Source organism: Protofrankia sp. CiP1_Cm_nod4, from assembly GCF_982290645.1.
Genome location: NZ_CEVIVC010000001.1, coordinates 176,171 through 219,132 on the forward strand (window position 1 = coordinate 176,171; position 42,962 = coordinate 219,132).

The following is a 42,962-nucleotide window of genomic DNA, read 5'->3' on the forward strand; positions in this document are numbered from 1 at the left end:
CAGCGCCGGCGGGCACAGCGCTGGTGGATGTGGATGAGCTCGTCATGGTGACACGTACTCCCGAGGTGCTGAAGCTTCCCGTCCTGAAGATCTTCCTGTCCGGAGCTTCCTGGCCGCCGGAGCGGCCGCGGTCAGCCCATGCTGCTGCCACCGTTGACGCTGAGGACCTGGCCGGTGACGAACCCCGCGTCCTCCCGGGCCAGGTAGGCCACGGCCGCGGCGACGTCCTCCACGCTGCCGGGCCGGTGCAGCGGGATCAGCTCGACGGCGCGGTCGATGACGTGCAGCAGCCGGTCCGGCAGCGTGCCCGCGCGCAGGCCCGCGTCAAGCTCCGGGGTGCGCACGTAGGACGGGGCGACGACGTTGACGGTGATCCCGGCGGTGGCGAACTCACGCGCCAGGCCGGTGGTCAGGGCGTGCACCCCGCCCTTGGCGGCGTTGTACACGGCATGGTCCACCAGCCCGTTGCGCACCGACTCGGCGCCGATGCTGACGATCCGGCCGTACCCTCGGGCGGCCATGTGCGGCAGCACCGCCAGCGTGCAGCGCAGCACCGTCCACAGGTTGTTCTCGATCGTCGCCCGCAGGGTCTGCTCGGTGTGCTCCAGCGTCGGCCTGATCACCCCGCCGCCGGCGTTGTTGACCAGGATGTCGACGCCACCGAAGGCGTCGACCGCCGCCCGCAGCAGGTCCTCGCCCGCGCCCGGCCGGGACAGGTCCGCGACGTGCCCGGCCAGGTCCACACCGGTGCGGTGGTCACCCAGCTCGCCGTAGGCGCGCTTGAGCTCCTCGGGGTGCAGGGCGGCGACCAGCACGCGGGCCCCGTCGGCGAGCAGCCGGCGGGTGATCCCCAGCCCGATCCCGGTCGCCCCGCCGGTGACCACCGCCGTGCGGCCCCGCAGCGGGGTGGTCACAGGATGATCGCAAGATCGCCGGCCGGGCGCAGGGTGGTCATGTCCAGGACCACGCGCTTGGACCGGATCCGCAGCCGCCCGTCGATCGCGACGAACCGGTAGTGGTACTTCCCCACGTAGTACGACGCCTTGCCGTTGCGGAACCGCCACACCGTGAAGGACGCCACGACCGGCAGCTCGTCGCCCTCCCGCACACCCACCACGACGTTGCTGAACTGGTGGTTCGTGCGCGAGTGCGGGTACTCGCGGTGCGCCCGGCGGCTGTTGAGACGCTCCACCCGCAGCCGCAGGCGCAGCGCGTTGTCGTCGACGAGGACGAGGTCCCGGGCGGGGTCGCCGTCCGGGCTGTCGTTGCACGGGACGACGTAGGACGCCTCGGGCGCGAACAGCGTGAGCCAGGTGTCGAGATCCCAGGCGTCGAGCAGCTCGGCCTCCAGGCAGAGGAAGTCCTCGACCTGCGACCGGCCGAGCGCGTCCAGGCCGAGGACCACGTCGGGCTGGGACAGCCGGATGATCGGGGCCGGCTGGACGGCCGGGGCGGCCGGGGCACCTGTGGTCGTGGTCATCGGGACGCTCCCGCTCCGCCGCCGTAGCCGGCCGTGCCCATCTGCTGGCTCCAGCGCCGCCAGAAGGCGCGCATCTGCGCCTCGTCGTTGGCCGCGGGGGTGCGGGCCATCCCGCGGGAGATGTCGTTCCACTCCACGCCGCCGCTGCTGAACCCCTGCTGGCAGGACTCCAGCGCCTCCAGGTCGTCCGGGGTGGCGAAGCCGGCCGGGCCGAGGAAGGTCAGGAAGCTGTCGAGCCGGCGCTGGCGCAGCTGGGCGAGCTCGTCGCGGGGCGCGAGTTCCCAGGCGGTGACGTCCATCCGGTTGGGCGCCAGCGGCATGAAGGTACGCACCGTGACCGCCATGATGTCGTTGACGACCAGGTTCGGATAGATCAGCAGGTTGCGGTTGGTGTCGGCCATCCGGCTGCCGCGTGCCTCGCCGTGCCGGGAGACCAGGTCGGCGCGCATGCGGGCGATCTCCTCCCGGGAGTCCTCGCCGAACAGCGGCTCCCACTTGGCGATCGGCCGCCCCCAGGGTGCCCGGTACTCCAGGACGGCGTGCCCGTTGCCCAGGTCGTAGGAGGTGCCGTCCACCCCGCCGGCGAGGTCGGTGCCCAGCGCCAGCAGGTACTTGAAGTAGGTGTCATGGGTGGAGACGGCGTGGTAGCCGTCGATGCTGTTCTCGGCGAGCAGCTTCCAGTTCGCCTCGATGCAGTACTCGTTGGTCCCCTTGATGATCTCCATTTCCCCGTCGGCGGAGTCGATCACCAGGTCCAGGTACTCGACCGCGCCGGCAAGGTAGCTGACCAGGTCCTGGATCTCCGGGTCGAAGCTGGCGAACACGAACCCCCGGTAGCTTTCCACCCGGGCCACCGGCCTGAGGGACAGCGCGGCCAGATCGAGCTCCCCGCCGTACGCGTCCCGGTCGGGGATCCCCATCAGGTGTCCCTCGGAGTCGAAGGTCCAGGCGTGGTAGAAGCACGAGAACGCCTTGGCGTTGCCGGCCGGCTGCCGGCAGACCACCGCGCCCCGGTGGGTGCAGGTGTTGTGGAAGACGTTTATCCGGCCGCTCTTCGCCCCGCGGACCATGAACACCGGCCGGCCGCCGACCGGCCGGCGGACGTAGTCGCCCGGCCTGGACACCTCGGACTCGTGGCCGACGTAGAGCCACGAGTGGCTGAACACCCGGTCCAGCTCCGCGCGGAACACCTCCGGCGAGGTCATCGTCGAGCGGTGGACGCGGAACCGGTGCCGGCCGGTGTCCTCGTCGACCAGCGGGAACCGGCTGTCGGTAGCGGGCGCCGCGTCGAGCAGCGCCGTCGACACTCTCGGTAATTCTGATGTTCTCGACAGGGAAGTCACGGGATCATCTCCGCGAAAAGATCATGAACGGGTGGCGGACGGGCGCGCCAGGAAATGGCGCACGATCTCGGAGAAGTCGTCGGGACGCTCGATCTGCGTCCAGTGCCCACAGCGGGCGAAGACCGCCAGGTCGGCGTCGGGCAGCAGGCGGGCCATGTTCCAGGCGACCTCGACCGGGACGACCTTGTCCTCCCGCCCGTGCACCAGCAGCGTCGGGGTGGTGATGGTGACGACCTCGTCCGCCTCGATGGCGAGCTGGCTGCCGGCGTGGCGGGGGCTGAAGAACATGTCGCGGTAGGCCTCGAAGGCGCCCGGTGCGACGCTGGCCTCGTGCCGGATGCGCACCAGGTCGTCGGTGATGATGGCCGGGTCGACCGCAAAGCAGTCGAGCAGCAGCCGGCGCATGTTCTCCAGCGACGGCTCGTACTCCCGCAGCGCGCGCAGGCCCTCGGTGGGCGTCATCCCCACGCCGGGGACACCCATCAGCACCATCCGGTCCAGCCGTTCGGGGTGCTGCGAGGCCATCCCCAGCGCGATCCGCCCGCCCAGCGAGTTGCCGACCACCGACACCCGCTCGAGCTCGAGCGCGTCCAGCAGCGCCCAGGTGTGGTCGATCCAGGTGGCCAGCGAGTAGTGGATGTCGGCGGGCCGTCCGGTGTGGCCGAACCCGACGATGTCGGGGGCGATCACCCGGAACCGCTGGGCCAGCACGGGGATCGTCAGGCGCCAGTTCGCCCACGCCGAGACCCCGGGCCCGGATCCGTGCAGCAGCAGCACCGGGTCCCCGGAGCCGAGGTCGTGGTAGTGCGTCGGGATGCCGCCGGCGTCGACCGTCCGCCCGGCGGCCTCGTCGGTGACCTCATCGGTGACCGTCGTTGTGCTCACAGACCGGCCTTTCCCTCGAAGATCGCGAAACACTTGTTGGAGTTGAAGACGTCGGTGACCACGAAGGTGGACCAGCTCAGCGGCATGCCGAGCTCGTCCATGGCGCCGGCCAGGCAGAACCAGTTGAGCATCTCGTGCTGCCCGGCCCGCACGATCTGCGCGCCGGTGACGCTGCTCCACGCCGCGTAGTCGCCCCGCACGAACGCCTCGTACAGCCGCAGGTCGGCCGCGGTGTCGGGGCGCAGGTGCCAGGAGGCGTCGGTGAGGAACGCGTGCGACCAGCTGGACGAGGCCACCAGGGCGACCCGCTTGTCGCCGGCGCGCAGCGCGCGGGCCACCGCCCGGCCGAGCTCGAAGCAGCGCGCCGGGGACGGGCCGGCCGGGTCCAGCCGTTCGTCCCGGATCTCGGCGAACCGGGCCAGCGCGCCCCGGCGGGCGATCGCGTGCTGGCCGTAGCAGTTCACCGTGATCGGCAGCAGCCGGTAGGGGAACTCGGTGCCGGCGTGGTCGTAGTCCAGGAACAGCTGGGTGTTGACGATCGCGTGGGGGAAGTGCGCGCCGGCCCGCTTCCGGTAGGAGTACGCGACGTCGAAACCGTCCTGGAGCAGGTCGTCGGTGAGCGCCCGGGCCGCGGCGGCGTCGGAGCGCAGGGTGAACGTCATGTCGTCCGGCCGGCCCCAGGCGTTCGGGCTGCCCCGCTCGTTCATCAGCGCGAACGGGTGCACCTCGGTGTCGTCGTAGGCCAGCACGCAGAAGGGCGGTATCACCTCCTCCCGGAAGTTCTCGTACTGGTCGTCGCCCCACACCACGAGCAGGTCCGGCTGGAAGGCGTCGAGCGCGGCCCGGCAGCGGGCCAGGCCCGCGCGCAGCTCGCGGCGGTGCCCGGCGGCGGCCGCGACTCCCTGGTCGTCAGCCCACTCCCGGCGCATCGGCTCCGGCCAGGACGCCGGATCCTTCTCCGCCGCGGGGATGTCGGGATCCTGCAGCGTCCAGCGCAGCAGCCCGGCCATGTGCTCGTCGGTGCCGGCGAGTAACGGGTAATGGGTCAGCCCGAGCCCGAGAAACTCCGCCATGTCTCACTCCTCTGGTTCGCCCGGACGGCCCGTTGGCACGAGCCGTCTGTCCAGGCCGATGAGCCCGAGCGCGTTGCGCCGGCCGATGGCGGCCCGCAGGCCGGCGGTCAGCCGCTCGTGCGGCCCGGCGAGCACCGCGCCCGCCGGGCTCTCCCGTGCCGCGAAGGGATAGTCGGTGCCGAGCAGGACGTGCTCGGCACCGAAACGCGCCACCGCCAGCAGCAGGCTGTCCACGTCATAGGTCAGCGAGTCGCTGTAGAGCGAACGGGCCAGCGCGCTCGGTAACTGGTCCGCTGGTAGCGCCGGGTCGCTGATGAGCCGGCCCCGGTCGAGCCGGGGCAGCAGCCACGGCAGGCAGCCGCCGCCGTGCGCCAGGCACAGCCGCAGCCCCGGCCGGCGGGCCAGCGCGCCGCCGGCCAGCAGGCCGGCGATCGCGATCCCGGTCTCGGACGGCATGCCGGCGCCGAAGCCCACCCCGAGCCTGGCCAGCCGCGGATCCAGCACCGAGTCGGCGGGGTGCACCAGCACCAGGGCGCCGAGCTCCCCGGCGGCGGCGAAGAACGGGTCGAACCGGGGGTCGCCCAGCTCGTCCTGGCCGACCCGGGTGCCGATCTCGACGCCGAGGAAGCCCAGCTCCCGCACGCACCGGCGCAGCTCGGCGACGGCCACGTCGGGGTCCTGCAACGGCACCGCGCCCAGGGCGCGGAACCGCTCGGGACGCTCGGCGACCAGCGAGGCGAGGAAGTCGTTCTGCGACCGCGCGAGGACCGCGGCACCGGCGGCCGGGGCGTCATGACAGAAAGTGATCGGAATCGGGGAGAGCACCTGCACCGCGACGCCCTCGGCGTCCATGTCGGCCAGGCGGCGCCGCGCCGACCAGCAGCGGTCGTCGACGTCACGGTACGGCCGCCCGCCGACGAGGATGCGCGCCCGGGTGTCACCGAGCCGCTGGACGCAGGGCCAGCCTCGCCAGCCGTCGCGCCCGGCGAGATCGGGCAGCCACGGCGCGATGGCGTGCGTGTGCACGTCGACCAGCCCCGCGCCGGGCAGCCCCGCGCCGGCCGGCGCGCCGCCGGTCACCGCTTCTCCTGCTGTTCTCCCGCTGCCGCTGCCTCGCCCGCCACGGCGCTACCCGCCGCAGGCGTCGTCGACGGGCGAGGACGGCACGTTCACGAACGTCCGCTCGGGGGCCGGCCGATAGATGATCAATTGGCACCAGTCCTTCTCCGGGACCGCCAAGGTCTGCCATCCGACTGGTCGCAACCATAACTATTCTGCATACATGTTTCAAGCATATATATGAAGATCATATAGGCAAACTCTGACCGTCCCCTCATAGGCGGCTACCATCGGTGGAGTCCGCTGACAGGAGGCACCATAATCTTGTTACAGGATTCGATGATGATCGGTTATTCGCCCGGCCTCTGGGCGGGCCACGGCCGGCCGGCGCGGCGCCGGCGGCCGGCGTACGGGCGCGGGCCAGTAGGGCGCGGGCCAGTAGGATGTGGACCGGTAAGGAGCGCGGACGATGCCAGCTGACGCGACGCCTCGAAGTTCTCGCGCGCAGCAGGTCGCGGCGGAGATCGAGGCCAGGATTCTCGCCGAGCGGCTGCCCGCCGGCAGCCGGCTCGGGCTGCGCACCGAACTGATCAGCAGTTTCGAGGTCAGCCCCTCGGTGATGAACGAGGCCCTGGGCATCCTGCGCGAACGTGATCTGATCACGGTCAGGCCCGGGCCCAACGGCGGGGTGTTCGTGGCCAACCCACCGCCCCAGGTCCGCCTCGGCGGAGTCGACCTGTGGCACCAGGGGCTGACCGTGGACCCCGAGCATCTCTTCGAGGCACGCGCCTACCTGGACTCGCTCTTCCCGCCGGTGGCGCTGCAACGCGCCTCCCCCGAGGACGTGCGGGCGATGGAATGGGCCCTGCATGACATGCAGGCGGCAATGGACGACCCGCACGCCTATCTGGCCGCGAACATGCGCCTGCACCTGGCCATCGCCCGGGCGTCCCGGATCGAGGTCCTGGTCGGCCTCTACCAGACGATCGTGTCGATCCTCAGCGCCACGCTCACGAAGGCGACGTACGTGGAGGGCAGCGAGGAGCTGCGGCACCACAACCTGGAGGTGCACAGCAACCTCGTCGCCGCGATCCGGGAGCAGGACACGGTCGCGCTGGAGAAGATCCTCGCGCTGCACAGCCACGACATGGTCCGCATCGCCTGACCAGGCGGGCGGGCGGCCGCGGCCGGCCGGCGGCCGCGCCGCGGGCGCCCACGGCATCGCTGACGCCCACGGCGCGGCCGGCCACCGGGGAGCCGGGTGGCTCGTGGCCGCCGACGTGGCGATCGCCGTGGCCCGGCCCGTTCCCCGTCTCCCCTGTACCGGACCTGTCCCGGCTTTCGTGTTCTAGGCGAGCCCGAGCTGGCGGGCCAGCGTCGTGACGTCCCAGTAGGCGTGGATGGCGGCCGCGCGGCCTTCGGGGCCGACGGTGAAGACATCGGCGCCCGCCAGGTCGAACGCCCGCCCGGTGGCCGGCACCCCGGGCGGGAAGCCCTCACCGGTGTGGGTTCCGGTCATGCGCCACTCCTGCGCGACACGACCGGTGATCTCGTCGACGAGGGGGTCGCCCACCGGCTCGAGACGCAGGTCGGGAAAGCCCTGCCAGGCCGCCTGGAAGAACCCGCGCGCACCCTCGAGATCGGTGATGTCGGCCGGCAGCGACGGGTCGGCCCACCGGAAACGGCTTGCCAGCAGGCCCGCGACGACGTCCAGGTCCCGCCCGTTCCAGGCGGCGAAGTAACGCTCCGGATATGTGCTCAGGGACTCGCGTATCGAAACTCCCATGATCTCTCCTCGTTGATGGTCATGGCATCACCGCCGTCCACCCGTACCAGCGGTACTCCCGTCGCGCGGGCCGGCGGTGACCGGCCCGCGCGACGGGGAACCTGCGCGCCGTGGCTGCCGGACGGGCCCGGTGGGCGGCCGGTGCCCCGGCCGGCCGGGACGCCCGTCCGCGCGTACCCGTCACATGGCGCTCGGGATCAGCCGCTGGACGCGTCGAGATAGATCGTCTTGAGGACCTGGAAGGCGTGCAGCCCCTCCGGGCCGAGTTCGCGGCCGATCCCGCTCGCCTTGATCCCGCCGAACGGCGCGGTGGGGTCGTTGACGTAGGCGTTGATCCCGATCGTGCCGCTCTGGACCTTCCGGGCGAGCGCCGTGCCGCGCTCCGGGTCGGCCGTCCACACGGATCCGCCGAGGCCGTAGTCGCTGTCGTTCGCGATGGCGACGGCCTCCTCCTCGGTGGAGTACGGGATCACCGCCAGCACCGGCCCGAAGATCTCCTCCTGGGCGATGGTCTGCTTGTTGTCCACGTCCGCGAAGACCGTGGGCTCGACATACCATCCCTTGTCGAGGTCCTTGGGCCGCCTGCCGCCGGTGGTCAGCCGGGCCCCTTCGCTCTCGCCCTTGGCGATGTAGGACTCCACCCGCTCCCGCTGCCGGGACGACACCAGCGGGCCCAGCTGGGTCGCCGGGTCGAGCGGGTCCCCCACCGCCAGCGAGCTGACGAGCCCGGTGATGGTGTCGACCACCTCCTGGTACCGGCGCCGGGGGGCGAGGACGCGCGTGCCGAGCCAGCAGATCTGGCCGTTGTTGAGCAGGGTCGAGGCGAAGAAGCTCTGGATGTTGGCCGCCAGGTCGGCGTCGTCGAGCACGATCGCGGCCGACTTGCCGCCCAGCTCAAGGGTCACCGGCCGCAGCAGCCGGCCGCAGGTCTCGGCGATCGCGCGCCCGGCGGCGGTGGACCCGGTGAAGGAGACCTTGTCGACCCCGGGGTGGGAGACGAGGTGGGCGCCGACCTCGCGGCCACCGGGGACGATGTTGAGCACGCCGGCGGGCAGCCCGGCCTCCAGCGCGGCCTCACCCACGAGGAAGGCGTCCAGCACGGTCTCCGGCGCGGGCTTGATCACAACGGTGGAGCCGCTGGCCAGCGCTGGCGCGATCTTCAGGAAGGAGATCGCCTGCGGCACGTTCCACGGGACCACGGCGCCGACCACGCCGACGGGCTCGCGGATGACCAGGGAGCGGCCGCCCAGCATGCCGGGGCGTATCTCCTCCAGCCCGGTCTGCGCGACCAGGCCGCTGTAGTAGCGCAGCAGCAACGGCGGGAAGCCCGCCTCGAACTGGTTGGCTAACCAGATCGGCATCCCGTTCTGGACGCTGACCCGGCGCGCGGTCTCCGCGCCGCGTGCCTCCAGCGCGGCCGCGAACCGCTCCAGCACCTCCGCGCGGCGCGCCGGCGACCACCGGGACCACCCGTCCGGGTCGTCGAAGGCGCGGCGCGCCGCCGCCACCGCCAGGTCGATGTCGCGTTCGGTCCCCTCCGGGACGCTGCCCACCCGCTCCTCGGTGCTGGCCGAGTGCACGGGGATGCTGCCGTTCGCGGCCGGCGCCTGCCAGGCGCCGTCGATGTAGAACTGGTCGTAGTCGATCGTCGTCGTCATTGGCATTCTCCTTACGAGGACGGAATCCTGCGCGGGCCGCCACGCTCACTCGTGGACAAGAACAATCTTCACCGCCTCGCCACGGTGCCGCGGTGCCGCGGCTTCGTTGATCTGCGTGGACGGCACCGTGGTGATCAGTTTGCCGGCGGGGAGCTTCCCGGCCCGGTGCGGCGCGAGCGGCTCGGGGCTGAAGCTGTCCGGTCCGCTGCCGCCCGCCACGACCGCGGTGATGGCCAGCCCGGCACCTGGGCATGCCGGCCGGAGCGTGCCCGGAGGCATCCGGATCAGCCGTTGTCGGCCGACACCGTCACCCGGACGCCCTTGCATTCGCTGGTGATGACGAGCTGGCAGGACAGCCGGGAGTCCTCCCGCGTGCCGTCGGCGAACTCCAGCAGCTCGCGCTCCTCGTCGGTCATCTCGTCGAAGAACGCCTGCGACTCCGGGCCGACGTAGACGTGGCACGTCGCGCACGAGCAGCTACCGCCGCACTCGGCGACGATCCCCGGCAGGTTGTTGCGAACCGAACCATCCATCACGGTCTGCCCAGGCGGGACGTCGACCGCGTGTTCGGTGCCGTCGGGCAGAACGTAGGTGATTATGGGCATCGCGCGCTCCGTGCTCATCCGGTTGTTTCATATGGCTTGATGACGACCTGACATAACAACAGCTTTGTTTTTCATGTGGTGACGGTTCATACGGTGACGGTTCATGTGATCACGGCGCCGCGGAGTGGTACGGCGGGGTCGGCCAGCCGTACCGGGTCGACCCGCTCACCGCCGGCGATGAGCTTCTTGCCGGCCATGAAGTCGCCCGGCGAGTTCGCGGACTCCACCGCCGTGATCCTGCCGTCCGTGTGGTGGAACAGGGCGAAGCGCCCCGATGCCGGGTCACCGCGCAGGACGGTACCGGGCGGCGCGGAGACGATCCCGGCTATCTTGAGCTTCAGGTCGAACTGGTCGGACCAGAACCAGGGCACCTCCGGGTGGACGGGCTGCGCGCCGACGATCGCGGCCGTGGCCTGCTTGGCCTGCTCCACCGCGCTGGGGATGCTCTCCAGCCGCTGCAGCCCGTCGACGCCCGGCAGCGGCCGGCGGGTGACGTCCCCGATCGCGAAGATCGCCGGATCGCTGGTGCGCGCCTGGCCGTCGACCAGGATCCCCTGCTCGCAGGCCAGGCCGGCCGCCACTGCGAGCTCGTCGCGCGGGACCGCGCCGATGCCCACGAGGGCGATGTCGCAGGCTATCCGCGTCCCGTCGCCGAGAAGCACGCCCTGGACCCGGCCGTCCTCGCCGGACAGGCCGACGACCTGCGCCCCGGTGAGGATCGTGGTGTCGCGCTCCCGGTGGTACGCCGCCAGGATCTCCGACAGCCGGCTGCTCGCCACCCGCGCGAGCACCCGCTCCTCGCGTTCGATGACCGTCACCTCGACGCCGCCCGCCCGCGCCACCGCCGCGACCTCCAGGCCGACGTACCCACCACCGATGATCGCGATCGGGCCGCCGCTGATGACGGCCTTGCGCAGGACACGGGCGTCGGCGAGGGTGCGCAGGGTGAGAACACCGGCGAGATCGGCCCCGGGCGCCGGCAGCCGCCGGGGCTCGGCCCCGGTGGCGAGGACGAGCACGTCGTAGTCGACGGTCTGCGCGCCGCTCGTGTACACGCGGCGCGCCACGGGGTCGACCGACTCGACCGACTCGCCCAGCCGGACGGAGATGTCCTGCTCCGGGTAGAACTCCGGCGGGCGCAGCCAGTGCTCGAGATCGCCGTCGATGAACTTCTTGGACAGGGGCGGACGGTGGTACGGCAGGTCCGTCTCCTGGCCGAACAGCACGATCTCACCGGTGAAGCCGGCCTGCCGCAGCAGCCCTACCAGCGTGCCGCCCGCATGACCTCCCCCGACGACCACCACCCGGCGGCTGTCGGGGGAAACCCGCCGCTGGGTCACCGCAGCTCCAGACGTACCGGCAGTTTCTTCAGCCCGCCGACGAAGTTCGTCTGGACGACCTTGCGCTCGCCGGTCAGCTCGATCTTCCCGATACGCGGCAGCAGCTCCTCGAGTATGATCCTCAGCTCGAGCTTGGCCACGTGCTGGCCGATGCACATGTGCGGGCCGTAGCCGAAGGCGATGTGCTTGTTCGGCCGGCGGTCGATCCGGAATGTGTCGGGATCGTCGAACACCTCGGCGTCGCGGTTGGCCGACTGGTACAGCAGCATCAGCCGGTCACCCTTCTTGATCTCGCTTCCGTTCAGCGTGTAATCCTCGGTGGCCTGCCGGGTGAACTGCTTGACCGGGGACGCCCAGCGCAGCGCCTCGTTGAGCAGGTGCGGGACGAGCGAAAGATCATCCTGGACCCTCTTGAGCTGGTCGGGATGCAGCGCGAGCTGCTCAAGCGCTCCCGAGAGCGTGCTCGACGTCGTGTCGTGACCGGCGGTGGCGATCGCGATGAACCAGCCGTAGGCGAACCCCTTCGGATAGTACTCGCCGTCCTCCCCCTTCGCGAGCGCGATGATCGTGGCGAGGTCGTCCTTCGGGTTCTTCCGCCGGTCCTCCACCAGCACGTCGAAGTAGGCGTAGAAGTCCCTGATCGCCGCGGACCACTGCTGCGCGGCCGCCTCCGGAGTGAGCGCCTCGACATCCTCCCGGCGCGCCTCGGGGTCCTCCGTGCCAAAGAACTCCTGGCTGAGCGCCATCATCCTCGGCTCGTCCTCCTCGGGCACGCCGAAAAGGGTCATGATGACGTGCAGCGGGTAGAAGAGCGCGAACTCCCTGACGAAGTCGATATTGTTCTCGCCGGGGTGCAGGAACCTGGCGATGACCTCCCGGGCGAGCTCGCGGATGGTGTCCTCCCACTTCTTCAGGTTCGCGGGGCGGAACCATTCGACCGCGACGTCCTTGACCGCGGTGTGCTCCGGCGGGTCAAGGTAGGGGAGCGCGTCGAGAATGCGCAGGCTGCCACCGGTGAGGTTCTTGGTGAACTCGTCACCGGCCTGGTTCTGCAGAATCGGGTTGTGAGAGCCCGGCTGGACACCGCCACCGCTGGTGAAGATGTCCGGCTGCCGCTCGATCTCCATGATGTCGGCATGCCTGGCGACCAGCCAGACCGGATCGTAGCCCGCCACCCTGACCTGACCGAGCGGATTGTTCTCACGCAGCCACTGGTAGGCGGCGAACAGCCTGTCCTCGTCGATATGCCCCTCGGGTAAGACGACCTGACAGGCAATCTCGTCCGGTATCGGACGGGTGTTCACAGGTGCGACCGCGACCATGAGCTCTCCTCATACATGATCTTTAATCCAGATCCACCGAAGGTGGGAAGATGATCGACAACCCCCCTTCCCTGTCGACGCCGCCCAGAGGCGAACCGCAGGCGACGACACTGGCGCCCGGTCGGGTCAACGGTAGGCGGCCAAACTGTGTCCTGCATCACCCATAGGGGAAATCCTCGTACCCCTTGCGGATACCTGAGGTACCACCTTAGGAACATATAGTGATCGAAAAATTTCCCTGCGTTACCAACTGCCCGGTCGCGGGGCCATCCGTCCATGACGGAGAACCCCGCGACGCGGGAGGAAGCCCCGCCGACCCGACGGAACCGAAAGAGCCCCACCCCCACCGGACGGCGTGCGCGGACGGTGCGACGAGGCCCCGGCGACCCGGCCGGCCGGCCCGCTGCCGGACCCGTCCGACAGCGGCTGATCACTCCTGGCGAGGGCGGCACCCACCTGAGCCATGGCTCCGGTCCCCCTTTGGAGGTAATTCCTGTCTCCCGTCAGTGGTGTTCAATTGCCAGGCCCGACAGCGCCTTGAAAAAGGCCGTTCGTACCAGTACATTTGCCCTCCGGCGGGCCGGCGTTTTCCGGGCGGGCAGCCAGGAAGATCATGTCATCTACTCCCTGACGAGCAGCACCCCTGCTCGCTTCCTGATCGAAGAGGGTCATCGGTTCAATGGACGACCAGTTCACTGACGTGACGTACAAGGTCGAAAACGGCCTGGCCTGGATCACCATCAATCGGCCGGAGCGTTACAATTCGTTCCGGGCCCGCACCGTCGACGAGCTGATCAAAAGCTTCAAGCGCGCCTGGGCCAGCGACGAGGTCGGCGTCATCGCTCTCACCGGCGCCGGCGAGAAAGCCTTCTGCACCGGCGGTGACCAGAAACAGCGCCTGGAGACCGGCGACTACGGCCCGTCGGACAGCGGCCTGTTCGAGGTGGACGCCCTGCACCGGGTCATCCGTGACGTGCCCAAGCCCGTCATCGCGGCGGTGAACGGTTTCGCCATCGGCGGCGGCCACGTCCTGCACCTGTTGTGCGACCTCAGCATCGCGTCCGAGACCGCCCGTTTCGGCCAGAACGGCCCGCGGGTCGGCTCGTTCGACGCCGGTTTCGGCACCGGCTACCTCGCCCGCGTGATCGGTGAGAAGCGAGCCCGCGAGATCTGGTTCCTCTGCCGCCAGTACAGCGCCCAGCAGGCCGCGGACTGGGGCCTGGTCAACAAGGTGGTCCCGGCCGCCCAGCTGCGGGCGGAGGTCCGCGCCTGGGCGGATGAGATCCTCCTGCTGTCGCCCACCTCGCTCAAGGTGCTCAAGCAGTCGCTGAACACCGACACCGAGCACTTCGCGGGAATCGGGCAGCTGGCGTACTCCAGCCTCAAGCTGTTCGGTGAGTCCCCCGAGGCCAAGGAAGGCATCACCGCCTTCAACGAGAAGCGCCCGCCGGACTTCTCCGTGTACCGGGGCAACTGAAGTAACGGGCAACTAAAATACCGGAGCAACTGGAGTACCGGAGCAGCCGAAGTACCGGGCAGCCGAAGGCCCGTCCGCGGCACCGCGCACGAGACAGACAGCACCGCGGTGCCGCGGGAGCGGCTTCCGGCCCGCTGTGACCGCGGGTGCGTGACCGGGCAGCACCGCCAACGCCGACAGAGCCCCCCGGGGAGACCATCAGAGCTCCCCGGGGCTGCGCAGGGCCACCAGAGCCGACAAGGGACCACCCATGGCTGACAGCTCGAAGTCCATCTACTCGCCAGACGTGCTGCTGGGAAAACGGGTTCTCATCACCGGCGGTGGGACCGGCCTCGGCCGGGGGGTGGCGGCCCACCTGGTGCAGCACGGCGCCGAGGTCCATCTGTGGGGGCGCCGGCAGGCCGTCCTGGAGGATGCCGCCGCGCAGGCGTCGGCCTCCCGGCCGGGCAGCGTCCACGTGCAGACGGTCGACGTGCGCAAGGCGGATCTCGTCGACGCGGCCATCGACGGGATCTGGTCCCAGTACGGGCCGTTGACCAGCGTCGTCAACAACGCCGCGGCGAACTTCATCGCGCCGACCGCCAGCCTGAGCGCACGCGCCTTCGAGGCCGTCAGCTCGACCGTGATGAACGGCTCCTTCAACACCACCCACGCCGCCGGCCGCCGCTGGATCGCCGAGGGGCTGCCAGGGGCGGTGCTGTCCATGCTCACCACCTGGATCTGGACCGGCTCCGCGTTCGTGGTCCCCTCCGCGATGGGCAAGGCCGCCGTGCACGCCATGACCATGTCGCTGGCGGTCGAGTGGGCCCGCTACGGCATCCGCCTCAACGCCCTCGCGCCCGGGCCCATCCCGACGGACTACGCCTGGGAGATGCTCAACCCCACCGACAGGAGCTCGGTCGGGGCGACCCAGGCCGACCAGATCCCGATGCGCCGCGTGGGCACCGTCGAGGAGCTGGCGAACCTCGTGATATTCCTCCTGTCGGACGCCTGCGACTACCTCACCGGCGAGACGATCGCGATGGACGGGGGGCAGAAACTGGCCGGCCCGGGGACGTTCGCGGGCCTGACCACCCTGAGCGACCAGGACTGGTCCGAAATCCGCGAGCGCAGCCAGCTGGCGAGCGCGCAGAGCAAGGCCCAGCGCGACGTCTGACGGTATCCCCTCCGCTCCGCCCATTTCTTCGGGGCACCGTCCCCCCACATAAACGGTACTTTCCCCAGAAACCGGAGGAACGCCCCCGGACGGCGATTATCCGGGGGCGTTCCGCTGTCTTTCCGGGTTCTCGTCGCTGCTTTCCCGTTTCTACTCCCCTGTTTTTCGGGCAGCCGGGGGACAGCCCGGCCGGGACAGCTGCCGGCGCCTGGCCCGGCCTGCTGTCCCCCGGCCCGCGTCCCCTACCTGCCGGTGAACCGTGGCGGCCGGCGTGCCTTGAACGCCGTCAGGGCCTCGGTCATGTCCTCACCGCGCGTCAGCAGCGCCTGGCCGCGGTTCTCCAGCTCGAGCGCCGCCGCGAAGGAGGCGTTCTCCTGGTTGTGCTGCAGCGCGCGCTTGGACATGCGGATACCGGCGGGCGAGTTGCCGGCGATCTGTTTCGCCACCGTGAACGCCTCCTCAAGCAGCGTCTCCGACGGCACGAGCCGGTTCGCCAGCCCGATGCGGACCGCCTCCTCGGCCTCGACGGTACGCACCGTGTAGGCGATCTCGGCCGCCCGCCCGGGCCCGACCAGCCGGGTGAGCTGCCACGAGGTGCCCAGGTCCCCGATGGACAGCCCGAGCCGGACGAACGGGGCGTTGAACTTGGCGGTCGGCGCGACCAGGCGGATGTCCGCGGCGAGCGCGAGCGCCAGCCCGCCCCCCGAGGCCGCCCCGTGGATGGCCGCGACCACGGGGAAGGGAAGGGCACGGATCGCCGCGAAACCCCCGGCCGCGATCTCCTGGAAACGCAGGAACTCACGCACGCCCATGGTGGCGATGACGCCGATCTCGTCGAGGTCGAAGCCCGCGCAGAACGCGCGGCCGCCCGCCCCGGTGAGGATCAGCGCCCTGGCGTCGGTGTCCCGCAGGGCGTGGGCGACGGTGTTGAACTCCTCGAACATCTTGACCGTCAGCGAGTTCATCCGGTGGGGACGGTTGACCGTCAGCAGCACGCTGCCGCCCGCCAGGGGCTCGAGCGTCAGCGTCTCCAACTTCGGTGGCTCGAACTGGAGCATGAAACCGCCTTCCCCACTGTTGGTCCGATCTCTCGTCACCGGCCGGGCAACGGCCAGCCCGGGAACAGGAGCGCCGGTGTGCTCCTGCGCGTCGGCGTACTCCCGTCCGAGGGCGTCGAGGGCCGCCGGGAAGCCGATCTCCTCGTCCCTGGTGAGCACCACCTGGCCACGGTTCTCCAGCTCCAGGGCGGCCGGGTACGAGGACACCTCCATGTTGGCCTGCAGCGACCGTTTGGACAGCTGGATGGCGCCAGCCGGGCTGGCGCGGATGACCTCGGCCATGGCGACGGCCTCGGCCAGCAGGGCCTGCGCCGGGACGATCCTGTTGACCAGGCCGATCCGCTCGGCCTCCTGCGCCTCGACGAAACGCCCGGTATAGGCGATGTCGGCGCTGAGCGCGGGCCCGACGATGCGCGGCAGCAGCCAGGAGGCGCCCATGTCCCCGGCGGACAGGCCGATGCGTACGAAGGCGGCGTTGAACCTCACCGACGGCGTGGCCAGCCGGATGTCGGCGACGAGCGCGAGCGACATCCCGCCGCCCGCGGCGGTGCCGTTGAGCGCCGCGATCACCGGGATCCGGACCGACCGGAGCGTCGCCAGCGCGCGGGCGGCGCGCTCCTGGCGTACGAGCATGCCCATGGGCGACAGGCTCGACAGCTCCTCGGCGTCGTCGAGGTCGTAGCCGGCGCAGAAGGCCCGGTCCCCCGCGCCCGTGAGGATCAGGACGCGCGCGTCGAGGTCGCCGTCCACCGCCAGGGCCAGGTCCTCGAGCTCCTCGAACATGCGCACCGTCATCGCGTTCAGCCGCTCCGGGCGGTTCAGCGTCGCGACGATGATGCCGTCCGAGGGGCGTTCGACCAGGATGGTCTCGAACGCGGCCTCCTCGATGCTCCCCACAGTTCTTCCCCTCAGCTGTTCGTGTGCATCCCGCCACGTGATAAGCGCTGGAGCTGGTCGACGGTGGCGGTGGCGGTGGCGGTGGCGGTGTCCGGTGTCCGCGGGGCCGGGCCGGCCGGCGGCCCGAAGGTCCCCGTCCGGTACGGCTGAAGATTGTTCTCCCGCCAGAGGTCGGCGATGAAGGTATGTGACACCACGACTCCCTCACAGCGCTGCAGGTACCGCGCCATCGCACGGCTCGACCAGCGCCGCAGCCCGGTCTCCGCGGGCGGCGACTGCCGGGCCAGTGCGAGAATCCTTGCCCGCACCCGTCCGTCATGAACCGGCGGCGGCGCGGGCCGCGGCGCGTCGTAGAGCCCCTCGATCCCGAATCTGGCGAAACGGGCCGGCCACAGATACACGGTGGGCGGCGACACTCGCAGCAGAGCGGCTATCGCGCGGGCCGGCATGCCTTCATCCCACCACAGCACCATCCGCGCCCGGTCGGCAACCGCCCGTTCCTCGACCGGACCGCGGACCAGCATAATCAGATCTGATCTCTGTTCGTCGGTCAGCGTATAACGGTTCACTGCCATGGAAAAATCCCGCCAAACTCCGAGAAGTACATCCATCCACCGCTGTTCACGGATACCGGGCCGCCCCGGCGGGGGCCCGGCCGGCCGACCGGGCCGGGGTGTCAGACGAATTTCGGCGGACGCTTCTCCAGGAAAGCCGCCAGCCCCTCTTTCGCCTCGCCCGACTCGAACAGCTCCTGTTCCTGGGCGACCTCGTAGGCGAAGCCCGCCGGCAACGTCAGGTCGAACGCGGCGTCGACCGTGCGGACCACGGCGTGCAGGGCGGGCTGCGACAGCCGGCGCAGCTCGGCGGCGAGCCTGAGCGCCTCCTGCTCGGCCTGCCCCTGCTCGACGAGCCGGTCGACCAGGCCGATCGCGTGGGCCTCCGGCGCGGGCACCTGCCTGGCCGTCAGCATGATGTCGAGGGCCCGGCCACGGCCGACGAGCCGCGGCAGCCGCTGGGTGCCGCCCGCGCCGGGGATCAGGCCGAGCCTGGCCTCGGGCAGGCCGAGGCGCGCCCCGGCCCCGGCGACCCGCAGCGTGCACGCCATCGCGAGCTCAAGCCCGCCGCCGAGGGCCAGCCCGTCAATGGCCGCGATCGTGATGCGGTCCGGCGCGGCGAGCCGGTCGAGCACGCCGCGCAGCTCGTCACCATAGGCCAGGAAGGACTCGGCGTCCACCGCGGACATGTGCTTGATGTCCGCGCCGGCGGCGAAGAAACCCGGAATGGCGGACGTGACGACGGTTATGACGTTGCCCGCCGCGTCCAGTTCGTCCAGCGCGGCGGCCAGCCCCTCGATGATGGGCCTGCCGAGCGCGTTCGCGGGCGGCCGCTCCAGCGTCACACGCAGAACGCCGTCCGCCACACGATCCCATCTGACGGCCGTGCTACCAGGGTCGGGCATTGTGTCATCCTCATTCAACAGCTTGTGGATCCGCGGTGGCCACGAACACGGCCCGTGGAACGGGCGCCGGCCGCCGCCTGCCATTCCGGGTGGATATCTTTCCGGGTGGGACGTCCCCGGCCGGGCCGGCGGGCCGGCGGGCCGGTCAGGCCATGGTGAGCCCGCCGCTGACCGACAGCGTCTGGCCGGTGATGTAGCCGGCCTCGTCGGAGGCGAAGAACGCGACGGCCGCCGCCACGTCGCTCGGCTGCGCCAGGCGGCGCAGGGGCACCGACCGGGTCATCCCGGCGATGACCTTCTCGGCGTCCTGGCCGGCGTTGTCGGCGAACTTGCGCAGGGCGGGCGTGTCGGTGGGGCCGGGGCAGACGGTGTTCGCGGTGACGCCCTTGGTGGCCACCTCGCGGGCGAGCGTCTTGGTGAAGGCGATGATGCCGCCCTTGGCGCCGGAGTACACCGCCTCGAGCGAGGAGCCGACCCGGCCCGCGTCGGAGCCGATGTTGATGACGCGCCCCCAGCCCCGCTCCAGCATGCCGGGCACCACGGTCCTGGTGACCCGCAGCGCTCCCTTGAAGTTGATTTCCAGGATGCGGTCCCAGAACTCCTCGGTGGTGTCGACGAACTTCAGGAAGTCGTCCCAGCCGGCGTTGTTCACGGCGATCTCGACCGGGCCGAGCTCGCCGGTCACCGCCTTCACCCCGGCCTGGACGGAGGCGGTGTCCGTCACGTCCACGTGGACGGCGATGGCCCTGCCGCCGGCGGCGGTGACCGCCGCGGCGGTGGCCTGCGCCGCCTCGAAGTTGAGGTCGGCGACGGCGACCTGGAAGCCCTTGGCCCCGAGCGTCCGCGAGATGCCTTCGCCGATGCCCTGCGCGCCGCCGGTGACGAAGGCGACCCGATTGCTCATGTTTGTCTCCGCTGTGCTCGTCGTGTCGTGTGTTCGCCGTGCCGGTGGAGCTCGCCGTGCGGGCGGAGCTCCGTCGTGCCGGCGGGGCTCCGCTGTGCCGGCGGGGCTCCGCTGTGCCGGCGGGAAAGCCTCAGGCGGCGCTGGACGGCCAGTTGACCGGCCCGGCGATGATCGAGTGGCTGGTGAGGGTGCGGCCGAGCACCGACTGCGCCTCGCGGGCCGCCTCGATGATCGCGGGCAGCGACAGGCCGGTGGCCACGCCCATCTCGTGGAACATGCTCACCAGGTCCTCGGTGGCGATGTTGCCGGTCGACCCGGCCGGGACGGGGCAGCCGCCGAGTTCGCCGAAGCTCGACTCGAAGCTGGCGCAGCCGGCTTCCAGCGCGGCGAACGCGTTGGCCAGCCCCTGCCCCCGCGTGTTGTGGAAGTGGGCGGTGACCTCGGTCCCGGGCAGCCGCTCGAGCGCCGCGGTGAAGAACTCGCCGGCGTACGCGGGGTTGGCCATCCCGGTGGTGTCACCGAAGCCGATCTCGGTCGCCCCCGCCTCGGCGAACCGCTCCGCGAGGTCCAGCACCCGCTTCAGCTCGATCCTGCCCTCGTACGGGCAGCCGAAGGACGTCGCGATGACGGCGGCGCACTTCAGCCCCTCCGCCCGGATCCGGCCGACCATGACGTCGTTGTCGGCCATCGTCTCGTCGACGGTGCGGTTGACGTTCTTCTTGTTGTGCGTCTCCGACGCGGACACGAAGACCGCGACCTCGTGGAAGAGGTGGCGCACCTTCAGCGCGTTGTCCAGCCCCCTGCTGTTCGGGACGAGGACCATGAGCGACACGTCGTCGGGCACGTCGATGCTCTCCAGCACCTGCACGCCGTCGGCAAGCTGCGGGATCACGTCCGGGCGGACGAAGCTGGCCACCTCGATCCGTTTGAAGCCGGCCCGGCCCAGGGCGTTGATGAGCCGGACCTTGTTGTCGGTGGCGATGCGTTCCGGTTCGTTCTGGAAACCGTCCCGTGGGCCGACCTCCCGGATGTGCACATGGTCGGGGCGGTGCGTGCTCATTGTTCGGGCTCCTCTCCGTTCTGTGCGGCCCGCTTCGCCGCGGGCCTTACCCGGCTGCTTCAGGACTTCTCCAGGGCGGCCCGCTCGAGGGCTTCCTGATGCTCCGGCGCGGCGATGGCGATCAGGCGCCGGGCTCGTTCCGCGAGGCCGCAGCCGCGCAGGTGCGCGGCGCCGTACTCCGTCACGACCACGTCCACGTCCGACCGGGAGGTCGTCACCACGCCCGCCTGAAGAGCCGGCCTGATCGTGGACCGATCCCCGGAGCGCGCGCGCAGCGCGATGATGGAACGGGTCCCGGTCAGTGCCGCCGCCCGCGAGAAGTCGACCTGGCCGCCGACCGCCCCGATCAGGACGCCGCGGCGTACCTCGGCTCCGACCTGCCCGGTCAGGTCGACCTCGATGGCCGAGTTGACCGACACCAGCGAACGCAGCTGGGCCAGCGTCGCCGGGGCGTGCGTGTAGCTGGCGGGGCGGAACTCGACCGGCAGGCCGGCCAGCCGCTCGTACAGCTCGGTGCTGCCGAGCGCCGCGCCGGTGACGATGACACCCCGGTCGATCTCCTTGCGCGCCCCGGTCAGCACGCCCTTGTCGACCAGGCGCAGGATGCCATCGGAGATCATCCCGGAGTGGAAGCCGAGGTCCCGGTGGCCGACAAGGCCATCGAGGACCGCGGACGGGAGCGGGCCGACACCCATCTGGAGGGTGTTCCCGTCCTCGACGAGCTGCGCGACGTTGCGCGCGATGGCCTGGTCCGTGCTGTCCGGCGGGCGTTCGGGCGCCTGCCGCAGCGGACGGTCGGTCTCCACCACGGCCGCGAACCGGCGCAGCGGGATGCGTGGCGTGCCGACGGTCGCCGGCATCCGCTGGTTGATCTCGGCGATCAGCACGGGGGTGTGCGCCACGGCGTCGGCGGCGTAGTCCACGCCGATGCCGAGCGAGCAGGTGCCGTCGGCGTCCGGCGGCGAGACCTGGACGAAGCCGACATCGCGGGGCAGATGCCCCTCGGCGAACATCCGCGGCAGGGCGGAGTAGTGGCACGGCAGCACGTCGAGGCGCCCGGCGCGGCTGAGCACCCGTAACTCGCCCAGACCGCCGTAGGAGACCAGGCGCAGCGCCTCGGGCAGCTCCCGGGTGAGCCGCTCGTCCCAGCTCAGCCCGCAGAAGGCGCGCCGCGGGCCGAGCCGGCCGATCTGGTCGAGCAGCGCGTGCACCAGCGGCTGCGGCTCGGCGCTCGCCTGGCCCCACCAGACGCCGGCACCCGGCGCCAGGTACCTCGTGAGATCGATCATCCGTCGAGCCGCTGCACCAGGGTGGCGGTGCCGAGCCCGCCGCCGCAGCACATCGTGATCAGGCCGAGCTCGGCGTCGCGCCGCTGCAGCTCGGCGAGGATCGTGGCGGTCAGGCGCGAGCCGGTGGCGCCGACGGGATGCCCGAGCGCGATGGCCCCGCCGTTGACGTTGACCCGGTCCATGTCGGGCTTGAGCTCGCGTTCCCAGGCGAGCACCACGGAGCTGAACGCCTCGTTGATCTCGATCAGGTCGATGTCGTCGATCGTGAGCCCGTTGCGCTCGAGCAGCTTGCGCGTCGCGGGGATGGGGCCGGTCAGCATGATGACCGGGTCGACCCCGACCGTGGTCTGGTCGAGGACGCGGGCCCGGACCTTCAGGCCGTGACGCTGCGCGGCCGGGCGGGAGGCGAGCAGCACGGCGGCGGCGCCGTCGGAGATCGGTGACGAGCTGCCGGCCGTGATGCGCCCGTCCTCCGGGCGGAAGGAGGGCTTCAGGCCGGCCAGCGTCTCCAGGTTGGTGCCCGGCCGGATGCTCTGGTCGCTGCTACGGGTCTCCCCCGCCAGTTCCAGGGGCACCATCTCGGCGGCGAAGCGGCCCTCGTCGACCGCCGCGACGGCCAGCTGGTGCGAGCGCACCGCGAACTCGTCCATCTCCGTGCGGCTGATCTGCCAGCGGTCCGCGATCAGCTCGGCGCTCTCGCCCTGGTGGACGAAGGAGTACCGGTCGCGCAGCTGAAGCGGCCACGGGTCGCCGTAGAGCTCGGAGATCCTGCCCGGCGAGTTGATGGGGACGTGCCCCATGTGCTCGACGCCGCCGGCGATGACCACGTCGTGCGTGCCGGAGCCGATCAGCGCGGCCGCCATGGCGAGCGCGGTCTGCGCCGACCCGCAGCGCCGGTCGAGGGTGACGGCGGGCACCTCCGGCGGGTAGCCGGCCTGCAGCCAGGCGTTGCGCCCTATGTTGCGCGACTGCTCGCCGAAGGGCGCCGTACAGCCGATGACGAGGTCCTCGACCACGTCGGGAGCGATACCGCTACGGGCGATCAGCTCGGTGTAACAGGCGGCGAGAATCGCGTTGGGGTGGGTGTCGCGGTACCAGCCCCGCTCCGGGTGCGACCTGCCGATGGGTGTGCGGACGGCCTCCGCTATCAGCACCTCGCGGCCGGTGCGCAGGAAGGGGCTCGTGGTCGTCCTGGTCATCACATCACCGTTCCACCGTCGACGGGCAGCACCTGGCCCGTGATGTACGCGGCCGCGTCGGAGGCGAAGAACACGAAACTGCCGGCGATCTCCGCCGGCTGCGCCCAGCGGCCGAGCGGGATTCTCGCCAGCGTCTTGCTCGCCAGCTTCTCGTTGCTGCGGATGTTCTGCGTCATGGGTGTGGCCGCCAGCGGGGCCAGCGCGTTGACCGTGACGTTGCGCCGCGCGAGCTCCTTGGCCAGCGACTTCGTCAGGCCGATGATGCCGGCCTTCGCCGCCCCGTAGTTGGCCTGCCCGATCGTGCCCTGCAGCCCCGCGGCCGAGGTCACGTTGATGATGCGCCCGCTGCCGTCCTCGGGCAGGTACGGCAGGGCGGCCTGGCTGCACACGAAGCTGCCGACCAGGTGGATGTCGATGATCCGGCGGAACGCCTCCTGGGTGAGGTCGGGGAACATCGCCGGTGCGATCGCGCCGGCGTTGTTGACCAGGATGTGCAGGGTGCCGCCGGCGAGCGCCGCCGCGCGCCGGGCGGCCTCGGCGGCGGCCGTGCCGTCGCGGACGTCGAGGGCGAAGGAGTCCGTCGTGCCCCCGGTGGCGCGGATGCGTTCCGCCACCGACTTCGCCGCCTGTTCGTCGATGTCGGAGACGAGGACCGCGGCACCCGCGGCCGCGAACGCCTCCGCGACCGCCGCCCCGATCCCGCTGCCCGCCCCCGTCACCAGTGCCGAGCGGCCGTGCAAACCGAACATCAGTAGCTCCTGGGCAGACCGAGAACGTGTGGGCCGAGATAGTTCAGGACCATTTCCTGGCTGATCGGGGCGATCCGCAGCAGCCGCGCCTCCCGGAAGTAGCGCGCGACGGGGTACTCCTCGGAGTAGCCCATGCCGCCGTGCGTCTGCAGCGCCCGGTCGGCCGCCTGGAAACCGGCGTCGGCGCACAGGTACTTGGCGGTGTTCGCCTCCCGGGCGCAGGGCTTGCCCTGGTCGTAGAGCCAGGTCGCCTTGCGCAGCACCAGTTCGGCCGCGTCGAGGTGGGCCAGCGAGTCGGCCAGCGGGAACTGCAGGCCCTGGTTCTTGCCGATGGGACGGCCGAACACCTCGCGCTCGTTGCCGTAGCGGACGGCCTGCCGCAGCGCGGCGCGGCCCAGCCCGAGCGCCTCGGCGGCTATCAGCATCCGCTCCGGGTTCAGCCCGTCCAGCAGGTAGCGGAACCCCGCGCCCTCCTCGCCGACCCGGTCCTCCACCGGAACGCGCAGGTCGTCGATGAAGAGCTCGTTCGAGCTGACCGCGTTGCGCCCCATCTTCCTGATCGGCCGGATGTCGACCGCGTTGCGGTCGAGGCTGGTCAGGAAGAGGGTCATGCCGTCGGTCTTCTTCTGCACGTCCTCGTACCTGGTCGTCCGGGTGAGCAGGAGGACCTTCTCGGACTCCAGCGCCTTGGAGATCCACACCTTGCGCCCGTTGACCACGTAGTGGTCGCCGTCCCGGCGGGCGAACGTGGTGATGCGCGTGGTGTCGAGCCCCGCGCCCGGCTCGGTGACCCCGAAGCACACGTGCAGGTCACCGTTGACGATGCGGGGCAGGTTGCGCTGCTTGAGCTCGTCCGAGCCGTGGACGATGACCGGGTGCATCCCGAAGATCGACAGGTGCATCGAGCTCGCGGCGTTCATGCCGCCGCCGGCTGCCGACACCTCCTCAAGCAGGATCGACGCCTCGGTGATGCCGAGGCCGTGACCGCCGTACTCCTCGGGCGTGGTGATCCCTAACCAGCCGCCCTTGGCGAACGCGTCGTAGAACTCGGTCGGGAACTCGTGTGCGGAGTCCTTCTCCAACCAGTACTGGTCGTCAAACTTGCTCGCGAGCTCGGCGACGGCTTTGCGGATCGTCGCCTGGTCCTCTGTCAGGTCGAAGTCCACGGCAGGCCTCCTGTTCGGCCAGGCACGACAGATTTTGGATTGATTGTATCAAAGGACAGACCAAAAAGTTGTATCAGGCGACGGGCAGCAGCGGCAGCGCCGCGGCCAGCCGCTCGTTCCACACGCCCGGCGCGCCGAAGAGCCGTTTGTTCAGCTTCGCCCGCTTGTAGGCGAGCTGCAGCTCGTGCTCCCAGGTGTAGCCGATGGCGCCGTGCATGGTCAGCGCGCTGTCGGCCGCCTGCTCACCGGCGGCCGTGACCTGCGCCTTCGCGGTCGCCGCGTGCAGCGCCGCGTCCTCGTGCCCCTGGTCCACGGACACCGCGGCGAAGTAGACGACGGAGCGGGCGGCCTCGACCGCGACCAGGATGGAGGCGGCCGCGTGCTTCACCGCCTGGAACGAGCCGATCGGGACCCCGAACTGCCGCCGCTGCTTGCTGTACTCCACCGCGAGACGCAGCATGCGCTCCGCGGCCCCGAGGCTGTCGGCGGCGACGAGAACGGCCGCCCGCAGCGCGGCCTGGGCGAGCACCCGCTCGGCGTCGGCGCCCAGCCGCCGGGCGGGGACGTCGGCGAGATCCACGTCCGCCACCGAGCGGCTGCGGTCCAGCAGTTCACGGGCCCTGATCCCCACCCCCTCGGTGCCGGCGTCGACCAGAAACAACGCCCGCCCCGCGGCCGTGCCCGCCGGGACGATCAGCTGCCGGGCGCGGTCCGCGCCGAGCACCGACCGCACGGTGCCGCGCAGGACCCCGCCGTCCCCACCGTCCCCGCCGTCCAGGCCGGCCCGGCCGGCCCCCACCTCGACGACCGGGCCGGGCTCGTCCGGCGGCCTGTCGGCGTCCACGGCAAGAGCCGCGAAGCTGCCGTCGGTGAGCACCGCGGCGGCCCGCTCCGGCAGGACGGTCAGCGCCTCGACGGCGAGCACCGACGCCGTCCACGCGCTGGACGGTGCGCTGTGCCGCCCCAGCCGCTCGGCCGTGAGCGCGAGCTCCAGCAGGCCACCGCCCTGGCCGCCGTACTCCTGCGCGAACCCCACGGCCAGCCAGCCGTCCGAGACGAGAAGCCCCTCGAACGTGGCGGCGTCACCGGCGCCGAGCCAGCCGTGCACGGTATCGGCGGGGGCGAAACGGTCCAGCCACTCGCCCAACGAGTCCCGGAACATCTCCTGCTCGTCGGCCAGATCCCACCGCATGCCCGCTCCTGTAATGCTCGTCCATGACTGCCCTGTGCACGATGTTCGGATGGTAACTTAGGTCTGACCAATAGACCATCGATAGAGAGAATCACATGGCCGACGCGTTGAAGAAGGATCGATCGGCGATCCGGCTCGCTCCCATGGAGGTCCCCAAGGCATCGGACGTGCTGGCGAACGAGCTTCGCGAGCGCATCCTCACCGGCGAGTTCACCGAGGACACACCGCTTCCACCAGAGCGTGAGCTGGTCACGCAGACCCGGATGAGCCGTTCAACCGTCCGGGAGGCCCTGCGCATCCTTGAGGTTCAGGGCCTGGTCCGGATCAAGGCCGGTCGGGCCGGTGGCGCCTTTGTCCAGCGGCCGAGCAAGGACGCGGTCGAGACCTCGGTGAGCCTGGTGATCAGAGGCCAGCAGATCCGGCTGGCCGCGCTGCTGGAGACCCGCGAGGCCATCGAGCCGTTCTGCGCCCAGCTCGCCGCCCGGTACCGCACGGAGGACGACCTGAAGGTGCTCGATGCCGCCAACGAGGCCATCGCCGACACCGGCAGCACGCTGGCGGCGTTCCTGCAGGCCAACGTCGACTGGCACGTGGGCGTGGCCACCGCCAGCCACAACGAGTTGCTGATCGGCCTCATGACCGCCCTGTCGCGGGCGATCTACACGGCCACCGAGAACGAGCGGTTCATCAACGACGAGGTGCGACGGCTGGCGGCGAAGGCGCACGTGTCCATCACCAGGGCCATTCGCGCGCGGGACCCCGAGGCCGCGGTACGCCGGATGAACCGTCACGTCCACTCCTACGCCCAGGCGGTCCTCGAGGTCGAGGAACGCACCGAGATATCGGTTCCCAACAACGGGGCGTGACAGGCTCTCGTCAGCCTGCCACGGCCCCGTCGTCACACACCGGTCCATACCGGGCTCAGGCGTCCAGCCCGACCGCCGCGCGGATCTCCTCCACCGCGTCCGGGTTCTCCGCGCCGGAGAGGTCCCCGGGATCCCGGCCCAGGGCCGCCGCCCGCACCGCGCGCCGCAGTATCTTCGCCGACCGCGTCTTGGGCAGTTGCGACACCCGCCGGACCAGCCCCGGGGCGAAGGGCTTGCCGAGCTCGGCCGCGACCATCTCCCGCAGCTGCGCCGAGACGTCCTCGGTCGCGTCCGGACGGGGGACCCAGAACGCCCAGACGGCCTCGCCCTTCTTCGGGTCCGGGACGCCGACCGCCGCCGCCTCGGCCACCGCCGGATGGGTGATCATGACCGATTCGACCTCCGCCGGTGCCAGCCGCTTGCCCGCCACGTTCATGACGTCATCGGAGCGGCCCAGGATGAACCACTGCCCGTCCTTGTCGACCAGGGCGAAGTCGCCGTGGCGCCACAGGCCGGGGAAGGTCGACCAGTACGCCTCCAGATAGCGGGCCTCGTCCCGCCACACCCCGCGCGTCATCGCCGGCCACGGCTGCCGGCACACCAGCTCGCCGACCTCGCCGCGCACCGGCTGCGCCCGGTCGTCGACCACGTCGACGTCCATGCCCAGCGACGGGCCGCCCAGCGAACAGCTGCGGATGGGCTCGACCGGGTACGGCGCGAGGAAGGATCCGCCGACCTCGGTGCCGCCCGAGAAGTTGATGACCGGGACCCGCCCGCCGAAGACGTCCCTGGCCAGCCACTCGTAGGAGTCGGGGTCCCAGGGCTCGCCCGTCGAGCCGAGCACGCGCACCGACGACAGGTCGAAGCCGTCCAGCGAGATCTTCTCGCTGGAGCGCAGCGTGCGGATCAGCGTCGGCGAGACCCCGAGCATGGTGACGCGGTGGCGGTCCACCAGGTCCCACAGGCGGTTGGTGTCGGGCACGTCGGGCGAGCCCTCGTAGAGCAGCAGCGTCGCGCCGTTGGCGTGCGTCCCGAAGATCGACAACGGGCCCATGATCCAGCCCATGTCGGTCACCCAGCAGAACACGCCCCCCGGGCCGACGTCGAAGGAGTAGGCGACCTCGCTGGCCACCTTCACCAGGAAGCCGGCATGGGTGTGGACGGCACCCTTGGGCCGGCCCGTCGTCCCGGAGGTGTACGCCAGCAGCAGGGTGTCGGTCGCCCGCAGCGCCTCGGCCTCGCCAGCGCCATCCGGGCCGGTGAGCAGGTCGCTCCACCGGACATCCCTGGTCGCGGAGATCTCCGGGGCGTCGTCGAGGTTGCCGACGACGACGACGTGCTCCACCGTCGGGCAGGACCGCAGCGCCTCGTCGAGCAGCGGTTTCATGGCCACCGCGCGGCGGCGCCGGACGGTGCCGTCGGCGACGATGACCGCCTTGGCGTCGGCGTCCTGGATACGGGAGGCGATGGCCGAAGGCGCGAACCCGGAGAACAGCGGCACCAGGACCGCGCCGATGCGGGCGGCCGCGTAGGAGGCGACGACGGCCTCGGGGATCATCGGCAGGAACAGGGCGACCGCGTCGCCCCTGCCGATCCCGAGCCGGCGCAAGCCGGCACTGACCCGCTCCACCTGCCGGGTGAGCTCACGGTAGGTCACCGTCGTGGTCGTGCCGTCCTCGGCCGCGTGGATGACGGCCGGCCGGTTCGCGACCTGCTCGTCGCCGTCCCAGCGCCCCAGGCAGGCGTCGACGATGTTGAGCTCGCCGCCCACGAACCAGTCGGGATGCTCGATGCCCGCGGAGAGGTCGACCACCCGCGAGTACGGCGTGCGGAAGGGCAGGCCCAGGTCCTTGACCACGGCGTCCCAGTACCAGCCGATGTCGCGCACCGAGCGCTCGCGCAGCTCGGCCAGTGACGACAGGCCGTGTGCCCGCGCCAGCCGGGTGACGTTGGCGTTCTCGATGTACTCGGAGGTGGGGGTCCAGGTGTACCCGGTCCCGGTGTGCTCGGTCCCAGTGTGCTCGGTCACGGTCAGCTCCGGGGCATGTTGAGGATACGCTCGGCGACGATGTTGCGCTGGATGAAGGTGGATCCGCCGGCGATCGCGGTGCCGCGGGCCTGGTAGGCCAGCCGGAGCCAGCGCGTGCTGTCCAGTTCCTTGTCGTCCGGGGAGAACTGGCCGCCCAGCGGCTCCAGGGAGAGCCGGAAGTCCGCCAGGTCCTCGACGAGCGGGCAGAAGTAGAGCTTGCCGATCGAGGTGACCGGCCCGGGCGGGCCGTCGGCGGCGGCGAGCGTGACCACCCGCTGGCCGATGAGATAGTGGATCAGGGCGCGCCCGTAGAGGTCGGCGACCTTCTGGCGGACCGCCGGGTCCGCCCCCAGCGGGCGCCCGTCGTCGCCGGTGCGCTGGCTGATGTCGGTGATGATGTCGTCGACGGCGCGCTTGGTGTTCACCCGGCCGGTGGCGATGGCGACCCGCTCGTAGGACAGCGTGGCCATCGCGACCCGCCAGCCGCCGTCCACCTCGCCGACGACCCGGTCGTCCGGGACGAAGACGTCGTCGAGGAAGACCTCGTTGAACTCGGCCTCACCCAGCATGTGCGCGAGCGGGCGGATGGTGACGCCGTCGGCGTCCATCGGCAGCAGGAAGTAGGTGATGCCCTTGTGGCGCGGCCCGCCGCCGGTGCGCGCGAGCAGGATGCCGTTGGCGGCGAGGTGCGCCCGGCTGGTCCAGATCTTCTGGCCCTGCAGCCGCCAGCCGCCGTCAGCCCTGGTCGCCCTGGTCCGCAACGACGCCAGGTCCGAGCCGGCCTCCGGCTCGGAGAAGAGCTGGCACCAGATCTCCTCGCCGGTGAGGATCGGCCGCAGGAAGCGTTCCTTCTGCTCGTCCGTGCCGAACTCGATGATCGTCGGGCCGGCGAGATCCTCACCGATGATGTTCAGCCGTTCGGGGACGCCGGCGCGGTCGGCCTCCTCGGTGAAGATCGCGCGTATTTTCGCGTCGGCGCCACCGCCGCCGTACTCCTTCGGCCACGACAGCCCGGCATAACCGGCGTCGAACAGCAGACGTTGCCACTGCTGCCAGAACGGAAGCTTCTCGACCAGATCGGCCGGCTCCGGCCAGGGAAGGCGCGGAAGTGCCGTCGCCAGCCATTCCCGGACCTCGGTGCGGAAGTGTCGTTCCCCTGGCGAGTCCGCAAGATCCATGCTTGCACCCCTCATCCGCGATTGATGCGATGGTACTATAGGTCAGACCGAAAAGGGGTTTTCACGATGACCACTCGTACGATGACTGCTCGTACGATGACCACTCGTACGATGACCACTCGTACGATGACTGCTCGCGCGGCCGCCACCCGCACGGTGGCGGCTTTCACGGCGGCGGGGAACAACGGGTGAGCGACGGGAAACTCGTCGGCACGGTCGTGGACGAGGTCGCCTTCGACGTCGAGCGCGGCAAGATCTGGGAGTTCGCCCGGGCGACGTTCACCACGGACCCCGTGCACACGGACGCGGACGCCGCGCGCGCCGCGGGTTTCGACGATCTGCTGGCCACCCCGACCCATGTCGTCGCCGTCGGGCACTGGCGTGACCAGCGCGCCTTCGTCGACCGGCTCGGCCTGGCCCTCGAGCGCGTGGTCGTGGGCTCGGTGCGCTGGCAGTACCTGCGCCCGCTGCGGGCCGGGGACTCGCTGCGCGCCGTGCGCCGCGTCGTCGGTGACGAACGCCGTGCCGGGAAACGCGGCGGCTCCATGCGCGTCGTGACCCTGGAGACCGAGTATGTCGACGCCACGGGAACACCGGTCGTCCGGCAGCGGGACGTGCTCATCGAGCGAGGAAAAAGCGCATGAGTCAACCCATCCGGGCCAGGCGGCCCGTTCGGGCCGCGGTCGGGGACACCCATCCGGCCCGGGAGATCGGGCCGCTCACGCAGACCGACATCGTGCGTTTCGCCGGCGCCGGCGGCGATTTCAACCCGCTGCACCACGACCCCGAGTTCGTGCGCTCAAGCGGCTTTCCCGGTGTCATCTCGATGGGGCAGCTACAGGCCGGGATACTGGCCGGCTGGCTGTCGGACTGGCTCGGCGTGGAACACCTGCGGGAATTCGAGGTGCGCTTCGTCGCCCCGGTTTTCCTGGGTGACGTCCTGCGCCTGTCCGGCGAAATCGTCGGCATCGTCGCGATCGACGGGCCGGGCCCCGGCCCGGCCGACGGGCCGGACGCGGAGTCGGCCGTCGCGCCGGCCGCCGAGTCGGTCGCCGAGATCGCCCTGTCGGTGCGCCGGGGTGACGACACGGTGGTACGGGCCAGCGCGAAGGCCGTCGTCGCCTCGTCCTGAGGTCGCCTCGACCCGGCACCGCGCCGGCCCACCCACGCCGGCGGCCACCACCGGTGGCCGCCGCGCCGGCACCGGGGCGTCTCCCGCGGGTCTCCGCTCGGCTTTGAGCCGGACCCGCGGGAGGCACCCCGGCTCACACCCCGAGCTTCTCGGCCTTGAGCTTCTCGGCGATGTCGGTGCGCAGGACGTGCTTCTGGACCTTGCCCGTCGCGGTCATCGGCAGCTGTGGAACGGTCTCCAGGCGCTCGGGCACCTTCTGGATGGCCAGCCCCCGCTCGAGCAGATAGGTCCGTACGTCCTCGAGCGTCAGCGGCTCGTGCCCCGCGGCGAGCACGAGGTAGCCGCACAGCCGCTCCCCCAGCCGCTCGTCCGGCATCCCGACGACCGCGACGTCGCTGATGGCCGGGTGGGCGGTGAGCAGGTCCTCGACCTGGCGGACGCTGATGTTCATGCCACCGCGGATGACGATGTCCTTCAGCCGGCCGGTCACCCGGACATAGCCGTCGGCGTCCATGACCCCGAGGTCGCCGGAGCGCGAGTAGCCGTCCGGGGTGAACAGGGCGGCGGTCTCCTGGGGGTTGTTGATGTACCCGAGCATGTGGCTGGGCCCGCGGAAGGCGATGTCGCCCTCCTGGCCGCGCGGCACCTCGTGGCCCGTCTCGTCGACGATCCTGACCGAGGTGCCGGGCAGCGCCGACCCGTCGGAGGTGACCGAACGGGCCGGGTCGTCGTCCGCCGTGCACATGGTGCTCACGGCGTTCTCGGTACGGCCGTAGAGGCTCAGTATCTGGCAGTTCGGCAGCAGGTCACGGGCCTGTTCCACGAAGGGGCCCGGTATGGGTGCGCCCGCGCAGACCCAGATCCGCAGGCTGGCGGGATCGTGCTGGTCGGGGTCGTAGACGTCGATGAGCATCTGCAGGAACGTCGTCGCGGTCACCGCGACCGTACAGCCGAACTCGCCGATCTGCCGCAGCCCCGCGCGGGGCTCCCACACGTCCATCAGATGGGACGCGGCACCGTAGATCAACGGTATGAGCAGGCTCGTGATGAACCCCGTCGTGTGTGTTATCGGCGACGGACCGAACTGGACGTCGGACTGGCGGTAGCCGAGGCCCCTGCCGAGCAGCCGCGAGCCGGCGGCGAAGGTGTTGAAGGTGTGCAGGCAGCCCTTGGGGCTGGACGTCGTGCCCGAGCTGTAGACGATCACGAAGGGGTCGTCGGCGCCGGCACCCGCGCCGATCTCCTCGGCCGTGGGCACCGGGCCGGAGCCCGTCAGCAGCGACTCGAAGGGGATCACCGTGTCGCGCTCGCCGGCGCCGCTCCCCCGCACTACGACGATCTTCTCCAGGGCCGGGCTGTCGACCTGGAGCTTGGTGTACATGTCGAGGTAGTCGAACTTCCTGAACTTCTCGCTGGTGATGGCCACCCGGACGCCGCCGTCGCGCAGGATGTAGCCGACCTCCTCGTTCCGGTAGATCGGCATGATCGGTATCGCGACGGCGCCGATCCGCGCCAGCGCCACCACGGCCTGCGTGAACTCCGCCCAGTTGGGGAGCTGGACGCTGACGCGGTCCCCCCTGCCGATGCCCAGGCGCCGCAGGCCGGCCGCGAGGCGTAACCCGCTGTCCCGCAGTTCCCGGTAGGTCAGGGACGTGCTGCCGTCCGTGACGAAGACCTTGTCGGGCTGCTGGGAGACCTGCGCGTCCAGGACGTCGGACAGGGTTTCCTCACGCCATACACCGGTGGCGTAGCAGGTGGCGATGTCGTCGTGCGAGTAGCGGTCCGTCACCGTCGTGAACGTCATCGTGATCTTCCTCGTCGTCAACAGCTACCGTGCCTCAAGTCACACTATTTCAGTCAACCTTAGAATGGTTAGACCAAAAAGGCAACGAGTAGGAACCGGTCGCCGACGGCGGGTCAGAACCGGACGATCATCGCATCTTCCACTCGGGAGCCCGCTTCTCCCGGAACGCCCGCACCCCCTCGACGAGGTCCTCGGTGGTGAAGGCCAGCGCGAGCTGGGCCTGCAGCACGTCCAGCGCCTCGCCGAGCGCGAGGTCCCGGGTGGCGTTGATGGCGTCCTTGCCGAGCCTGATCAGCAGCGGGGACTTCGACGCCACCTTGCGCGCCCAGGCGCCCACAGCGTCGCCGAACTCGGCGTCGGGCACCACCGCGTTCACAATGCCCAGGTCACGGGCTTCCGAAGCGCTGATGAGCTCACCGAGCAGCATCAGCTCGTTGGCCTTGAGCCGACCGACGTTGCGGTAGATGAGAGCCGAGATCATGAAGGGGAACGCACCCACGTTGATCTCCGGACAGCCGAACCGGACCGACTCCTTCGCGATCACCAGGTCGCAGGCCAGCGCCAGCCCGAACGCCCCCGCGAGCACGTCACCGTTGGCGGCGCAGATCACCGGCTTGCCCAGGGCCCCGATCAGCTTGAACAGGCGCGGGAAGCGGTCGAGCCCGGCGTACTTGGTGATCGTCGGACGGTCGTCGGCGAACGCCTTGAGGTTGCCGCCCGCGGAGAAGATCCGCTCATGCGACGAGGTGAGCACCGCGACCCGCACGCCGGTGTCGTTCCTTGCCTCCTCCAGCGCGGCGAGGAGATCGTCGAGGAGCTCGTCGCTGAGCGCGTTGCGGGTCTCCGGGTGATCCAGCGTCACGACGGCGACCCCGTGGTCGTCGACCTCGTAACGGACGAGCTTGTCTGCCATTGGCTGTTGTCCCTTCCCGGTCCGGGGTGTTCAGTCCTGCGTCAGGACGATCTTGCCGAACCCGCCGCCCCGCTCGAGGTACTGATGCGCCCGGTCGGCCTGGTCGAGCGGGAAGACCCGGTCGATGACCGGGGGCGCCACCCGCCGGGACGACAGCAGCTCCAGCAGCCCGGCGAAGTCGCGGGGACCACCCATTGTGGTACCGAGCAGGTCGAACTGCCCGAAATAGAAGTGCCGCACGTCGATGCGCGCCTCCTGCGCGCGCGACGCGCCGAGGACCACCAGCCGGCCGCCCGGCCGCAGCGCCCGGATCGACTCCTGCCAGGTGCCCACCGAGTCCAGCACGAGGTCGAAGCCCTGCCCCGCGGGTGAGAGCTCCTTCGCCGCCGATGGCCAGTCGGGCTCGGTGTAGAGCACGCCACCGCCGGCCCCGAGCCCCCGGGCAGAATCGATCTTGTCGGCCGAGGACGAGGTGACCACCACCGAGGCGCCGATGCCGGCCGCGAGGCCGACCGCCATCGTGGCGACACCGCCACCGGCGCCGAGCACCAGGGCGGACTCCCCGGCCCGCAGCCGGCCGCGGGTGAACAGCGCGCGATAGGTGGTCAGCCCCACCAGCGGCAGGGCCGCCGCCTGCGGCCAGCTGAGCCCGGCGGGCTTCGGCACCACGCACTCGACGGGCACCCGCACCAGCTCGGCGTAGGTGCCCGGCCGGTGGTCGCCGAGGATCTCCCAGGCCGCGCCCGGCGCGCTGTCGTCCTCGCCCCACCACAGCGAGGGCACGATCACCACTTCCTCGCCGGTGTCCACCTGCACGCCCGCGCCGTCCGCGCCGGGCACGTGCGGCAGCGGGGAATGGTACCTGCCCTGCCGGACCAGCACGTCGTGCCAGTTCAGGGCACTGGCCCGCAGCCGCACCGTGACCCACCCGGGCTCCGGCCGCGGGTCGGGGAAGTCGGTGAGCCGCAGGTTGCCCGCCGGGCCGAACTCGTGGAGGACAACCGCGCGCACCCTGCCTCCAGGACTCCCCGAAAAGGTCTGACCATTTTGACCCTAGTGCCGGGAGCCGCGAGGGCGCAAGCAGCCCCGCTACAGGTGGTTCTGGCCGATCGTCAGGCGCAGGTACTGGGAGATGGCCTCCGCGCGGTTCTCCGCGCCCAGCTTGCGCAGGATGCGCTTCACATGCGACTTCACGGTGCCGTTGGTGATCACGAGTTTCTCGGCGATCCGGTTGTTCGTCGCGCCCGTCGCCATCAGCGTCAGTACCTCGAGCTCGCGGCCTGTAAGAGATTCGATCTTCGACGAGCGCGCGGTGTGCAGCATCCTGGTGGGCCGGGTGGCGGCCAGCGCGGTGACGTGCTCCCGGCTGGCGAGATCGATCTCGGCGCCGGCGAGGTCGTCCAGCACCGACTCGACGGTCTGCATCGCGCTGCGCACCTGCTCGCGCTGGTCACGCAGCCGCGCCAGCAGCACGGCGCGTTCGAAGATCTGCCCGAACGCCTCGGCGAAGGCCCACAGGATGTCGCGGTCGAGGGCGGACGCCTGCTCGGCCTTGTAGTCCGCGTGCAGGAACCCGATCACCCGGCCGGTCGGCATGAGCGGCGCCGCGACATAGGAGCGCAGCTCGGAGGCGTCCAGCAGCGGACGGTAGACCCGCCGGTCGTGCGCGCCGTCGGTGACCAGCGCCGGCTCGCACCGGCGCACCATCTCGCTCTCGAGCAGCAGATGGTCGAGAGGGATCTCCGGGATGGCACTGATCCACTTCCGGAAGGTCCGCTCCACCTCCTGGTCGGTGACCGCGTAGCTCTTCCACGGCCGCCACACCGAGCCCTCGACCCGCGAGAGCATCACCCGGTCGAAACCGCAGCTGTGCACGACCGACTCGCACACGCGGTTCAGCAGCTCGTCCGGATCATGTACTTTCCGCAGCTGAGCCAGGCCGGCGTCGAGCATGTCCAGGCGCTCCAGGCGCTCGTGGACGAGAAAGTCGTGGATCTCGTAGCGGATGGTGTGCAGCCCCGCCAGCGCCGTGCTCACGTTGACGAGCGAGGCACCGTCCGGGTACTTCGCGGGCGAGACGAGCCGGTCACGGAGCAGGCCACCCATGACCGCGAGCTGCCCGTCGACACCGCTGAGGCCGTCCGCGGGCCGGGGGGCGACGTCCTGCTCCGGGCCTCCGACCAGCTGACCGGCTGTCACCAGTAGTTCACGCGCACGACGCGTCAGGTCAGGCCGCCGACGCGCCCCGACGGGAACCATCGTGTCCGCGGCGTCCCGGGGGCCTCTTCCCTTCGGTGGAGTCATCGTTGCCAGATCCAGTTCGTAAGGGCCTACCGCACCGGCCTGCGCACCGAACCGGTGAGGCGTGTGGCATGTAAGTCTAGGCCCGGCCGATCGGTTCAGGCCTGACCAGTCAGACCTGACCAGCTGGACCTGACCGGTCAGGCCTGACCGGTGGCCGCGGCCGACGAGCGTCCCGGACCGCCCGCCCTGCCCCGTCGCATCGCGGCCCGCCCGCCGGCGCCGGCGCGCCGTCGGCCCGCCCGGCTCTGCGGCCAGGGGCTCCCGGCGGTGACAGACAAGCCCACCGAAGTACATGATCGTGGGTGTCTGGCGACAGCTGGGACAGCACGCGGCGGCGATAAAAAAGAACCACCGAGGGGACCACGCTGTCGACGGTTCGCGGGACCGGCCCGCGGGCGGGGCCTCGAGCGGCGCGAAGACGCAGGTCAGGGGCGTGCGGGCAGGCCCGCGAGGCCACCCGCGCGGGCAGCCCGCGCCGGTACGGACGGGCTTTTCAGAAGGAGAAAGCCGGAAGAAGGCATCGTGAATGCCTCCGTGAACCACGACCTGCGTGCCGGGCATGGGCAGTGCCCGCCACTCGCCCGGCACTTGCTTGCTACTTGCTTGCTACTTGCTTGCTTGTAGCACCCATGCTCTTCAACCTTGCGGACGACGCCGACCAGGTGACATTGTTGTATAGCCGACCGGATGACGGCCTGCGTTCTTCCGTACAACGCGCGGCATCGCTGTGCCCGATGCCCGCCATCGTGATCGAGGAGTGAACCGGTGCGCCCAGCCGTTGCCGAAGCCGTTCCGGCCGGTCCGTACATGGTGGTGTCCCCGCTCGCGGCCCAAAGCCGGGCCTGACGAACAAGGATGTGCGCTGTGCGAAGCACCATGCAGGACTTCCCTCTGACAGTGCGTTCGATAGTGGCGCACGGCACCTCGGTCCACGGGGATCACGGCGCGCGGACCGTGCTCGAGCCCGGCCGGGTCGGCCGCGTCACGTACGCGGAGACCGGTGCACGGGCCGCCCGGCTGGCAGGCGCCCTGCGCCGGCTCGGCGTCGTCGGGGACCAGCGGGTGGCGACCTTCCAGTGGAGCAACCAGCAGCACCTTGAGGCGTACGCGGCCGTACCGGCGATGGGGGCCGTGCTGCACACGCTGAACATCCGGCTGGCCGCCGACCAGGTGGCCTACATCGCCAACCACGCCGAGGACCAGGTCATCATCGTTGACGACTCCCTGATCCCGCTGCTGGCCGGGGCCCTGCCGAAGATAGACAGCGTGCACACGGTGCTGGTGAACGGCAACGGGGACGTCGCCGCCCTGGAGGGTTCCGGTAAGCAGATTCTCCGGTACGAGGAGGTCCTTGCCGCCGAGTCCGAGGAATTCGGCTGGCCGGCCGTTGACGAACGCGACGCGGCTTCGATGTGCTACACCAGTGGCACGACGGGCAACCCCAAGGGAGTGGTTTACAGCCACCGGTCGCTGTGGTTACATTCGCAGGCCGCCTGCACCGCGCAGGGTTTCAGCATCAACGCCGACGACACGATTCTCACCATCGTGCCGATGTTCCACGCCAATGCCTGGGGCCTGCCGTATGCCGCTCTGATGAGCGGTGCCAATCTGCTGTTGCCCGGGCCCTTCCTGCAGGCCGCGACGCTGGTCAGGACCATCGACCGGGAACGCCCGACCGTGTCGGGGGCCGTTCCCACCATCTGGAACGACATCCTCAACCACCTGCGGAGCAGCCCTGGGGCCGACCTGTCCTCGTTGCGCCTGGTGCTGTGCGGCGGATCGGCGGTGCCGCGCTCGTTGATGGAGGCCTTCGACAAGGAGTTCGGCGTCCGGATCCTGCACGCCTGGGGCATGACGGAGACCTCGCCGCTGGCGGCGATCGCCCGGCCGCCGGCCGGCCTCGACGAAGAGGAGACGATGCGGTTCCGGGTCACCCAGGGCAGGCCGATCGCGGGCGTGGATCTTCGTATCGTCGACGACAACGGCGTCGAGCTGCCCGCGGACGGGAAGTCGATCGGCGAGCTCGAGGTCCGCGGGCCCTGGGTCACCGGGGGCTACTACCGCGACGACGACCCGGAGAAGTTCCACGACGGCTGGCTGCGCACGGGCGACATCGGCAGGGTCGACCCCCTGCACTACGTCACGTTGACCGACCGGACGAAGGACGTCATCAAGTCGGGCGGCGAGTGGATCTCCTCGGTCGAGCTGGAGAACACGATCATCGGCCATCCGGACGTGCTCCAGGCCGCCGTCATCGGCGTGCCCGACGAGAGGTGGCAGGAGCGCCCGCTCGCGGTCGTGGTGCTGCGGGAGGAAGCGAGCGCGAGCGCCGAGGAGCTACGGGCCTGGCTGACGGGCCGGGTCGCGAAGTGGTGGCTGCCGGAGAACTGGTCGTTCGTGGACGCCGTCCCGCTGACGGCGACCGGCAAGTACGACAAGAAGGTGCTGCGCCGTCAGCACGCGGAACAGCTTCTGACAGTGCAGACCATCTGACACCGTCAGCGTGAAGTACAGGTATACCGCGAGGTACGGGTATACCTGTGAAGTACTGATATACCGAGATGGCGGGACGGCCGGCGGGAAGCAGGGGCTCGTGAGGCGGGCCTCCCGTCCCGGGGCCAGGGGCACGCGGTGTCAGGGGTCATCCCTGGCGCCGCGGCCCGCTCCGCCCCGTTCGCCCGCTCTGTCCGTTCGCTCCCCCGCCGCCCGCGGGAGGCCGGGACGGGGCTCTGCCGCAACGGGAAGAGGCATGCGTCGCGGGCCGGCCGCGTGCAACAGCCGCGCAGCTGGCTCCACCGTGTCACGTCGCGTCGTGAGAAGCCCGGCGACGACCCGATGACCCGGCTCGCCCAGGGCGAGCGGACGATGAGACCGCGACGGCCCGTTCACGTCCAACGTGATCTTACTTTAAGCAAGAAAATCAACTCGACAAGCAACATTTATGATCTTATAAGCCGTTGATTCGGCAGGATCCGCTACGAATCGGTACTTCTGCGTACGGCGTGCACGCTACCCTCTTTGGAAAAGAAGCTCGGTCGCGTTCGCATGGGTGACCCAGTGGGCCAGTCAGCCGTATGGTTTGGCGCGTCCGTAACACGGCCGAGCGACAGAGATCGACAGAACGTGCCAAGGCCGGACTTTGACTTATGATCTGCCAGGCGGCCAGCGTTGGGCGCCTGGCAGTCGAGGAGGCTCATCGTGCCCACCGGGGATATCAGGTGCCACGGGAGAAACCGCAGACCGATGACCGGCGACCGCATACGCCAGGGGTCGATCTCCGACCGGACGGTGAGCGAGGTACTCGCCATCATCGACAAGGCCCAGACACTCCTGTGCTCCCAGCATCTGCCCGACGCCACGGAGATCAACGACTTACCCGCCGCCAGCAGCGCGCTGGAAACCGTCTGGAACGGCGTGTGCGCGGCCGCGGCCGGCGACCGCGCCACCGCCGACCAGCTGGCCGGCGCCGATGACCTGCTGCCACTGCTCATCCAGCTGAAGAACACCGACGACGACGTCCGCGAGGAACACGCCCACCACCACTCCAGCACGATCCGTAATGTTCAGAACGCTCTCGGTCGATTACACCCGTTCTCCTCGGTATCCGAACTGATCGAGGCAACCCCGGGCATCGTGTGCACGATGGGGTTCGACCGGGCGGTCATGTCACGTATCAACGAGTCGATCTGGGTACCCGAGACGGTGTACGTCGAGGGGGACAGGGAATGGGCCCAGGCCATCGCGCAGGCCGGGCAGGACCATCCACAGAGGCTCGTGCCCCCCTTGTTCGAGACGGAGATCGTACGGCGGAGACGGCCGCTCATCGTCACCAACGTCCAGGACGAGACACGGGTCCACCGGGCGATGGTCGATGCGGCCCGCGTCAGGAGCTATGTCGCGGTACCGATCACGGCCTCCTCCCACGTGATCGGCTTCCTGCACGCCGACCGCTACTTCCACGGCGACGCGCTCGCCGACTTCGACCGGGACATCCTGGCAATCTTCGCCGAAGGCCTGGGCTACGCGCTGGAGCGCGCGGTCCTTCTCGACCGCCTGGCCCAGATGCGCACCGAGATGCTGCGCTACACCGCCGGGCTGACGGCGACGATGAACGACATCGAGGAGCCGATCAGGTTCGGCTCGTACGGGATGGCCAACGGATTCACCCGGCCCGTACGCCCGCTCCACGACGACCCCTGGCCCACGGACTCCCGTCTGACCAGGCGCGAGATCGACGTGCTCAGGCTGATGGCCGCCGGCAACACCAACGCGCGCATCGCCGACCGGTTGATCATCTCCGAGGGGACCGTGAAGTCCCACGTCAAGCACATCCTGCGCAAGCTGAACGCGGCCAGCCGAACCGAAGCGGTGTCGATCTGGCTGCACGGCGAGCGGGAGGCGTCCTGAACCGCCGGGAACAGCCGCCGCGCCGGCGACAGGCGAACGACCGGCGACCGGCGACCGGCGCACCACACCTGCCCGGCAACGCACCGGAGTGTGGACGGGCCGACGCCGTCCGCAGCACCGTCGCGACCACCACGAGCCGTGATCATCCGATCAGGCCGGTGGGTGCTGCGCCCAGGCGGCCGGCAGCGTCTCTCCCATACCCGGGATCCGGGCGCGGGAGGGACGGGGCGTCACTGCCGGTGACATCGGCAGGCCGCTAAGAGCGCCGGGCACCCGCCGACGGCTCCCCCGGTTCCCGGTGACGGCCTGCCCGGCCGTCACGGTCGTGTCGCCGGGCCCGCCGCGGCGTCGACCGAGGCCCGCGGGAGGACCGGGGCGTCGCGCCCCGTCCCGAGGGAACCGCCCGGCCGGCCGGCCGCGGAACCCGCGCCCTCCTCGTGGTACTCCTCCTCGACGTTGACCGACCAGACGTCGTGGGCCGTGCCGGTGGCGATGTTCTCGGCGGTGAGCATCGCGGTGAGCATCGAATGGTCCTGGTTGTTGTACCGGAACATCCCGTTGCGGCCGACCGGGTGGACGTTGGTGGCGTGCTCGGCGAGCCAGCCGCGGATCACGTCGACGTTCGCCCGGTAACGGTCGTCGTAGATGGGGTACGCCTTGCCCTGGCGGACCACATATCCCGCCTCGACGTCCTCGTAGTCGACAAGGCCGAGCTTGGCCAGCTCCCGCCTGCCCTGTTCGATGAGCTCGTCGTCGGGGGCCGTCCAGGCGGCGTCGCTCTCGAAGACCGTGTACTCCAGGCCGAGCACGTTACGGCCGTCCTTGACCAGGAACGGCGACCAGGAACCGAAGTTCTGGATGCGCATGGTCCGCACCTGCGGGTCGTGGATGTAGATCCAGTTGTCCTCCCAGGGCACCTTGCCGGCGGGCACCACGAGCGCGACGGTGATGAAGTCCCGGTAGCGCAGGTCGCGCGCGGCCCGCGCGACAGCGGCCGGGACGGGCGGGTCCATCGCCGTGATCAGCTCGGAGATCGGCATGGACGACACGACGTCGGTACAGGGGTAGACGGTGGTTCCCCCGTCACCGTCGCGTGCGACGACCGCCGTCGCACGGCCATCGGCGTGCCTGACGCCCACCACGGTCGTGTTCATCACCACCTTGCTGCCGGCGGCGGTGACCTTGTCGCGGCAGACCTCCCACATCATCCCGGGGCCGTACTTGGGGTACTGGAACTCCTCGATCAGCGAAGTGATCTTCTTCTGGTTGCGGCGCGGCGAGACCGCGTTGACGATGGCGTTCGCCAGCGACAGGCTCTTGACCCGCTGGGCGGCCCAGTCGGCCGGCATCTCGCTGACCGGCACCCCCCAGACCTTCTCGGTGTAGGTCTTGAAGAAGGTGCGGTAGAGACGCCAGCCGAACCGGGCGACCAGCCAGCTCTCGTAGTCCGTCTGATCCTTCGGCGGCCGGGCCCTGGCCCACAGGTACGAGCCGACGCACCGGGCGGCCTCGGCCGGGCCGAGGTTGCGCAACGCGTTCCCGGCGCTGATCGGATAGTCGTAGTAGGCGCCGTTGTAGAAGATCCGGCTCTTGCGCGGCCGCAGCAGGAAGTCGGCGTCGCCGAGGATCTCGTGCCAGAGCTCCTCGACCGCCCGGACCTTGGTGAAGAACCGGTGGCCGCCGATGTCGAACCGCCAGCCGTCGCGCTCGACCGTCCGGGAGATGCCGCCGACCTGGTCGTCCGCCTCGAGGATGGTGGAGGCGATCCCGTACTTGTGCAGCTGGAAGGCCGCGCTCAGACCCGCTGGACCGGCGCCTATCACCAGGATCTCGCGACCGGGTTCCGCGGGCGGCGTTGAAAGCTCGGTCATGGGATGCAACGGCTCCTTGATGGCTGAAGGGGACGATTCCTGCGGCTGGCTACCCGGCGATGCCGGTCACCCTGCGCTGGCCAGCCCGCGGTGGCTACGTGGTGTGATATAGCGGCCACGGTCTGATCGGGGATCGCCATCTTCGATGACCGTTCCCACGCCGCCCGCAATGATCACGCTTTCCATCTTCACCAGAGTAGAGAGTAGATAGTCCACGTGGGCGGGAGGACGGCGGGTCTCACCATGGCCCGCCCGGGTGGTTCCGCACGGGCCCACTCGGCCCGTGCGGCCGGGCGGCTGC

General features: G+C 70.4%; 38 protein-coding genes. 9 read left to right on the top strand and 29 right to left on the bottom strand.

The genetic code is table 11. The features are described from left to right. Window positions 1-131: 131 nt before the first annotated feature. From AC5LSR_RS00700 to AC5LSR_RS00725, 6 genes are read right to left on the bottom strand one after another with little or no spacing between them, the layout of a single operon-like run. Window positions 132-914, bottom strand: coding sequence for an SDR family NAD(P)-dependent oxidoreductase (locus AC5LSR_RS00700; RefSeq protein WP_250283949.1), 783 nt, complete (start codon window positions 912-914; stop codon window positions 132-134). Then, window positions 911-1,480, bottom strand: coding sequence for an aromatic-ring-hydroxylating dioxygenase subunit beta (locus AC5LSR_RS00705; protein WP_250291027.1), 570 nt, complete (start codon window positions 1,478-1,480; stop codon window positions 911-913). The genes AC5LSR_RS00700 and AC5LSR_RS00705 overlap by 4 nt, the downstream gene beginning before the upstream one ends. Beyond that, complete coding sequence (locus tag AC5LSR_RS00710) at window positions 1,477-2,823, bottom strand: aromatic ring-hydroxylating oxygenase subunit alpha (RefSeq protein ID WP_493468059.1); 1,347 nt, start codon at window positions 2,821-2,823, stop codon at window positions 1,477-1,479. Before AC5LSR_RS00710 ends, AC5LSR_RS00705 begins: the two co-directional genes overlap by 4 nt. A 21-nt stretch (window positions 2,824-2,844) precedes the next feature. Continuing rightward, entirely contained in the window at window positions 2,845-3,708 is an 864-nt protein-coding gene (locus AC5LSR_RS00715; RefSeq protein ID WP_250286865.1) for an alpha/beta fold hydrolase, read from the bottom strand. Further along, window positions 3,705-4,781, bottom strand: coding sequence for a DODA-type extradiol aromatic ring-opening family dioxygenase (locus AC5LSR_RS00720; RefSeq protein WP_250286863.1), 1,077 nt, complete (start codon window positions 4,779-4,781; stop codon window positions 3,705-3,707). The genes AC5LSR_RS00715 and AC5LSR_RS00720 overlap by 4 nt, the downstream gene beginning before the upstream one ends. A 3-nt stretch (window positions 4,782-4,784) precedes the next feature. Then, window positions 4,785-5,861, bottom strand: coding sequence for an amidohydrolase family protein (locus AC5LSR_RS00725; protein WP_250286861.1), 1,077 nt, complete (start codon window positions 5,859-5,861; stop codon window positions 4,785-4,787). A 448-nt stretch (window positions 5,862-6,309) separates the two neighbouring features. Between AC5LSR_RS00725 and AC5LSR_RS00730 the strand changes: the two genes are divergently transcribed. Further along, window positions 6,310-7,005: a FadR/GntR family transcriptional regulator gene (locus AC5LSR_RS00730; protein WP_250286859.1), complete on the top strand. Its 696-nt coding sequence runs from the start codon at window positions 6,310-6,312 to the stop codon at window positions 7,003-7,005. 183 nt (window positions 7,006-7,188) lie between these two features. On the opposite strand, the gene AC5LSR_RS00735 is transcribed toward AC5LSR_RS00730, so the two are convergent. The 6 genes from AC5LSR_RS00735 to AC5LSR_RS00760 form a co-directional block, all read right to left on the bottom strand. Continuing rightward, window positions 7,189-7,626: an ester cyclase gene (locus AC5LSR_RS00735; protein WP_250280825.1), complete on the bottom strand. Its 438-nt coding sequence runs from the start codon at window positions 7,624-7,626 to the stop codon at window positions 7,189-7,191. Between the two features lie 197 nt (window positions 7,627-7,823). After that, window positions 7,824-9,284 (bottom strand): aldehyde dehydrogenase, encoded by a 1,461-nt coding sequence (locus tag AC5LSR_RS00740; RefSeq protein WP_250280826.1) that lies wholly within the window; start codon window positions 9,282-9,284, stop codon window positions 7,824-7,826. Window positions 9,285-9,329: 45 nt separating this feature from the next. Next, complete coding sequence (locus AC5LSR_RS00745; RefSeq protein WP_250280827.1) at window positions 9,330-9,563, bottom strand: hypothetical protein; 234 nt, start codon at window positions 9,561-9,563, stop codon at window positions 9,330-9,332. Window positions 9,564-9,568: 5 nt separating this feature from the next. Next, window positions 9,569-9,907, bottom strand: a complete 339-nt coding sequence (locus AC5LSR_RS00750; protein WP_250280828.1) for a 2Fe-2S iron-sulfur cluster-binding protein — start codon at window positions 9,905-9,907, stop codon at window positions 9,569-9,571. 83 nt (window positions 9,908-9,990) lie between these two features. After that, the gene (locus AC5LSR_RS00755) at window positions 9,991-11,229 is read right to left on the bottom strand and encodes an NAD(P)/FAD-dependent oxidoreductase (RefSeq protein WP_250280830.1); all 1,239 of its coding nucleotides are present in this window, start codon (window positions 11,227-11,229) and stop codon (window positions 9,991-9,993) included. Beyond that, window positions 11,226-12,551: a cytochrome P450 gene (locus tag AC5LSR_RS00760; RefSeq protein WP_250280831.1), complete on the bottom strand. Its 1,326-nt coding sequence runs from the start codon at window positions 12,549-12,551 to the stop codon at window positions 11,226-11,228. Before AC5LSR_RS00760 ends, AC5LSR_RS00755 begins: the two co-directional genes overlap by 4 nt. 679 nt (window positions 12,552-13,230) lie before the next feature. Between AC5LSR_RS00760 and AC5LSR_RS00765 the strand changes: the two genes are divergently transcribed. Then, window positions 13,231-14,028, top strand: coding sequence for an enoyl-CoA hydratase-related protein (locus AC5LSR_RS00765; RefSeq protein WP_250280833.1), 798 nt, complete (start codon window positions 13,231-13,233; stop codon window positions 14,026-14,028). A 250-nt stretch (window positions 14,029-14,278) separates the two neighbouring features. Then, window positions 14,279-15,184 carry an SDR family oxidoreductase gene (locus tag AC5LSR_RS00770; RefSeq protein ID WP_250290999.1) on the top strand — a complete coding sequence of 302 codons (906 nt, stop codon included), beginning with the start codon at window positions 14,279-14,281 and terminating at the stop codon, window positions 15,182-15,184. 242 nt (window positions 15,185-15,426) lie between these two features. Here the strand turns inward: AC5LSR_RS00770 and AC5LSR_RS00775 are convergent, their stop codons facing one another. From AC5LSR_RS00775 to AC5LSR_RS00820, 10 genes are all read right to left on the bottom strand, one after another. Then, window positions 15,427-17,139: an enoyl-CoA hydratase/isomerase family protein gene (locus tag AC5LSR_RS00775; RefSeq protein WP_250280835.1), complete on the bottom strand. Its 1,713-nt coding sequence runs from the start codon at window positions 17,137-17,139 to the stop codon at window positions 15,427-15,429. A gap of 11 nt (window positions 17,140-17,150) precedes the next feature. Next, on the bottom strand, window positions 17,151-17,714 hold the full coding sequence (locus tag AC5LSR_RS00780; RefSeq protein ID WP_250280836.1) for a helix-turn-helix domain-containing protein: 564 nt from the start codon (window positions 17,712-17,714) through the stop codon (window positions 17,151-17,153). Window positions 17,715-17,815: 101 nt separating this feature from the next. Then, complete coding sequence (locus tag AC5LSR_RS00785; RefSeq protein WP_250280837.1) at window positions 17,816-18,598, bottom strand: enoyl-CoA hydratase/isomerase family protein; 783 nt, start codon at window positions 18,596-18,598, stop codon at window positions 17,816-17,818. Window positions 18,599-18,743: 145 nt separating this feature from the next. Beyond that, window positions 18,744-19,502, bottom strand: a complete 759-nt coding sequence (locus AC5LSR_RS00790) for an SDR family NAD(P)-dependent oxidoreductase (RefSeq protein ID WP_250280838.1) — start codon at window positions 19,500-19,502, stop codon at window positions 18,744-18,746. A 130-nt stretch (window positions 19,503-19,632) separates the two neighbouring features. Then, window positions 19,633-20,562 (bottom strand): hydroxymethylglutaryl-CoA lyase, encoded by a 930-nt coding sequence (locus tag AC5LSR_RS00795; protein ID WP_250290994.1) that lies wholly within the window; start codon window positions 20,560-20,562, stop codon window positions 19,633-19,635. 59 nt (window positions 20,563-20,621) lie between these two features. Then, entirely contained in the window at window positions 20,622-21,851 is a 1,230-nt protein-coding gene (locus tag AC5LSR_RS00800; RefSeq protein WP_250280842.1) for an acetyl-CoA hydrolase/transferase family protein, read from the bottom strand. Beyond that, a complete protein-coding gene (locus tag AC5LSR_RS00805) occupies window positions 21,848-23,050 on the bottom strand; it encodes a thiolase family protein (protein WP_250280843.1) in 1,203 nt (400 codons plus the stop codon). The genes AC5LSR_RS00800 and AC5LSR_RS00805 overlap by 4 nt, the downstream gene beginning before the upstream one ends. Next, on the bottom strand, window positions 23,050-23,799 hold the full coding sequence (locus tag AC5LSR_RS00810; RefSeq protein WP_250280845.1) for an SDR family NAD(P)-dependent oxidoreductase: 750 nt from the start codon (window positions 23,797-23,799) through the stop codon (window positions 23,050-23,052). Before AC5LSR_RS00810 ends, AC5LSR_RS00805 begins: the two co-directional genes overlap by 1 nt. After that, window positions 23,799-24,965, bottom strand: coding sequence for an acyl-CoA dehydrogenase family protein (locus tag AC5LSR_RS00815; protein WP_250280847.1), 1,167 nt, complete (start codon window positions 24,963-24,965; stop codon window positions 23,799-23,801). The genes AC5LSR_RS00810 and AC5LSR_RS00815 overlap by 1 nt, the downstream gene beginning before the upstream one ends. 73 nt (window positions 24,966-25,038) lie before the next feature. Beyond that, window positions 25,039-26,157 (bottom strand): acyl-CoA dehydrogenase family protein, encoded by a 1,119-nt coding sequence (locus AC5LSR_RS00820; protein ID WP_250280850.1) that lies wholly within the window; start codon window positions 26,155-26,157, stop codon window positions 25,039-25,041. A gap of 95 nt (window positions 26,158-26,252) precedes the next feature. On the opposite strand from AC5LSR_RS00820, the gene AC5LSR_RS00825 reads away from it, so the two are divergent. After that, the gene (locus AC5LSR_RS00825; protein WP_047223273.1) at window positions 26,253-27,023 is read left to right on the top strand and encodes a FadR/GntR family transcriptional regulator; all 771 of its coding nucleotides are present in this window, start codon (window positions 26,253-26,255) and stop codon (window positions 27,021-27,023) included. 55 nt (window positions 27,024-27,078) lie between these two features. On the opposite strand, the gene AC5LSR_RS00830 is transcribed toward AC5LSR_RS00825, so the two are convergent. Beyond that, entirely contained in the window at window positions 27,079-29,052 is a 1,974-nt protein-coding gene (locus tag AC5LSR_RS00830) for an AMP-binding protein (RefSeq protein ID WP_250280852.1), read from the bottom strand. A gap of 2 nt (window positions 29,053-29,054) precedes the next feature. Beyond that, the gene (locus AC5LSR_RS00835; RefSeq protein WP_250280854.1) at window positions 29,055-30,230 is read right to left on the bottom strand and encodes an acyl-CoA dehydrogenase family protein; all 1,176 of its coding nucleotides are present in this window, start codon (window positions 30,228-30,230) and stop codon (window positions 29,055-29,057) included. A 188-nt stretch (window positions 30,231-30,418) separates the two neighbouring features. Here AC5LSR_RS00835 and AC5LSR_RS00840 point away from each other — a divergent pair, with 188 nt between their 5' ends. Both AC5LSR_RS00840 and AC5LSR_RS00845 read left to right on the top strand, forming a co-directional pair. Beyond that, complete coding sequence (locus AC5LSR_RS00840) at window positions 30,419-30,874, top strand: FAS1-like dehydratase domain-containing protein (RefSeq protein ID WP_250280855.1); 456 nt, start codon at window positions 30,419-30,421, stop codon at window positions 30,872-30,874. Continuing rightward, the gene (locus AC5LSR_RS00845; RefSeq protein ID WP_250280857.1) at window positions 30,871-31,362 is read left to right on the top strand and encodes a MaoC/PaaZ C-terminal domain-containing protein; all 492 of its coding nucleotides are present in this window, start codon (window positions 30,871-30,873) and stop codon (window positions 31,360-31,362) included. The genes AC5LSR_RS00840 and AC5LSR_RS00845 overlap by 4 nt, the downstream gene beginning before the upstream one ends. A 133-nt stretch (window positions 31,363-31,495) precedes the next feature. On the opposite strand, the gene AC5LSR_RS00850 is transcribed toward AC5LSR_RS00845, so the two are convergent. The 4 genes from AC5LSR_RS00850 to AC5LSR_RS00865 all read right to left on the bottom strand — a co-directional run bounded on the left by AC5LSR_RS00850 (window position 31,496) and on the right by AC5LSR_RS00865 (window position 36,278). After that, window positions 31,496-33,166, bottom strand: a complete 1,671-nt coding sequence (locus tag AC5LSR_RS00850; protein ID WP_250280859.1) for an AMP-binding protein — start codon at window positions 33,164-33,166, stop codon at window positions 31,496-31,498. 127 nt (window positions 33,167-33,293) lie between these two features. Continuing rightward, complete coding sequence (locus tag AC5LSR_RS00855; RefSeq protein WP_250280861.1) at window positions 33,294-34,079, bottom strand: enoyl-CoA hydratase/isomerase family protein; 786 nt, start codon at window positions 34,077-34,079, stop codon at window positions 33,294-33,296. A gap of 30 nt (window positions 34,080-34,109) precedes the next feature. Continuing rightward, the gene (locus AC5LSR_RS00860) at window positions 34,110-35,090 is read right to left on the bottom strand and encodes a quinone oxidoreductase family protein (RefSeq protein ID WP_250280863.1); all 981 of its coding nucleotides are present in this window, start codon (window positions 35,088-35,090) and stop codon (window positions 34,110-34,112) included. A gap of 78 nt (window positions 35,091-35,168) precedes the next feature. Continuing rightward, window positions 35,169-36,278: a LuxR C-terminal-related transcriptional regulator gene (locus tag AC5LSR_RS00865; RefSeq protein WP_250280865.1), complete on the bottom strand. Its 1,110-nt coding sequence runs from the start codon at window positions 36,276-36,278 to the stop codon at window positions 35,169-35,171. A gap of 734 nt (window positions 36,279-37,012) precedes the next feature. On the opposite strand from AC5LSR_RS00865, the gene AC5LSR_RS00870 reads away from it, so the two are divergent. The 3 genes from AC5LSR_RS00870 (at window position 37,013) to AC5LSR_RS00880 (ending at window position 40,790) form a co-directional block, all read left to right on the top strand. Then, on the top strand, window positions 37,013-37,144 hold the full coding sequence (locus AC5LSR_RS00870; protein WP_445548342.1) for a hypothetical protein: 132 nt from the start codon (window positions 37,013-37,015) through the stop codon (window positions 37,142-37,144). Between the two features lie 115 nt (window positions 37,145-37,259). Continuing rightward, entirely contained in the window at window positions 37,260-38,876 is a 1,617-nt protein-coding gene (locus tag AC5LSR_RS00875; protein WP_493468060.1) for a long-chain fatty acid--CoA ligase, read from the top strand. A gap of 750 nt (window positions 38,877-39,626) precedes the next feature. Further along, entirely contained in the window at window positions 39,627-40,790 is a 1,164-nt protein-coding gene (locus AC5LSR_RS00880) for a LuxR C-terminal-related transcriptional regulator (RefSeq protein WP_250280867.1), read from the top strand. Between the two features lie 317 nt (window positions 40,791-41,107). Here AC5LSR_RS00880 and AC5LSR_RS00885 read toward each other — a convergent pair whose 3' ends face one another. Next, entirely contained in the window at window positions 41,108-42,661 is a 1,554-nt protein-coding gene (locus AC5LSR_RS00885; RefSeq protein WP_250280868.1) for an NAD(P)/FAD-dependent oxidoreductase, read from the bottom strand. Window positions 42,662-42,962 lie beyond the last annotated feature (301 nt).

Excerpts from the sequence above, each read along its gene's own strand:
- AC5LSR_RS00800 (WP_250280842.1), bottom strand. The coding sequence starts at position 21,851 with ATGATCGATCTCACGAGGTACCTGGCGCCGGGTGCCGGCGTCTGGTGG.
- AC5LSR_RS00885 (WP_250280868.1), bottom strand. The coding sequence starts at position 42,661 with ATGACCGAGCTTTCAACGCCGCCCGCGGAACCCGGTCGCGAGATCCTG.
- AC5LSR_RS00825 (WP_047223273.1), top strand. The coding sequence starts at position 26,253 with ATGGCCGACGCGTTGAAGAAGGATCGATCGGCGATCCGGCTCGCTCCC.
- AC5LSR_RS00805 (WP_250280843.1), bottom strand. The coding sequence starts at position 23,050 with ATGACCAGGACGACCACGAGCCCCTTCCTGCGCACCGGCCGCGAGGTG.
- AC5LSR_RS00720 (WP_250286863.1), bottom strand. The coding sequence starts at position 4,781 with ATGGCGGAGTTTCTCGGGCTCGGGCTGACCCATTACCCGTTACTCGCC.
- AC5LSR_RS00765 (WP_250280833.1), top strand. The coding sequence starts at position 13,231 with ATGGACGACCAGTTCACTGACGTGACGTACAAGGTCGAAAACGGCCTG.
- AC5LSR_RS00810 (WP_250280845.1), bottom strand. The coding sequence starts at position 23,799 with ATGTTCGGTTTGCACGGCCGCTCGGCACTGGTGACGGGGGCGGGCAGC.
- AC5LSR_RS00740 (WP_250280826.1), bottom strand. The coding sequence starts at position 9,284 with ATGACGACGACGATCGACTACGACCAGTTCTACATCGACGGCGCCTGG.
- AC5LSR_RS00785 (WP_250280837.1), bottom strand. The coding sequence starts at position 18,598 with ATGCCCGACCCTGGTAGCACGGCCGTCAGATGGGATCGTGTGGCGGAC.
- AC5LSR_RS00880 (WP_250280867.1), top strand. The coding sequence starts at position 39,627 with ATGACCGGCGACCGCATACGCCAGGGGTCGATCTCCGACCGGACGGTG.
- AC5LSR_RS00760 (WP_250280831.1), bottom strand. The coding sequence starts at position 12,551 with ATGGTCGCGGTCGCACCTGTGAACACCCGTCCGATACCGGACGAGATT.
- AC5LSR_RS00845 (WP_250280857.1), top strand. The coding sequence starts at position 30,871 with ATGAGTCAACCCATCCGGGCCAGGCGGCCCGTTCGGGCCGCGGTCGGG.
- AC5LSR_RS00870 (WP_445548342.1), top strand. The coding sequence starts at position 37,013 with ATGCTCTTCAACCTTGCGGACGACGCCGACCAGGTGACATTGTTGTAT.
- AC5LSR_RS00735 (WP_250280825.1), bottom strand. The coding sequence starts at position 7,626 with ATGGGAGTTTCGATACGCGAGTCCCTGAGCACATATCCGGAGCGTTAC.
- AC5LSR_RS00730 (WP_250286859.1), top strand. The coding sequence starts at position 6,310 with ATGCCAGCTGACGCGACGCCTCGAAGTTCTCGCGCGCAGCAGGTCGCG.
- AC5LSR_RS00875 (WP_493468060.1), top strand. The coding sequence starts at position 37,260 with ATGCAGGACTTCCCTCTGACAGTGCGTTCGATAGTGGCGCACGGCACC.
- AC5LSR_RS00705 (WP_250291027.1), bottom strand. The coding sequence starts at position 1,480 with ATGACCACGACCACAGGTGCCCCGGCCGCCCCGGCCGTCCAGCCGGCC.
- AC5LSR_RS00795 (WP_250290994.1), bottom strand. The coding sequence starts at position 20,562 with ATGAGCACGCACCGCCCCGACCATGTGCACATCCGGGAGGTCGGCCCA.
- AC5LSR_RS00750 (WP_250280828.1), bottom strand. The coding sequence starts at position 9,907 with ATGAGCACGGAGCGCGCGATGCCCATAATCACCTACGTTCTGCCCGAC.
- AC5LSR_RS00835 (WP_250280854.1), bottom strand. The coding sequence starts at position 30,230 with ATGGATCTTGCGGACTCGCCAGGGGAACGACACTTCCGCACCGAGGTC.
- AC5LSR_RS00855 (WP_250280861.1), bottom strand. The coding sequence starts at position 34,079 with ATGGCAGACAAGCTCGTCCGTTACGAGGTCGACGACCACGGGGTCGCC.
- AC5LSR_RS00745 (WP_250280827.1), bottom strand. The coding sequence starts at position 9,563 with ATGCCTCCGGGCACGCTCCGGCCGGCATGCCCAGGTGCCGGGCTGGCC.
- AC5LSR_RS00780 (WP_250280836.1), bottom strand. The coding sequence starts at position 17,714 with ATGGCAGTGAACCGTTATACGCTGACCGACGAACAGAGATCAGATCTG.
- AC5LSR_RS00820 (WP_250280850.1), bottom strand. The coding sequence starts at position 26,157 with ATGCGGTGGGATCTGGCCGACGAGCAGGAGATGTTCCGGGACTCGTTG.
- AC5LSR_RS00770 (WP_250290999.1), top strand. The coding sequence starts at position 14,279 with ATGGCTGACAGCTCGAAGTCCATCTACTCGCCAGACGTGCTGCTGGGA.
- AC5LSR_RS00850 (WP_250280859.1), bottom strand. The coding sequence starts at position 33,166 with ATGACGTTCACGACGGTGACGGACCGCTACTCGCACGACGACATCGCC.
- AC5LSR_RS00790 (WP_250280838.1), bottom strand. The coding sequence starts at position 19,502 with ATGAGCAATCGGGTCGCCTTCGTCACCGGCGGCGCGCAGGGCATCGGC.